This window comes from Sphingomonas sp. EU05-FHT14C10 (genome assembly GCF_058790595.1).
Genome location: NZ_JBYTEN010000001.1, coordinates 112,937 through 169,160, shown reverse-complemented (window position 1 = coordinate 169,160; position 56,224 = coordinate 112,937). Strand labels below are relative to the sequence as shown.

Here is a 56,224-nt window from a genome sequence, read left to right as displayed (position 1 = left end):
GCGCGTATCGGCCTGGCGGCATTGGGCGGCCATGGCGATATCGCCGTTCGCCGGCGGGTGCGCGTGGCCATCGTCTCGACGGGCGACGAACTGGTCGAACCAGGCGCGCCGGGCGATGCAGGACTGCCCAATTCTAACGGCCCGATGCTGGCTGCCCTGCTGGACGGATGGCCGGTCGAGATTGTCGACATGCGCATCGTGCGCGACGATCTGGATGCGCTGGCGACGGCGTTTGCCGAACTGGCGACGCGCGCGGATATCCTCGTCACGATCGGCGGCGCTTCGGTGGGCGATCATGACCTCGTGAAGCCGGCGCTGGCGGCGGCGGGCGCCGAGATCGATTTCTGGCGGATCGCGATGCGGCCGGGCAAGCCGCTGCTTGCCGGCCAGATCGGCACGACGGTCTGCCTCGGCCTGCCCGGCAATCCGGTGTCGGCGTTCGTCACGGCGATGCTGTTCCTGCTGCCGCTCGTCGCGCGGCTGGGCGGTGCGGCCGATCCGCAGCCCGGGCTGCGCACTGCGATCCTTGGCAGCGCGCTTCCGGCCGGCGGCCCGCGCGCCGAATATCTGCGCGCGCGCTTTGTCGACGGACGGATCGAACCGATCCTCAGCCGCGACAGCGCCCTGCTTGGAATCCTCGCCTCGGCCGACGCGCTGATCGTGCGTGCCGCCGCTGCGCCGCCGCTCGGCGCGGGGGAACGGGTGGACTATATCGCTATCGCTTGACGGAACGCGCGGCGTTGCCTACACGTTCTCCGTTCGTTCCGGCGGAGACTGAGCGATGCTGACGCGCAAGCAACATGAACTGGTCTGCTTCATCCACGATCGTCTGGCCGACGACGGGGTGTCGCCTTCGTTCGAGGAAATGAAGGAAGCGCTCGACCTCAAATCCAAGTCCGGGGTTCACCGGTTGATCAACGCGCTGGTCGAGCGCGGCTATATCCGCCGCCTGCCCAATCGCGCGCGCGCGCTCGAAGTGATCCGCATGCCCGAGCGCGGCGGCGCAGCCACGCCGATCAGGCCGCCTGCCAATCTGCCCAAGGCTGCGGTGCCGATGGCGGCGAACGATATTCTCGAGATTCCGCTCCACGGCCGCATCGCGGCGGGTATGCCGATCGAGGCGCTCGAAGGGCGCGAGATGTTGTCGGTGCCGGCGGCTCTGCTGGGCTCGGGCGAGCATTATGCGCTCGAGGTTTCGGGTGACTCGATGGTCGAGGCGGGCATTCTCGACGGCGATTATGCGCTCATCCGCCGCGCCGACAGCGCCCGCGACGGGCAGATCGTCGTCGCGCTCGTCGACGAGAGCGAAGCGACGCTCAAATATTTCCGTCGCGAAGGCGCGATGGTGCGGCTCGATCCGGCCAACCGCGCCTATGATCCGCAGCGCTATCGCCCCGATCAGGTGCGCGTACAGGGGCATCTGGCGGGCTTGCTGCGTCGCTACTGACGCGCACGCACCCAGGGATGATCGCCGGCGAGGCTGGCGACACTGACGATCCGTCCGCTGGCGAGCGCGATGGACAGGCCGCCGCTTTGCGCAAGGAAGGGGCGATCGAGCTTCAGCCAGCGCGGCTTGCAGCCGGCAGGCAAGCGCCGGTCGCTGATCACGATGTCGGCATCGCCGCAGGCCGCGATGAACGCCCGATAAGGTAGCAGGTAGGAACTGCGCAGCGCGAGGATACGCCATTGGCGCCCGCCTCGATCAAGGCGGACGATGCAGGCATCCCTGCTGCACCGCGCATCGGGCAGCGCATCGAGCAGATCGGGCTCGCCGTCCAGTCCGGCGGATTCGGCCAGCAGGTCGCGCATATAGTCGCCGGTGCGCGGGCGGAGCAGCGAGACGGCGCCCGCCTGTGTTCGGATCGCGACATGGCGTCCGTCGCCGGTCACCAGCAGATCGGGTGGCGGGGTTGCGATCGCCCAGGCCGCACCCGCAGCGAGCGGTGCCAATCCCCAGCTTCTCACCCGGCTTTTCCACAGCATGATCCACAGCCCGCCCGCGACCATGAGGCCGAAAGCGCCGCGCGGGACCGAAGGCAGCATGGCGATGGCGCCGGGCGCGTCCGCGACATGATGGGCGACGGCGAGCAGAAGCGCGAGCGCCTTCCCCGCCAACCACCAGAAGGGCGCGCCGAACCCCACGGCGTCGAAGAGCAGCGCAAGCGCCTCGACCGGCATGATGACGAAGGTGGTCAAAGGAATCGCGACGATGTTGGCGAGCGCGCCGTAGAGCCCCTGCTTGTGGAAGTGGAACAAGGCGATCGGCGCGAGCGCAATTTCGACCACGAAGCCGGTGAGCAGCAGCGACGCGACCATACGCGCGCCGCGTGCCAGCGTACCTTCCTCGCGCCGGGCGAACCACGCCTGGGCTAGGCGTGATTCGTGGAAGGCAACGATCGCCGTCACTGCCGCGAAACTCAGCTGGAAGCTCGCGCCGACCAGGCTTTCGGGCCAGAAGAGCAGCACGATGATCGCCCCCGCCGCGACGAGGCGCAGCGTCATCGCCTCACGCCCCAGCGCCAGACCGCCGAGCACCAGCAAGGCCGCGACGCATGACCGGATCGTCGGCACTTCGGCACCGGTGAGCAGCGTATAGCCGATGCCGGCCAGCGCGCCCGCCCCTGCCGCGATCAACAGCAACGGGGCGCGCAGCGCCAGCGTCTCGCTCAGCGCCAGCAGCTTGAGCGTCGCGATCATCGCGAAGCCGACGACGGCGGTGATGTGGAGCCCGCTGACCGACAGGAGATGCGCCAGCCCCGATCGGCGCATCGCCTCCGCATCGGCCTCGGGCATAGCGCCCTGATCGCCCGTCGCCAGCGCGGCGGCGATCGCCCCCTCTCCGCCTTTCAACTGCGCGCGTATATGCGCCGAAAGCCGTTCGCGCAGTCCGGGGCCGTGGGCGGGCGACGCGCCGATGCGTTCGACTGGGCCGAACGATCGCCCTGTCGCTCCGATGCGCTGGAACCAGGCGGCAAGCGCGAAATCATAGGCGCCGGGAAGTGCTGAGGGCGGCGGCGGCATCAGTCGTGCGTTCAGACGGATCATGTCCCCGGTCGCCAGATCGGTCGGCGCATCGGACGCGGGAAGGTTCACGCGGATGCGGAATGGCAGCGTCGGCGCATTTACGGGGCGGAGCAGCACGCGCACCGCATCGCGCGCGGCCAGTTCCTGCACCTGCTCTATGCGCCCGCTGATGCTCACGACTCCGGGCCGGTCGAGCACCGGGGCTGCGACCCAGTCCGCGCGCGCCCAGATCAGCAGGCATCCGGCCGCGAGCGTCGCGCCGCCGACCAGAAGCATCTGCCGCGCGCGCGAACCGCGCAGGACGAAGCCCAGCGCCGCCAGCACGAGCGCCGCGAGAATGAAGGCTCCCCATGCCGACTTCCCGGGCAATATGAACCACGCCCCGATTCCCGCGGCCAAAGCCACGGGAATCCACAAGGGCAACTGGTCGCGCTCCGCCTCCGCCCAGTGTTCGAATCGTTGTTTCAGCATCGAGACGCTACGGAAAAGGCTGATTTTCTCCCCCGTTTGTCGGGCCGGGTAAGCCATGCTAGGGGCGTCGCCGTCCATCCTCCAAGCCTGGGAGCAAGCGCGCGTGAGCGCAAGCCGTGACGTCAACAAGGTCGTAACCCGTTTCGCCCCGTCTCCGACGGGATTCCTGCATATCGGGGGTGCGCGCACGGCGTTGTTCAACTGGCTCTTTGCCCGCCACAATGGCGGCGAATTCCAGCTGCGTATCGAGGATACCGACAAGGCGCGTTCCACCAAGGAAGCGATCGACGCGATCCTCGACGGGATGAAGTGGCTCGATCTCGACTGGGATGGCGAGGTGCTGTTCCAGTCGTCGCGCGCCGCGCGCCATGCCGAGGTGGCCCAGGCGATGCTGGCGTCGGGCAATGCCTATCGCTGCTATGCGACCGCCGAGGAACTGGCCGAGTTGCGTGAGCAGCAGCGCGCCGCGAAACTGCCGCTGCGCTACGACGGCCGCTGGCGCGATCGCGATGCTTCGGAAGCGCCCGAAGGCGCGCCGTTCAGCGTCCGGCTTCGCGCCGAGACCGAAGGTGAGACGACGATCGACGATCTCGTGCAGGGCCCGGTCACTGTCCGCAATTCCGAGCTGGACGACATGGTGCTCCTGCGTTCGGACGGCACGCCGACCTATATGCTTGCGGTCGTCGTCGACGATCACGACATGGGCGTCACGCACGTCATTCGCGGCGACGATCATTTGAACAATGCCTTCCGCCAGCTTGGGATTATCCGCGCCATGGGCTGGCCCGAACCGGTCTATGCGCATGTGCCGCTGATCCACGGTTCCGACGGTGCGAAACTGTCGAAGCGGCATGGCGCGCTCGGCGTCGACGCCTATCGCGACGAGATGGGGCTGCTTCCCGAAGCGGTGGATAACTATCTGCTCCGCCTTGGCTGGGGGCATGGCGACGACGAGATCATCAGCCGTGCGCAGGCGATCGACTGGTTCGACATCGCCGATGTCGGCAGGGCCCCTTCGCGCTTCGACATGAAGAAGCTCGAGAATCTCAATGGCCATTATATTCGCGAAGCCGAGGATGCGCGCCTGACCGATCTGGTTGCGCCGCGTATCGCGAGGCTGATCGGCCGCGACGTTACGGCATCGGAGCATGCGACTCTGCTTGCCGCGATGGCGTCGCTCAAGCCGCGCGCGAAGACGCTCGACGAGATCGCCGAAGGTGCGCTTTTCCTATTTGCAGCGCGGCCTTTGTCACTCGACGAAAAGGCATCCGCGCTGCTAGACGCGGCTGCCCGAGCGTTGTTGGGCGAAGTCCGTGAAGCGCTTGCCGCCGCACCGTCCTGGACCGTGGCGGATCTAGAAGAACAAGTGCGGCGGGTTGCAGAGGAAGCCGGATTGGGCCTTGGCAAGGTCGCGCAACCGCTGCGCGCAGCGCTGACGGGGCGCGCGACTTCGCCGGGCATTTTCGATGTTCTGGCCCTGCTGGGCCGGGACGAGTCGCTTGGGCGCATCGACGATGCGATTCAGACGGCTCGGGTCTGAATATCAAGGAGTGCATGATGGTTGACACAAGCGCGAAGCTGACGATCGCAGGCAAGGAGCATGATTTCCCGGTGCGGTCGGGCAGCGTCGGCCCCGATGTGATCGACATCCGCAAGCTCTACAGCCAGACGGACGCCTTCACTTACGACCCCGGCTTCACCTCGACCGCAAGCTGCGCGTCGAAGCTGACCTATATCGACGGCGATGCGGGCATCCTGCTCCACCGCGGCTATCCGATCGGCCAGCTGGCCGAGCAGTCGACCTTCATGGAGGTCGCTCACCTGCTGCTCAACGGCGAGCTGCCGAACCAGGATGAGCTGAACAAGTTCACCCACACCATTACGCGCCACACGATGCTGCACGAGCAGCTCGCGACCTTCTATCGCGGCTTCCGTCGCGATGCGCATCCGATGGCGATCATGTGCGGCGTGGTCGGCGCGCTTTCGGCCTTCTACCACGACTCGACCGACATCACCGATCCGCAGCAGCGGATGATCGCCAGCCACCGCCTGATCGCGAAGATGCCGACGATCGCCGCGATGGCCTATAAATATTCGGTGGGTCAGCCCTTCCTCTACCCGGATAATTCGCTGAGCTACGCCGGTAATTTCCTGCGCATGACCTTCGGCGTGCCGGCCGAGCATTATGAGATCAATCCGGCCGTCGAGCGTGCGATGGACCGCATCTTCATCCTCCACGCCGATCACGAGCAGAACGCGTCGACCTCGACCGTGCGTCTCGCCGGCTCGTCGGGCGCGAACCCGTTTGCGTGCATCGCGGCGGGCATCGCCTGCCTGTGGGGTCCGGCGCATGGCGGCGCGAACGAAGCGGCGCTCAACATGCTCCGCGAGATCGGCCGTCCGGAGAAGATTCCGGAATATATCGCCCGCGCCAAGGACAAGGACGATCCCTTCCGCCTGATGGGCTTCGGTCACCGCGTCTACAAGAATTACGATCCGCGCGCGACCGTGATGCAGAAGACGGTGCGCGAGGTGTTCGACGCGCTCAAGGTCTCCGATCCGGTGTTCGACGTCGCCCTGCAGCTCGAGGAAATCGCGCTCAAGGACGATTATTTCGTCGAGAAGAAGCTGTTCCCGAACGTCGACTTCTATTCGGGCGTCATCCTGTCGGCGATCGGTTTCCCGACCTCGATGTTCACCGCGCTCTTCGCGCTCGCCCGCACCGTGGGCTGGGTCGCGCAGTGGAACGAGATGATCTCGGATCCCGAGCAGAAGATCGGCCGCCCGCGTCAGCTCTATGTCGGGCCGACGCAGCGCGACTATGTGCCGCTCGCCGATCGCTGACCGGCTTTCGCGCTCATAGCGAAATCGAGACCCCCGTGGCCCATGGCCGCGGGGGTTTTGCTTATCGGCGCCCGAGTGCGACGAACACCCAGCCGAGGATCATAGCGGCACCGCCGATCGGGGTGATCGCCCCAAGCCAATGCGGCGCGCCGAAGGCCGTCGCATAGAGCGTACCGGCAAAGATCGTCGCGCCGCCGAGCAGCAGCCAGGCGGAACCGCGCCAGCGCCCGGCGAAGGCGATGACTGCCACGGCATGGACCAGCTGGTAAAAAGCGCCGGTGCGCAGCCAGTCCGCCGCCTGCCCCGTCGCACCATGCGCTGCATAGGCGCCCGCCGCCACTGCGATCGCCGCGGAAAGCGCCGCGAGCCGCGCCGGCGCGTCAACGCGCTTCATATCGTCGGCTCATCGGCGACGCTGCGATCGGCGCGCGGCCGCAACATCACTTCGCGCGCCGCGAAAAGGTCGCCGCTTTCGGCTTGCGCCTGCATCCGCCGATGATCGACGTCGCGATAGCGCTCCTCGGCATCGTCGATCTCGTCGACTTCGACGTCGAGCGCCTCAAGCGCCTGCCGCGCCATAGTGACTGCGGATTCGAAGACCTCGCGCACCGTACCCGCGATCGGCGCTTCGTAAAGCGCCAGCACTTGTCGCCGGTCGAAGGCGCGGACGAATATCTTCGCCTCGGGGAAGGCCTCGGCCACCGTCGCCAGATGATCGGCCTCCATCGGGTCGCCATCCTGGCAGAAGAGGATGAGTTGCGCCTCGCTCGCGCCGGCCAGCCGCAGCAGGTCGACGCGGCGGCCGTCGCCATAATAGACCTTCACCGCGAAGGACGCCGAGACGTCGATCTGTTCCGCTTCCCAGTCGATCAGCGTCACCGCCAGCTTGTGGGCGGTCAGCAACTGCGCGACCGTCTGTCCGAAACGGCCATAGCCGACGATGATCGCGGTCGCGCCGTCGCTGCTCGGTCCCTCCAGGTCGGTGCGCAGCTTGGCGGGGGCGCCGCGGAAGCGCCGGCTGATCATCATCAGGAAAGGCGTGGTGGCCATCGACAGCGTGACGATGGCGCCGAACAGGCTCGCCGCCTGCGGCTCGATGAGCATCGCCTTCTGCGCCTGCGCGAACAGCACGAAGCCGAATTCGCCGCCCTGGCTGAGCAGAAGGCCGAGCGCGAGCGCGGTTCGCCATTCCATCCGCGCGATCCGTGCGATGAGGAAGATGATCGCCGCCTTGGTCGCGATCAGTGCCAGCGCCATGCCGACGACGAAGAACGGCCGCGCGACGACGGCGTCGAGATCGAGCATCATCCCGACCGCGACGAAGAACAGGCCCAATAGGACCGCGCGGAAGGGCTCGATGTCGGCTTCCAGTTCGTGCCGATAAGGCGAGTCGGCAAGCATCACGCCGGCGATGAAGGCCCCGAGCGCGGTCGACAGATGGAGCCACTGCATGACGGCGGCGCTCGCCAGCACGCAGAACAGCCCCGCTGCGACGAACAGCTCGCGCTCGCCCATGCCGCCGATCAGGCGGAAGAGCGGCGTCAGCACATAGCGGCCGACGAGCACCAGCCCGACGATCGCGCCGATCGTGTAGAGCGCGAGCACCCAGCCCGGCGGCGTCCCCGGCGCCAGCGGCGCGCGCGACAAGGCCGAGATGATCGTGATCAGCGGGATCAGCGAGAGATCCTGGAGCAACAGGATCGAGAAGGCCCGCTCGCCGAAGGGCGTGTGCAGCCGTCCCGCCGACTGGAGCATCGGCAGCACCTGCGCGGTCGAGCTGAGCGCCAGCGGAAGCCCGAGCGCGATCGACGCGGGCAGCGAGAAATTGGTCCCCTGCCAGACGATCACCGATACGGCCGCGCCGCACAGTATGACCTGCGCCACGCCGAAGCCGAAGATGTCGCGCCGCAGTTCCCACAGCCGGCGCGGGCTCAATTCGAGCCCGACGAGGAACAGCAGCAGCGTGATGCCGAGTTCGGCGACGCCCAGCTTGCTCTCGGGATCGCCGACCAGCCCCAACACATGCGGGCCGATGACCGCGCCGGCGACGAGATAGCCGAGCGTGGCGCCAAGCCCGAAGCGCCGGAAAATGATGACCGAGACGAGCGCCGCGCCGAGCATGATGACCCCGGCGACAAGACCTTCACCGTGCATCAGTCCCTCCCTGCCTGCCGCGCGGCTTCGGCCGCCGCCTCGAATGCCAGCCGGATCGAGGCGTGTCGCGCGCTGTGGCTGAGCGCGGGGGCCAGCACCTCCAGCCCGGGCCAGTCGCCCGGATCGGCGCGCTCGCCGGCCAGCCAGGCGGTCAGCGCGTCGCGCGCGGCTTCCAGTTCGTCGGCGCTGCGGCCGACCGCATGGCTCGCCATGAGGTTGGCCGAGGCCTGCCCGAGTGCGCAGGCGTTGACGCGCAGCCCGATCGCCGAGACGCGATCGTCGTCGCCCAGCGTGACGTCGACGGTCACGCGGCTGCCGCAGATGGGGGATCGCTTCTCGCTGGTCGCGTCAGGCTCCTCGAGGCGATCGGCAAAGGGGATCGTCGCCGCGAGGCGCAGGATGGTCGCGTTGTAGAGCGGGGCGTTCACCGCACGTCGCCCGGCGTCGGGCTGTCGTCGGGCGCGGGGGCCGCCGCGCGGCGCTGGTTCATATAGTCGACCATCGCCTTGCTCGTCGCGTTGAGCAGCGAATAGCTGCGCGAATCCTTCACCCATTGCGGCCGCCGCGCCGCGCCGCCGTTGATCGTATCGAGCACCAGCGTGCCGACGAGGAACAGCAAGGTCGCGAGGATCAGCCCCTTGAGCACGCCGAAGCCGACGCCCAGCACGCGATCGACCGGGCCGAGCACCGATTGTCGCGTCCGCGCGCCGATCGACCTGGCGAGGAACTTGCCGATCAGGAAGCTGATGCCGAACAGGATCGCAAAGGCGAGCGTCGCGGCTCCCGCCGTCGTCCCGACCGGTCCGGCGAGCATGTCGCTGAGCGGCGAATGGAAGAATTTGACCGCAAGAATCGCCAGCACCCAGGCGAAGAGCGAAAGCACTTCGGTCACGAAGCCGCGCAACCCGCCCATGATGGCGCCGCCGCCAACCAGAATGATCACGATGATGTCGAGGGCGGTCATGCGCTTACATACTCATTTGAAGGGGCATGACGGTCGCTACCCACGCCCGAGCATATGGTCAACGAGCGAACCCAGCGTGGTGAAGCCCATTGCATGCACCGGCCCTTTCTCGCGCGCGGCGGCGGCGGGCAGCAACGCGCGGCCAAAGCCCAGCTTGGCGGCCTCCTTCAATCGCAGCCCGGCATGGGCCACGGGACGGACTTCGCCCGAGAGCGCGACCTCGCCGAACGCGATCGTATCCGACGGCACGGGGCGCTCGGCCAGCGCCGAGACGAGCGCGGCTGCGACAGCAAGATCCGCCGCGGGATCAGACAATCGATAGCCGCCGGCGACGTTCAGATAGACTTCGGCCGTCGAAAAGCTCAGCCCGCACCGCGCCTCAAGCACTGCGAGGATCATCGCCAGCCGCCCCGAATCCCAGCCGACGACGCCGCGCCGGGGCGTCGCGCCGCTTGCCAGCCGCACGGTCAGCGCCTGGATCTCGACGAGGACGGGGCGCGTGCCTTCGAGCGCGGGGAAGACCACCGCGCCGGTCACGCTTTCGCCGCGATCGGTGAGGAACAGCGTCGAGGGATTGGTGACTTCCTCCAGCCCGCCTTCGGCCATCGAGAAGACGCCGATCTCGTCGGTGCCGCCGAAGCGGTTCTTGATCGCGCGAAGGATGCGATACTGGTGGCTGCGCTCGCCTTCGAACGACAGCACCGTATCGACCATATGCTCAAGCACGCGCGGCCCGGCGATCGTCCCGTCCTTGGTGACATGGCCGACGAGGACGAGCGCGGTGCCGCGTTCCTTGGCGAAGCGGATCAGTTCCTGCGCCGATGCGCGGACCTGACTGACCGTGCCCGGCGCGCCTTCGATCAGATCCGAATGCATGGTCTGGATCGAATCGATGATGAGCAGCGCGGGCGGCGTCCCCTGCCCCAGCGTCGTCAGGATATCGCGCACCGAAGTGGCCGAGGCGAGCGCCACGGGCGCCTTGCCCAGCCCCAGCCGCCGCGCGCGCAGGCGGACCTGATCGGCGGCTTCCTCGCCGGAGACATAGGCGACCGAACGCCCCGCCATGGCCAGACGCGCCGCCGCCTGCAGCAGCAGGGTCGACTTGCCGATGCCGGGATCGCCGCCGATCAGCGTCGCCGATCCGGTGACGAAGCCGCCGCCCAGCGCCCGATCGAGTTCCGCGATTCCCGTCGCCATGCGATCGGGCAACGCAATTTCGGTATCGAGCCCGACCAGCTCGAACGCGCGGCCGCCCGACTGGAGATTGTGCCGCGCCTGAAAGGGCGTCACCACCGCGCCGGCATCCTCGACCAGCGTATTCCACTCGCCGCAATCCGCGCATTGTCCCGCCCATTTGGACGAGACCGAGCCGCACGCCCGGCACACATATCTTTTCTGGGGTTTCGCCATGCGCCAGACTTATGCGGTCGCGCCTTTTTTCCCAACCCCCGGCGCGACATGCCACTACGGAAATATCCGGGGGCGATTGCGTTCCTCTCATCCCATGGCAATCATCTGGACCCAATGATCCGCGTCGCCAGCTACAATATGCGCAAGGCCATCGGCACCGACCGTCGCCGCAATCCCGAACGCACGGTCGAGGTGCTGCGCGAGATCGACGCCGATATCGTCGCGCTGCAGGAGGCGGATCGCCGCTTCGGCGCACGGCTGAGCGCGATACCGCACGTCCTGCTCGACGAGCTCAGCGAGCTGAAGCCCGTCGACTATGGCATCCGCCCCGGCGGGATGGGCTGGCACGGCAATGCCATCCTCGTGCGCAAGGATATCGATGTCATCGATGCGTCGGCGATCCACCTGCCCGCGCTCGAGCCGCGCGGCGCGGTGCGCGCCGACCTGAAGATGGGCAAGCGCCGCCTGCGCGTCGTCGGCATGCATCTCGATCTGTCGGGGCTCTGGCGACGGCGGCAGGCGCGCGCCATCATCGACCATCTCGATTCGCTGGACGACGATGTGCCGACGATCCTGATGGGGGACCTCAACGAATGGAGCGCGGCGCGCGGTTGCCTGCGCGATTTCGGCCATCGCTTCGACATGGTGGCGTGCGGCCGCAGCTTCCACGCCCGCCGCCCCGTCGCCGCGCTCGACCGGATCATGATCAGCGGCGGGCTGGGCGTCACCGACAGCGGGGTCCATTCCAGCCTCAATGCGCGCATCGCATCGGATCACCTGCCCATCTGGGCGGACCTGAAGCCAAGATGATCCGCGAGAAGGAACTTCGCCTCGCGCTCGTCTGCTATGGCGGGATCAGCCTTGCCGTCTACATGCACGGCGTCACCAAGGAGATCTGGCATCTCGCCCGGGCCAGCCGCGCGCATCAGGACGGCGAAGGCGATGCCGCGGGCAGCCAGTCGATCTACAAGGAACTGATCGGGCTGATCGAGACGCACGGCGCGCAGAGGCTGCGCGTCTTCGCGGACATCATCACTGGGGCGAGCGCGGGGGGCATCAACGGCGTCTTCCTTGCGCAGGCGATCGCGACCGGCCAGTCGCTCGATCCGCTGACTGACCTGTGGCTGGAGGTCGCCGATGTCGAAAAGCTGCTCGATCCCGAGGCGCGCGCGGGATCGCGCTTCAGCAAGGTCTGGGCGACGCCCTTCGCACTGATGGTCGCGCGGCGGCGCGGCGGCGCGGTCGAGGATGTCGATCCGGAGGCGCGCGACGAGGTCCGGTCCAAGCTGATCGAGTTCGTGCGCTCGCGCTGGTTCGCGCCGCCTTTCGGGGGCGAGGGCTTCACCATCCTCCTGCTCGACGCGCTCGAAGCGATGGCGGCGGCGCCCGCCGGGCCGCGCCTGCTGCCCCCCGGCCAGCCGCTCGACCTGAGCGTCACCGTCACCGATTTCCGCGGGCATCCGCAGCGCGTGCGCCTCAACAGCCCCGCCGAGATCGTCGAGCGCGAGCATCGCCTGACGATCGGCTTCGCGCAGCGCGGCGCGGGCGCGCCTTTCGCCGACATCGCCGATCTCGTCTTCGCTTGCCGGGCGACGGCGAGCTTCCCCGGCGCCTTCCCGCCCTTCAAGGTCGGGGAGCTGGACAAGGTGCTGGTCGATCGCAAGCGGGCATGGCCGGGGCGCGACGCGTTCCTGTCGCGCGCCATTCCCGCCTATGCCTCCGCCGGGCAGGCCGAGCGTGCGGTGCTGATCGACGGATCGGTATTGGCCAACGCGCCTTTCCGCCCGGCCTTCGACGCGATCAAGAACCGCCCCGCCCGCCGCGAGGTTGATCGCCGTTTCGTCTATATCGATCCGAAACCGGGCCGCCGGAGTATCTCGCTGGGCGGCGGCAATGAGGATGAATTGCCGGGCTTCTTCGTGACGATCCTCGGCGCCTTGTCTGATATTCCGCGCGAACAGCCGATCCGCGACACGCTCGATGCCATCGACGGCCGCTCGGCGCGCGTGATGCGAACGCGCCGGATCGTCGAATCGCTGCGCGAGGAAGTCGAGGAGGCGATCGAGGCGCTCTACGGCCGCACCTTCTTCCTCGATCGCCCGACGCCCGCGCGCCTCGCCGCCTGGCGCACCAAGGCGCAGAATGCCGCCTCGCGTCAGGCAGGTCCTGCCTATCCCGCTTATGGTCACCTCAAGATCGCCGGCATGGTCGAGGAAATCGCGATCCTGCTGGAGCGCATACGCGGCCCCGGATCGCCCGAGGACAGCGCGGCGCTTCGCGATGCGCTGTGGGATCATGTCCAGTCGCTCGGCCTCGACCGCATCACGATGCGCGGCGGCGGTGCGAGCGAGGCGGCGATCCTCTTCTTCCGCCAGCATGATCTGGCCTTCCGCATCCGCCGCTTGCGCTTCGTCGCGCGCCGCCTGACCGCGCTCACCGAGAATGGCGAGACGCCGCGCGAAGGGATCGAGGCGATGCGCGCCGCCGTATATGCGACGCTTGCGCCCTATCTCGACCGGGAGATGGCGCATTTCTACCCGGCCGACCTTGCCGATACGCTGAAGGACGAAGGCGTCGTGGCGGCGGTCACCCGGCTCGGCGAGCTGCGCGACCTGAAATCGCTGGATGACGAAGCCGATATCCACATGACCGACGCGCTCGCCGCGCTTCCGAAGGGCGACCGGCGCGACATGCTCTTCGCCTATCTGGGCTTTCCCTTCTACGACATCGCGACATTGTCGTTGATGCAGGGCGAGGCCGGGGGCGAGTTCGATCCGATCAAGGTCGATCGCATCGCGCCCGACGACTGCACCTCGATCCGCGAAGGCGGCGCGGAAGCGACATTGAAAGGCATACGCTTCAACAGTTTCGGCGCTTTCTTCAGCCGCGCCTATCGCGAGAATGACTATCTCTGGGGCCGTCTGCATGGGGCCGAGCGGGTGATCGACCTGCTGGTCTCGACGCTGCCCGATGGCGTCACGCTGCCGCCCGGCACCGTCGCCACGCTCAAGACGCGCGCCTTCCGCGCGATCGTCGCCGAGGAAAAGCCGCGCCTGCGCAACATTGATTTGCTGTTCGACTCGCTCGATCGCGAGATCGGCTGACCGCGCGGACTGGTCATTCCGGCGTCGCTTGCCTAAACTGGTCGCCGCAACGGAGAAGGAGGCGCAGCCGGCATGCAGTTTTTGAGAACCCTCTTCTGGGTCGTGCTCGCCGTCCTCGTGGCGTTGTTCTGCTACAATAACTGGTCGGTCGTTCCGGTGAATCTGTGGAGCGGACTGATCCTCGAAACCAAGCTGCCGGTGCTGCTGGTCGTCGCCTTCCTTGCCGGGCTGGTGCCGATGCTGATCCTCCACCGCGCGACGCGCTGGCGCCTGCGCCGCAAGCTTGATGTCAGCGAGCGATCGGTGCTCGAACTGCGCGCGGCTGCCGCCGCGCCGAACCCGCCCGAGCCGACCGATCCAGCCATGTCCAGCCCCCTGCCCCCGGTGAGCCCGCTATGAGCAAGAGCCCGATCTACGTCGCGCTCGACACACCCGATCTGGATCGCGCCAAGGCCATCGCGCAACGCGTTGCCAGGCATGTCGGCGGCATCAAGCTGGGTCTGGAGTTCTTCTCGGCCAATGGTCGCGCCGGCGTGCGCGAGATGGCGGCGCTCGACCTGCCGATCTTCCTTGACCTGAAGCTCCACGACATTCCCAATACCGTCGCCAAGGCCATTCAGGCGCTGCGTCCGCTCGCTCCGGCGATCCTGACGGTCCATGCCGCCGGCGGCCGCGCGATGATGGAGGATGCCAAGGCCGCCGCGCCCGAAGGCACGAAGGTTGTCGCAGTGACCGTGCTCACCAGCCTCGACGGCGACGATCTCGACTCGATCGGCATCGGCGACGGTCCGCAGGCGCAGGTTGCGCGGCTGACCGAGCTGGCGCGCGAAGCGGGGCTGGACGGCGTCGTCTGCTCGGGCGCCGAGGTGGCTGCCGCGAAGAAACTCTGGCACGACGGTTTCTTCGTCGTGCCCGGCGTCCGCCCGGCGGACGGCAGGATCGGCGACCAGAAGCGCGTGGTCACGCCGCGCGCCGCGCTCGACGCCGGGGCCTCGATCCTCGTCGTCGGCCGCCCGATCACGCAGGCCGACGATCCCGACACCGCCGCGCGCGCGATCGAGGCAACGCTCTGAAGCGACCGTTCGTGTCGAGCATAGTCGAGACACCGCCGCGCTGACGCTTCTCGACTGCGCTCGAAGCGAACGGTCTGGAGGAGCAGGGATGAGCCTGGGGACTTGCCCCGCCGCCTCTTAAGGGCGAATGGCGTCGCATATGTCCGTCACTGCCAAGATTTGCGGCCTCAGCACGCCCGAAACCCTCGACGCCGCCATTGCGGGGGGCGCGAGCCATGTCGGCTTTGTCTTTTTCGCGCCCAGCCCGCGCAATCTGGGCTTCGAGAAGGCGGCCGGGCTCGCGGCGCGCGTGCCCGGTCATGTGATCCGCGTCGGCGTGTTCGTCGATCCCGAGGACGCGCTGCTCGATGCGGCGGTCTTGGCGGGCCGGCTCGGCGCGATCCAGCTTCACAAGACCGCGCCGGCCAGGATCGCGGCGATCCGTGAGCGCTATCGGGCCGAGATATGGACCGCCGTCGCCGTGCGCACCGCCGCCGATCTCGATGCCGCACGTCCGCTCGCGCCGCTTGCCGATCGCATCCTCTACGACGCGAAGACGCCCGACGACGCTGCGCTTCCCGGCGGCATGGGCCTGCGCTTCGACTGGACCCTGCTCTCGGGCTTTGCGCATCCGCGCCCCTGGGCGCTGTCGGGCGGGCTCGATGCGGGCAATGTCGCCGAGGCGGCAGGGATCACCCGCGCGCGCCTCGTCGATGTCTCGTCGGGTGTCGAGAGCGCGCCGGGCGTCAAGGAAGTGGACAAGATCGCCGCATTCCTTAAAGCCGTCGCCCAGCTATGACCCTCAGCAACTCGCTTCGCACCCAGCCCGACGAGCACGGGCATTTCGGCGACTATGGCGGCCGCTACGTCGCCGAGACGCTGATGCCGCTCATCCTCGATCTCGAGCGCGAATATCGCGCGGCGAAGGTCGATCCTGCCTTCGACGCAGAGTTTCGCGATCTGTTGAAACATTATGTCGGCCGTCCCAACCCGCTTTATCATGCCAGGCGGCTGAGCGACGAGCTGGGCGGCGCCAAAATCTATCTGAAGCGCGAAGAGCTGAACCACACCGGCGCGCACAAGATCAACAATTGCATCGGCCAGATCCTGCTCGCGAAGCGCATGGGCAAGACGCGCGTGATCGCCGAGACGGGTGCGGGCCAGCACGGTGTCGCGACCGCGACGGTGGCGGCGTTGTTCGGGCTGCCCTGCACCATCTTCATGGGCGCGGTCGACGTCGCGCGCCAGCAGCCCAACGTCTTCCGCATGAAGCTGCTCGGCGCCGAAGTCGTGCCGGTTGAAAGCGGCGCGAAGACGCTCAAGGATGCGATGAACGAGGCGCTTCGCCACTGGGTCGCGAACGTCCACGACACTTTCTACATCATCGGCACGGTTGCGGGTCCGCATCCCTATCCCGAGCTTGTTCGTGACTTTCAGTCCGTCATCGGCCGCGAAGCGCGCGAGCAGATACTGGAGGCCGAAGGCCGGCTGCCCGACATGCTCATAGCGCCTGTGGGCGGCGGATCGAACGCCATGGGGCTGTTCCACCCCTTCCTCGACGACGAGGGCGTCGAGATCGTCGGCGTCGAGGCGGCGGGCGAAGGGCTGGAGACCGGGCGTCACGCCGCGAGCCTCGCGGGCGGCCGCCCCGGCGTGCTCCACGGCAACCGCACCTATCTGCTTCAGGACGAGGACGGCCAGATCATCGAGGCGCACAGCATCTCGGCGGGGCTCGACTATCCGGGGATCGGCCCCGAACATGCGTGGCTGAGCGATATCGGCCGCGTCCGCTATGTGCCCGTCACCGATGACGAGGCGATGGCCTCGTTCCAGCGCCTGTGCCGCCTCGAAGGCATCATCCCTGCGCTCGAATCCGCGCATGCGCTGGCGGCGGCCGAAAAGCTCGCGCCGGCAATGGGCCGCGACAAGCTGATGATCGTCAATCTCTCGGGGCGCGGCGACAAGGACATCTTCACGGTCGCCGAGACGCTGGGGGTGAAGCTGTGAGCCGCCTTGCCGCGGCCTTCGCCAAGGGGCGCCCTGCCCTCGTCGCTTTCGTCACCGGCGGCGACCCGACGCCCGCCGCGACCGGCGCGATCCTCGATGCGCTCGTCGCGGGCGGAGCTGACGTGATCGAGCTGGGCATGCCCTTCACCGATCCGATGGCTGACGGACCGGCGATCCAGGCCGCGAACCTGCGCGCGCTCGCCATCGGCACGAAGACCGCCGATATCCTCGCGATCGCCACGGCCTTCCGCGCCCGGCATCCGCAGGTGCCGCTCGTCCTGATGGGCTATGCCAATCCGATGCTGTCGCGCGGTGCTGACTGGTTCGCGACCGAAGCGGGCAAGGCCGGCGTCGACGGCGTGATCTGCGTCGATCTGCCGCCCGAGGAGGATGCGATGCTTGGGCCGCAACTGCGGGCTGCCGGCATCGCGCTCATTCGCCTCGCGACGCCGACGACCGATGCGAAGCGCCTGCCCGCCGTGCTCGAGGGCGCGGGCGGATTCCTCTATTATGTCTCCGTCGCGGGCATCACCGGGCTCCAGCAGGCCGCGCAGGCCAGCATCGAGGACGCCGTTTCGCGCCTCAAGGCCGCGACTGATCTTCCCGTCGCGGTCGGCTTCGGCGTCCGCACCCCCGAACAGGCAGCGGCGATCGCGCGCGTGGCCGACGGCGTCGTCGTCGGCTCGGCGATCGTCGAGATCGTCGCGCGCGACGGGGCCGATGCGCCCGCCGCCGTCACTGCCTATATCGAAAGCCTCGCCCGCGCGATCGCGGGTGCCAAGGAGATCGCCGCATGAGCTGGCTCAACCGCGTCCGCAACGCCCTGCCTTTCATCGCCAAGCGCGAGACGCCCGACAATCTCTGGCATAAGTGCCCGGCCTGCGGGCAGATGATCTTCGTCAGGGAATGGGAAGAGAATCTGAACGTGTGCCCCAAATGCGATCATCATGATCGCATCGCGGCGCGCGCGCGTTTCCGCCAGATTTTCGACGAGGGCAGCTTCGCGCTGCTCGCCGCGCCCAGGGTTGCGGAAGATCCGCTCAAGTTCCGCGATTCCAAGCGCTATACCGATCGCATCAAGCAGGCCCGCGCCGATACGCAGGAAAGCGATGCGCTGCTCAACGCACGCGGCACGATCAACGGCGAACGTGCCGTCGTCGGCGTTCAGTCGTTCAACTTCATGGGCGGATCAATGGGGCTGGCGGTGGGCGCGGCCTTCGTTGCCGGCGCGCACGCCGCGATCGCCGACAAATGCCCCTATATCATTTTCACCGCTGCCGGCGGCGCGCGGATGCAGGAAGGCATCCTCTCGTTGATGCAGATGCCCAAGACGACGGTCGCGATCGCCCAGCTTCGTGAGGCAGGCCTGCCCTATATCGTCGTGCTGACCGATCCGACGACGGGCGGCGTCACCGCCAGCTACGCGATGCTGGGCGACGTTCAGATTGCCGAGCCCAATGCGCTGATCGGCTTTGCCGGCCAGCGCGTGATCGAGAATACGATCCGCGAGAAACTGCCCGAGGGCTTCCAGCGCGCCGAATATCTGCTCGATCACGGCATGCTCGACATGGTGACGCATCGTCGCGATCTGAAGGCGACGCTGGCGCGCCTGATCGCTTATCTCGCCCCCGCCAGGGCGGCCTGACGCCAGCCACATGGATTTCGCCAGATCGTCGGACCCGGCGGTCCAGCAGCAGCTCGACCGTCTTGCCGCACTGTCGCCCGGCCGCGACATATTGGGGCTGGAGCGCATCACCGTGCTGCTGGATCGGCTCGGCAATCCGCAGCTGCGCCTGCCGCCGGTGTTCCATGTCGCGGGGACCAACGGCAAGGGATCGACCTGCGCCTTCCTGCGTGCCGCGCTCGAGGCGGCGGGATACAGCGTCCATGCCTATACAAGCCCGCACCTCGTTCGCTTCAACGAGCGCATCCGCCCCACTGGCCGGCTGATCGACGACGCGCTGCTCGCGAGCCTGCTCGCCGAGGTGCTCGATGTCGCCGAGGGGCTTTCGGCGAGCTTCTTCGAAGTGACGACCGCCGCCGCCTTCCTCGCCTTCGCGCGCACCCCGGCGGATGCCTGCGTGATCGAGGTCGGGCTCGGCGGGCGTCTCGACGCCACCAACGTGATTCCTCGTCCTGCGGTCTGCGGCATTGCCCAGCTCGGTATCGATCATCAGGCCTTTCTCGGCGATACGCTTCCCCAGATCGCGGGCGAGAAAGCCGGGATCGCGCGCGCGGGCGTGCCGCTCGTCACCTTCGCTTATCCGCCGGAGATCGCCGCGGTCGTCGCCGCTGCGGCCGAAACAGCCGGCGCGACACTGATGCCGCAAGGCAAGTCCTGGACGATCGCCAGTGCTCCGGCGAAAGCCGGAGCCCAGGAGTCGTCCCCATCGCAGCTGGATCACCTGATCTACACCGACCGGGCCGGCACCCTCGATCTCCCGCTCCCTCATCTTCCCGGCGCGCACCAATATCTCAACGCCGGCCTCGCCACGGCCATGCTGCGCAGCCAGCAAGCGCTGATCCTGCCCGACGATGCGATCCGCGCGGGCATCGCGAATGCGCGCTGGCCCGCCCGGCTGCAGGCGCTCGACAGCGGCAAGCTGCTCGTTCTTCTGCCGCGCAGCACCACGCTGCTGCTCGACGGCGGCCATAATCCGGCCGCCGCCGAAGCCATTGCCCTCGCGCTCGCCGGCAAGCGCATCGGCGTGGCGATGGGGATGCTGGCCAACAAGGATCTCGCCGGCTTCCTCGAACCGCTCGCGCCGCTCATCGCGCATCTCGTCGCGCTGCCGATCCCCGGGCACGAGCATCATGCGCCGGAGGCGATCGCCGAAGTCGCCCGATCGCTGGGCATCAATGCCGGCACCGCGCCCGATCTTCCCGCCGCGCTGTCGCGCCTTGCCGACCCCACCGTGATGATCGCCGGATCGCTTTATCTGGCCGGCGTGGCGCTCGAAGCCAACGGCACGCCGCCCGACTGACTTTATTGATATTGACTTGCAATAGCTGACTATGCTCGATCACCGTCATGACACGCGACGGAGAGCGACTCATGCAAGCCAATGCCGATTTCACCACGATGCTGCCTCATGCCGGCCCCGCCGACGACGCATCGCGCCTCCTGCTGTTCGGGATCAGGCGGATGGCCGCCGGCGGCTTGAACGACGCGCATGTCTCCGCCGCCTTCCTGATGGAATTCGGCAAAAGCTATCGGCGGCCGCTCATCCTGCTCCGCGCGCTGATGGCAGAACTGGCGCGCGCGGCGAAGCAGGCGATCGTCATTGCGCCCTGCTGCTGCCCGCGCATGACGGCGGGCGAGCATGAGCTGGTTGCCGCCGTCACCGCCTCGACCGCTGACGCGCGCGTCGCGCACGAAGGCATAGCGATGCTGATCGCCACCCCGACCGCGCTCGGCGCGCTTACCAGCGCCCAGGCGCTTGCCCAGTCATTCCTCGATCTTGGTCGGCCCCTCGGCGGGTTCGACGGTGCCGGCCGTCCCGATCGAGGCGTCGATCAGGCCGCTGCGGATCATCAGCCAGAATAGCAGGATGCCGGGCAGCGCGGCGACGGTCGTCAGCAGGTAGAAATTCACATAGCCGAAGGCCTCGACGAGCGCGCCCGCGCTCGTCCCGGTCAGGAAGCGCCCGACCACGCTCGCCGCTGCCGAGATCAGCGCATATTGCGCGGCAGTGAAGCGCAGGTCGGTGAGCGCCGAGAAATAGGCGACCACGGTCACGCCGCCGACGCCGCTCGCGAAATTCTCGAAGCCGATCGCGCCCGCCATGCCGGCATTGCTGTGCCCCGCTGCCGCGAGCAGCGCGAAGCTGAGGTTCGAGACGCCCATCAGCCACAGGCTGAGCAGCACCGATCGCTTCATCCCCATCCGGGCATAGATGACGCCCCCTACGAAGATACCGATCAGATAGGCCCAGAAACCGACACCCACGTCGTAAAGCGCGATCTCGTCATTGCTGAAACCGAGCGAGTCGAACAGCAGCCGCAGCGTAAGGTTGGCAAGCGTATCGCCGATCTTGTGGACGAGGATGAAGAGCAGGATGACGAGCGCACCCCGGCGCTTGAAGAATTCGACCAGCGGGCCGGCGATCGCCGCGCCGACTTCGCCCAGGCCGCGTCGCGTCGTCGCCTCGCGGTGCCGCTCGGGCTCTCCCGCGATCAGCCCGGCGAACATCGCCGGCAAGGCAAGCGCGGCACAGGTGATATAGGCCGGTCCCCAGCCATAGCGCGCGGCGATGACGAGCGCGACCGCGCCGGCCCCCGCCGATCCGATCCGCCAGCCATATTGCGACATGCCCGATCCGACGCCCAGCTGTTCGGGTTTGAGCAGCTCGATACGATAGGCGTCGATCACGATATCGAAGGTCGCGCCCGCAATGCCGACGAGCACGGCCGCATAGGCGGTCTGAATCAGGCTGGCATTGGGATCGACGAGCCCGAGATTGACGACAGCCGCGATCACGAGCAGCCCGGCGACGATCAGCCAGGATACGCGCTGCCCGAGCCTGCCGATGATCGGAAGCTCGACGCCGTCGACCACCCATGCCCAAAGCCATTTGAGATTATAGACGAGGAAGGCGAGGCTGAACGCCGTGACCGCCTTCTTGTCGATGCCGTCCTGCGCGAGCCGCGTCGTCAGCGTCGCGCCGATCATCGCATAGGGAAAGCCCGACGATATGCCGAGGAACAGCGCAGCGAGCGGCGCTGTCTCCAGATAGGGCTTCACCGATTGGATGAGCGAGGGCCGTGCGGACCCGTTTTGAGCAGTCGCCATGGCGGGACGTGAGCGAGATGCGGGGCCCGCGTCAAGCGCTCAGTCGGGTGGGCACGCAGCAAGCCCATTGCCGTTTACGTCAACTGGAGGCATGCTGCGCAGCATGAACGCGCTCACCCCCACTGCGGGCCAGCTTGCGCTTGCCGGACGCATCGCCCGCGGCGAGGTGCCGCGCAACCTCGGCATCACCCATATCGATGCCGCCGCCTATACCGATCCGGCGCGCTTCGTCGCTGAAAAAGAACGTATTTTCGATCGCGCACCGCAGGTGATCGCGCCGTCGGCGCTGCTTCCCGAGCGCAACATGGCGGTGCCGCACGACGCATTCGGCAAGCCGCTGCTCGTCACGCGCGACGGCGAAGGCAAGGCGCATGTCTTCCTCAACGTCTGTCGCCATCGCGGCACGCGACTCGTCGAGGGCGGCGGATGTGTCCGCGCGCCACGCCTCGTCTGCCCCTATCATGCCTGGGCCTACACGCTCGACGGGCGGCTTGCCGGCCTGCCCCGCGCCGACAGCTTCCCAGGTCTCGACAAGGCCGATCATCCGCTGGTCGAACTGCCCAGCCGCGAGGCCGGCGGGTTGATCTGGTTCGCCTTCGACGCCGATGCCGATTTCTCCGCCGCGCTCGACATCGCACCCGATTTCGACGCCTTCGGGCTCGGCACGCTCCACCTGTTCGATCGCCGGCTGCACGAGGTGCAGGCCAACTGGAAGCTGATCATGGACGCCTTCCTCGAAAGCTATCATGTCCAGCGGCTCCACGCCTCGACCATCGGCCCCTTCTTCAAGGACGGCGTGACCACCGGCGACTCAGTCGGCCCGCACCAGCGATCGGCGGTCGGTCGCGAAGCCGAGGTCGCGGCCCTCGATCCGGCCGACTGGGCGCAGCTCCGCCGCACCGTTACCTTCGCCTATCAGCTCTTTCCCGCCACGGTGCTGATCGTCAGCCCCGACTATGTGAACCTGATGACGCTGATGCCGCGCGGGCATAATCGCGTGTTCGTCGAGGATTTCATGCTGATTCCCGAGCCGCCGCAGACCGAAAAGGCGATGTCCCACTGGCAACGTAGCTGGAATCTTCTCGACGGCGGCGTGTTCAGCGCCGAGGATTTCCGCGCGGCGGCGCTCGGTCAGGAAGGGCTCGAATCAGGCGCGCTCGATCGGCTGACGCTCGGCACGCTTGAAACCGGTCTCCGCCATTTCCACGACGAGATCGAAGCGCATCTTCAATAGAGAGTCAGCCCCTCGGGCAGCTTGCCGGTCTTGCGTCCGCCGAGCTTGGCGTCGATCGCCTCGATCGCGGCCTTCAGGTCGCGCTGCGAATAGGGTTTGGAGAGGCAGCCGATCGAAAGCTCGCGCGCATTCATTGGGCAGGTCGCCGTCACGAACAGCGTCGGCATTTCGCGTTCCTGCGCCGCGCGCGCGACATCGATGCCGTCGCCCCGGTCGGACAGGTTGACGTCGGCCAGCACCAGATCGATTTCCTCGGCCGCGATCACCGCCAGTGCATGCGCGGCGCTGTTGACGGTCGCCACCACGCGATAGCCGTGCTCGACAAGGAAATGCTCATTGTCGAAAGCGACGAGGGGTTCATCCTCGACGATCAGGATTCGCTCGACCAGACGCTTCCCGCGTGTGAACAGCATTGCCGCCCCGCCCCGTTTCCGCCATGCCTGTGGCCGCCGATCCATCGGGCCGATCCCGATGGCGCGCGTCGCGCCGCCTCCGGCGCGCTATGCGCCAGGCGTCGCCGATTTTGAAGGATAATCTGTGCCCGTTCCACCCGATTCCCGCCCGCAACATCGCATCGCCAAGCTGCTGGCCCGCGCCGGGGTTGCGTCGCGGCGCGAGATCGAACGGATGATCGCCGAAGGGCGCGTCGCGCTCGACGGCAAGGTGCTGGAAACGCCGGCAACTTTGCTGTCTTCGCTCCACGGCGTCACGGTCGACGGCAATCCAGTCGCCCAGCCCGAGGCCGCGCGGCTTTTCCGCTTCCACAAGCCCAAGGGCGTGCTGACCACCGAACGCGATCCCCGTGGCCGCCCGACCATCTACGATCGCATGCCGCGCGGGTTGCCGCGCCTCGTCCCCGTCGGACGCCTCGACCTCAACACCGAGGGGCTGTTGCTGCTCACGACCGACGGTGGTCTGAAACGCCAGCTCGAGCTTCCGGCGACCGGGGTCGAGCGCACCTACCGCGCGCGCGCCTACGGGCAGGTCAGCCAGGCGCAGCTCGAGGATCTGATCGAGGGCATCGAGATTGACGGCGTGCGCTATGGGTCGATCGACGCCAATCTCGAACGGCGCACCGGCGCCAATGTGTGGGTCGAGATGAAGCTGCGCGAAGGCAAGAATCGCGAGGTGCGTCGCGTGCTCGAGCATCTCGGCCTCGAAGTCTCGCGCCTGATCCGCACGTCATACGGTCCCTTCCCGCTCGCCGACCTGCCCGTTGGCGCGGTCGAGGAAGTGCGCCAGCACGATCTCGGCGCCTTCATGAAGGCGATGAAGCTGGGCGGCCCGTTGCCCACCGCGCCCCGGCAGCCCGCGCCGCCGCGCGAGGAGCGTCGCTCCGGCCCCACGCCGCGACGTCCCGAGCGCCATGTCGAGGCGACGCGCCCGGCGCGAAGCGGAAAACCGACACGCCCTGCTTCAGGAGCGAAGCCGACGCATGCCGAACGGCCTCCGCGCGAGGAGAAGCCCGGCAAACCGCAACGGCCCGGCCCGTCGTCGCGCAACGAGCTTTCCACCCGGTCCGAACTGTCGCCGAAATCGCCCCGCCCGCCGCGACCAGGCAGCCGACCGGGCCGTCGTCCGCCTTCGCGCCCCGGCCCCGCGCCGAAGCGCCGGGGCTGACCGATGCGGATCATTGCCGGCGAATGGCGCGGTCGTTCGATCAACGCACCTGTGGGCGACGCAACGCGCCCGACCGCCGATCGCATGCGTGAGGCGCTGTTTTCGATGCTCGCGAGCCGCCTCGGCGATTTCGAAGGACTGGCGGTCGCCGATCTGTTTGCGGGCACCGGCGCTTTGGGGCTGGAGGCCCTGTCGCGCGGAGCCGCACGCTGCACCTTTGTCGAGCAGGATCGCGCAGCGCTGGCGGCGCTCAAGGCCAATGCAGAGCGGCTCGGCGCCGGCGATCGCGCAGTGATCCGCGCGCAGTCGGCGACCAGCTTCGTGGGCGGTCCCTTCGATCTCGTCCTGCTCGATCCGCCGTACAACAAGGGGCTCGGCACGCAGACGCTGGAGCATCTGCGCAAGATCGCGGCGGTGACGCCGGCAACGCTGCTCAGCCTCGAGACCGCCAAGGGCGAGCCCGCCGATTTCCCCGGTTATGTCGTCGAGACCGATCGCACCTATGGCAAGGCGCGGCTGCTTCTCCTCAGGCCCGTATAGGCGCCGCGAGGGCGCTTATTTCATCCCGAAGGCGTGAACCGCGCCGAGGAATAGGGCGTAGAGCGAACCCGAAAGCACGATCGCCGCAGGCAGTGTCGTCACCCAGGTGAGCGCGATGCGGCGGATCGTTCCCGCCTGGAGGCCCGCCGGATTGCCGACCGCCGCGCCGGCAACGCCGCTCGACAGGATGTGCGTGGTCGAAACCGGCAGCCCCTTCACCTGCGCGAGCAGGATCGTGCTGGCCGCCATCAGTTCGGCCGCCGCGCCCATGGCATAGCTCATATGGCGCTTGCCGATGCGCTGGCCCACCGTCACCACGATACGCTTCCAGCCGACCATCGTGCCGAGGCCGAGCGCGAGCGCCACGGCGACCTTCACCCAGGTGGGGATGAAGCGCGTGCTGCTTTCAAGCTGCTTGCGATAATCGACAAGAATCTTGTCCTGCCCGCTGGGGAAGCGCTTGGCGGCCTTCTCGCCATCCTTGGTCAGCAGGTTGAGCGTGTCCTGCGTCAGATACATGTCGTTGCGCAGGTTGGCGGTCGCCGCCGCCGGCACGCGCGCCAGCGAACCATAGCCGGTCAGGCGCGTGTCGATGTCGCCCGAAAGCGTGGCGAGCGCGCCATAAACTGCGGGCTTGTCGACCGCGCGGTGGCGCAGCCCGTCGCGCAGCGTTTCGCGCGCGAGTTCGGGGTTGGCCGCCACGACGCCGCCCGAATGAATCTGGAAGACGTTGCGTGCCGCTTCGGCGCTCTGGACGAAGGCCGGCGTCGCGCTGTCGGGCATGGTGCGATTGAGCGCGTAGGCGGTGGGCGCGACGCCGATCAGGATCAGCATGATCAGGCCCATGCCTTTCTGCCCGTCATTGCCGCCATGCGCGAACGACACGGCGGTGCAGGTGAAGATCAGCAGTGCGCGGATCGGCCCCGGCGGCGGAGCGCCTTCCTTGGGCTCCTCGAACATCGCCTTGTTCTTGATGAACAGGCGCATCGCATAAATCAGCAGCATCGCGCCGATGAAGCCGATCAACGGGCTGAACAGCAATGCGGCCAGCACGCTCTGCGCCTGCCCCCAGTCGACGCCCGAAGTGCCGCTGGCGCCCGATGACATGAGCTGGTTGGCGATGCCGACGCCCATGATCGAACCGATCAGCGCGTGGCTCGAAGAATTGGGGATGCCGAAATACCAGGTGCCGAGGTTCCACGCGACGGCCGCGATCAGCAGCGCGAAGATCATCGCGAAGCCCGATGCGCTGCCGACCTGCAGGATGAGATCGACGGGCAGCAGCGTGATGATGCTGTAGGCGACCGCGCCGGTCGAGGTCAGCACGCCGAGGAAATTGAACGTGCCGGACCACACCACGGCCGCCAGCGGGGGCATCGAATTGGTGTAGATGACGGTGGCGACAGCGTTCGCCGTATCGTGGAAGCCGTTCACGAACTCGAAGCCCAGCGCGATCAGCAGCGCGAGGCCGAGGAACAGGAAAGCGCCAAGGGCAAGCTGCTCGCCCACCTCCTGCGTGTCGTTGAACACGCTGATCCCCGCGTAGATCAGGCCCCCGGCGATCGCGAACAGAAACGCGATGATCGTTGCGGGGTGAACGCCTTTGTCGAGCCCGTTCGCGAATGAATCGGCGTCGGCAGTGGTAGCTGTCATGTTGTTGGTGTTGCCCTAATAGCTGATTGCGCCCTTACCGCTCGCGGAACGATCGGACAAGTCGCGAATTGCCACCGATAGTCTCGCGGCGGTTGCCCGGAGGCTTCACGTTCCCTAACTGTTCGCGCGTGACCGTTCCTGCCCCCACCCCCGCCGACCCGCCTTATCTGAAGGGTCTCAACGAACCGCAACGCGCTGCCGTGCTGACGACCGAAGGCCCCGTTCTCGTCCTTGCCGGCGCGGGCACGGGCAAGACCGCGGCGCTCACCGCGCGCCTCGCGCACCTGCTGTTCACCCGCAAGGCGTGGCCGTCGGAGATTCTCGCGGTCACCTTCACCAACAAGGCGGCGCGCGAGATGCGCGAGCGAGTCGGCCGCCTTGTCGGCGAGGCGGTCGAAGGCATGCCCTGGCTCGGCACCTTCCACGCCATCTGCGCGCGGATGCTTCGACGTCATGCCGAGCTTGTCGGGCTCCAGTCCAACTTCACGATTCTCGATACCGATGATCAGCTTCGCCTGATGAAGCAGCTGATCCAGGCCGAAGGCATCGACGAGAAGCGCTGGCCCGCGCGTCAGCTGTGCGGCCTCATCGATCGCTGGAAGAACCGGGGTTGGACCCCGGCCGAGATCGATGCCGGCGAAAGTGAGCATTATGCGAACGGCAAGGGGCAGGCGCTCTATGCCGCCTATCAGGATCGGCTGCGCGCGCTCAATGCCTGCGATTTCGGCGATCTGCTGCTCCACATGCTGACCATATTGAAGCGCGACCGCGACGTGCTGGAGCAATATCAGCAGCGCTTCCGCTACATCATGGTCGACGAATATCAGGACACCAACAGCGCGCAGTATCTCTGGCTCCGCCTGCTCGCCCAGACGCGCAAGAATATCTGCTGCGTCGGCGACGACGATCAGTCCATCTATTCGTGGCGCGGGGCCGAGGTCGCCAACATATTACGATTCGAGCAGGATTTTCCCGGCGCCGCGATCATTCGGCTCGAACAGAATTATCGTTCGACCCCGCACATCCTCGCTGCCGCATCGGGGCTGATCGCCAATAATGGCGGCCGCCTCGGCAAGACGCTGTGGACGGAATCAGGCGAAGGCGAGAAGGTGAAAGTGCTCGGCGTCTGGGACGGACCGGAGGAAGCGCGCCGCGTCGGCGAGCTTGTCGAGGAAGCCGAGCGGCGCGGCGAGCGGATCGAAGACATCGCGATCCTCGTCCGTGCCCAGCATCAGACGCGCGAGTTCGAGGATCGCTTCATCGCGATCGGCCTGCCCTACCGCATCGTCGGCGGTTTCCGTTTCTACGAACGCGCGGAGATCAGGGATGCGCTTGCCTATCTCCGCCTCGTCAACCAGCCCGCCGACGATCTCGCCTTCGAACGCATCGTCAACACGCCCAAGCGTGGCCTCGGCGATAAGGCAGTCGAAAAGCTCCACCGCCTCGCGCGTGCCGAGAGCATCCCCCTCGCCTTCGCCGCCGCGCGCATCCTCGACACTGATGAGCTGACCGGCGCGGCGCGGCGCAATCTGGGCACTTTTATCGGCGATCTCGCGCGCTGGCGCGATTTGTCCGCCACCGAACCCCATGCCGAGCTCGCTCGTCGCATCCTCGAGGAAAGCGGCTATACCGCGATGCTCCAGGCCGATCGCAGCCCCGAAACCGCCGGCCGCCTCGAAAACCTCGCCGAGCTTGCCCGCGCGATGGAGGAATATGAGACGCTCGGCGCTTTCCTCGAGCATGTCAGCCTCGTCATGGACAATGATGCGCAGGCCGAAGGCGCCAAGGTGACGATCATGACGATCCATGCCGCCAAGGGGCTTGAGTTTGGCACCGTGTTCCTCGTGGGGTGGGAGGAAGGCATCTTCCCGTCGCAGCGCGCGCTCGACGAAGGCGGGCTCGCCAGCCTCGAGGAGGAACGCCGCCTCGCCTATGTCGCGATCACGCGCGCTCGGCACAAGGCATTCATCCTCCATGCCGCCAATCGCCGCATCTACGGCCAGTGGACGTCGAGCATTCCCAGCCGTTTCGTCGCCGAACTCCCCGCCGCGCATATCGAGAGCGAAACGAGCATGACCGGCGGCGAGAGCCTGTGGCGCGCCAACTGGTCGGAGCGTGCCGATCCGTTCGCCAATGTCGCGCGCGGATCGGGCCGCGGTCCGGGCTGGCAGCGTGCCTCCACACCCGGCCAATTCGTCCGCGAACCCACCCGCATCGTCGAGGCGCGCGCGAGCAGCGTCAGCCTGGGCGCGAAACCGCGCACCGATCTGTCGATCGGCCAACGCGTCTTCCACCAGAAATTCGGCTATGGCGCGATAGCCGCGATCGAAGGCAACAAGCTGGAAATCGACTTCGAGACCGCAGGCCGCAAGCGCGTGATGGACAGCTTCGTCACGACGGGGTGAGGAACTCCGCAATCATCCGCCCTTCCCAAATTTTCGCCAGCGCCTATTGAGGCTTGCGATGCAACCGCAAGCCGAAGTCGATCGTCTGCTCCGTGAAGGCGTTGCTGCCATGCAGCGCGGCGACGCGCGCGCGGCGCGGACGCATTTCGAGCATGTCGGATCGTTGCAGGGCGTGGTTCCGCCCTATCTGCTGATCGCCCAGTCGTGCCGCGCGCTTGGTGACGAGGCGGCGGAGGAGCAGGCGCTCGACGCCCTGCTGGCCGAGCAGCCCCGCCACCTGCGCGGCCTGTTAATGAAGGGCGATGCCGCCGTCCGGCGCGGCGACGATCGTGCCGCCACCAGCTTCTATCAGTCTGCGCTCGCCAGCGCGGCGCTCTCTGCCAGCATCCCGCAAAATCTGGCCGCCGAGCTCGGTCGCGCGCAGGCCTTTCTCGCGGGGGCGAGCGGGCGTTATGAAACGCACCTGATCGACCATCTCGACGCTGCCGGATTTGGCGGCGAGCGCCTCGCGCCAGCCGTCCGCCGCGCGCTCGATGTGTTGACCGGCAAGCGGCAGGTCTATCTGCAGCAGCCCAACAGCTTCTATTATCCTGGCCTGCCCAACATCGAATTTTACGAGCGCGAGCGCTTTGCCGATTGGCTGCCGGCGGTTGAGGCCGCCACGCCCGCAATCCGCGCCGAGCTGGAAGCCGTCATGCGCGATGACGGCGATTTTCCCGCCTATGTCGAGGCGCGCGCGGACCGGCCGCGCTCGTCGAGCCCGCTGCTCGAGGATCCGAGCTGGGGCGCATTCCATCTCTGGCGCGCGGGCGAGCGCGTCGCGGGCAATGTCGAGCGCTGCCCCGCGACGATGGCGGCGCTGGAGCATGCTCCCATCCCGCATATTGCCGGTCGTTCGCCGATGGCGCTCTTCTCGCTGCTCAAGCCCGGCACGCACATCCAGCCGCACAACGGGCTGATCAACACGCGCCTCATCTGCCATATTCCGCTGATCGCCCCGCCCGATTGCGCATTGCGCGTCGGCGCCGAAACGCGGGCATGGCGCGAGGGCGAAGCGCTGATCTTCGACGATTCGATCGAGCATGAGGCATGGAACCGGTCGAACCGGACCCGCGTCATCCTGCTGTTCGAGATATGGCGGCCCGAGCTTTCGGATGAGGAGCGCGCCGGCCTGACCGCGCTTTACGAAGCGATCGGCGCCTATGGCGGCGTGCCCGTCGAGGAAACGCTCTAACCCACATGAGCAAGCCCCCGCACCCTTTCAGCTTCCCGGATTTCCGCGCCTATTTCGTGGCGCGGCTGAGCAGCACGCTGGCGCAGATGGCGATGGTCATCGTTATCGGCTGGCAGGTCTACGACCTCGCGCGCAGCCAGCTTGGCATGAGCCCCAAGGAAGCGGCTTTCCAGCTTGGGCTGATCGGCGTCGCACAGTTCGCCCCGCTCGCGGTGCTGACTTTGGTCGTCGGCTGGGTTGCCGACCGCATCGACCGGCGCTGGATCGCGCGCGCCGCCGTGGCGCTCGAGGCGCTGTGCGCAGGCACGCTCGCGATCCTCACCGCGACCGGAACGATCAACCTGCCGGCGCTGTTCGTCGTGGCCGCGCTGCTCGGCGTCGCGCGCGCCTTCGCAAGTCCCGCGCTGCAGGCGCTGTCGCCCAATCTCGTGCCGCCCGCCGTGCTTCCCACCGCGATCGCCGTCAGTTCGATCGCATGGCAGAGCGGATCGGTGCTCGGGCCGGCGATGGGCGGCCTGCTCTATGCCGGCCACCACAGCCTGCCCTACACGGTCTCGTTCGGGCTGTTCCTGCTGTCGTTCCTCGCGCTGATGATGATCGGGCCGGTGAAGCGCCCTACCCTCGCCGCCGCCGCGCCCTGGCGGCAGATGATCGAGGGGCTGCACTATGTGCGCCGCAACCGCCTCGTCCTCGGCGCGATCTCTCTCGATCTCTTCGCCGTTCTGCTCGGCGGCGCGACCGCGATGCTGCCCATCTATGCACGCGACATCCTGCATGTGGGGCCGGAGGGACTGGGGCAACTCCGCGCCGCGCCTGCGGCGGGCGCGGTGATGATGGGGATTTTCTTCTCGATGCGGCCGATGAGGAACCATGTCGGCTTCAAGCTGCTGTTCGCGGTCGCGGTGTTCGGCGGCGCGACGATGGTCTTCGGCTGGTCGCGCTCGATGCCGCTGTCGCTGGCCATGCTCGCCTTGCTCGGCGCGGCCGACATGACCTCGGTGTATGTCCGCCAGTCGCTGATCCAGCTTTATACGCCGGACGACATGCGCGGGCGCGTCGGCGCGGTATCGACGCTGTTCGTTTCGGGATCGAACGAGCTTGGCGAGGCTGAGTCCGGTTTCCTCGCCGCGCTGGTGGGGCCGATCGCCGCTGTCGTGGCGGGTGGGATAGGTTCCATTCTCGTTGCCGTGCTATGGGCGAAATGGTTTCCCGAATTGCGCAATGCGCGTAGCTTTGTCGCACCAACTTCTCTCGAAGACGTTCCCATCAAGGAGACCAAGGATGAAGGCTGAGACCGTTCTCGAGACCATCGGCAACACGCCGCATATCCGCATTCAGCGCCTGTTCGGCGATGCCGAGGTCTGGGTGAAGTCCGAACGATCGAACCCCGGCGGATCGATCAAGGATCGCATCGCGCTTTCGATGATCGAGGATGCCGAGCGCTCGGGCGGGCTGAAGCCCGGCGGCACGATCGTCGAGCCGACCAGCGGCAATACCGGTATCGGCCTCGCCATGGTCGCGGCGGTGAAGGGCTACCGCCTGATCCTCGTCATGCCCGAAAGCATGTCGATCGAGCGCCGCCGCCTGATGCTCGCCTATGGCGCGACCTTCGATCTCACCCCGCGCGAAAAGGGCATGAAGGGCGCGATCGAGCGCGCGATCGAACTGGTCGAGCAGACCCCCGGCGCGTGGATGCCACAGCAGTTCGAGAACCCGGCCAATATCGACGTCCATGTCCGCACGACGGCCGAGGAAATTCTCGCCGATTTCCGTGATGCGCCGATCGACGTTCTGATCACCGGCGTCGGCACCGGCGGCCATATCACCGGCACGGCCGAGCGGCTGAAGAAGGACTGGCCCGCGCTCAAGGTCTATGCGGTCGAGCCGACGCTCTCGCCGGTCATCTCGGGCGGCCAGCCCGGTCCGCACCCGATCCAGGGCATCGGCGCCGGCTTCATCCCGGCGAACCTCCACACCCAGTCGATCGACGGCGTGATCCAGGTCGATCCCGCCGACGCCAAGGACTATGCTCGCCGTTCGGCGCGCGAGGAAGGCCTGCTCGTCGGCATCTCGTCGGGTGCCACGCTGGCCGCTATCGCGCAGAAGCTGGCGCAGCTGCCCGCCGGCAAGCGGGTGCTCGGCTTCAACTACGACACGGGCGAGCGCTACCTCTCGGTCCCGGATTTCCTGCCGGAGGCCTGACGGAGCCGGGCCGTGCGCCTGCGCACTGCAACCGAAACCGATATCGACGCGCTGGATCGCCTGATCCGGCGCGCGATGGCGCAACTGCTCGATCCGGTGCTCACCCCCGATCAGGTCAAGGCGAGCTATGCCGTGATGGGGCTCGATCGCCAGCTCGTCGCCGACGGGACCTATGTGGTTGTCGAGGATGGCAGGCGCCTCGTAGGCTGCGGGGGCTGGAGCGACCGGGCGACGCTCTATGGCGGCGATCACTCGGCAGGGCGCGATACGCGGCGTCTGAATCCGGCGCGCGAGCCGGCGCGCATTCGCGCCATGTACACCGATCCCGATCACAGCCGGCGCGGCATCGGTCGCCTGGTGCTTGAGGAATGCGAGCGCCGCGCGCGCGCTGCGGGATTCGCTCGCACCCAGTTGATGGCCACGCTGGCGGGCGAGCCGCTCTATCTCGCCTGCGGCTATCGCGAGATGGAGCGCGTGGTCGATATGGTCGACGGCGTCGGCGTGCCGCTCATCCGGATGGAGCGCGCGCTGTCATGAAGCCGGAAAGCCGGATTCTGGCGATATGGGCCATTCCGCTGATGGCGACGCTCGCGGCCCTGCTTGGCCTCGCGAGCTGGTGGAGCAGCCATGCACCCCAAGGGCAGACGGCGGCGGCGAAGATATTCAAGCGCGCCGCGCTTCCACCGCCCCCGCCGATCGAGCCGCTCGAGCTGCGCGATCTGTCACGCGAGGATGCGGTGAAGATCAACGATGGCGTGCCGTTCGTGAAAGGGCCGATCCCGCCCGCGCGCCCGTTCAAGCTTTCGGACAAGGACGAAGGCTATGATCGCGCGGTCGACTGCCTCGCGTCGGCGATGCTCTACGAGGCGGGTTCCGCCGATGATCCCGGGCAGCGCGCAGTGGCGCAGGTCGTGCTCAACCGCCTCCGCCATCCGGCTTTCCCCAAGACGGTCTGTGGCGTGGTGTTCCAGGGATCGGAGCGGACGACCGGATGCCAGTTCACCTTCACCTGCGACGGCGCGCTCGCCCGCTCGCCGCCGCCGTCGGTCTGGGAAGACACGCGCAGGCGCGCTAAGGAGATGCTGGCGGGCAAGGTGTTCAAGAGCGTCGGCTATGCCACGCATTACCACACCAACTGGGTCGTGCCTTACTGGAGCGAGACGCTCGACAAGATCGCTGCGGTAAACACCCACCTCTTCTTTCGCTGGACCGGGTGGTGGGGCACGCCGGGCGCGTTCCGCTTCGGCGAGCAGGGGCCGGAACCGACGATCGGCAAGCTCGCCTTCCTCTCGCCGGCGCACAAGGTAACGACGGATGCGCTCAAGGTCGATCCCGCGGCGCTCGGGATCGACGCGCTCGCAATCCTGCCAGCCAGCAAGCCCCGGAAGATGACGGCGGTATCGGTCGCCGGCGACACTTTCTTCGTCGTCCTCGACGGCAAGGCGTCGCCTGACAGCTACCCGGCGCTCGCGCTCCAGACCTGCGGCGACAAGCCCTTCTGCAAGCTTATGGGCTGGACCGATCCGGCCAGGGCCCCGACCGCGATGCCGCTCAACGAGCAGCAGATCGCGGCCCAGTCCTTCAGCTATCTGCGAAACCGCAGCAACGGTTTCGAGAAGATGCTGTGGAACTGCCGCCAGTTCAAACGCGCCGATCCGGCGCAGTGCATGAAGCCGGCGACACCCTCCGTTACGCCGCGAACAGCTCCGGCTCCAGCGCCATCAGGCTCTCCGACCCCGCCTCGATCTCGCGACGCAGCGAACCCGCCCGCGGCATGATCCGCTCGGCGAAGTAGCGCGCGGTCACGCGCTTCGCCTTGGCGAAATCGATATCCTCGCCATCGAGCGCGCGCAGCGTCTTCAGCCACATGAACCCGAGCGCGACGATCCCCATGATGTGCAGGTAGGGCGTCGCCGCCGCGCCGGCATTATTGGGGTTGGCGAGGCCGTTCTGGACCAGCCACATCGTCGCGGCCTGGAGTTCGCCCAGCGCCTTTTCGAGCCGCGTCGCCAGATCGGCGGTCGCCTCGTCGGCCTTGCCCGCCGCGATCTCCTCGCCGACCAGCTTGAAGAAGGCCTGCACCGCGCGGCCGCCATTCTGCGCCAGCTTGCGCCCGACGAGATCCATCGCCTGCACGCCGTTGGTGCCTTCGTAGATCATCGCGATGCGAGCATCGCGGACATATTGCTCCATGCCCCATTCGGCGATGTAACCATGGCCGCCATAGACCTGCTGGGCGTTGGTCGCGATGTGATAGCCCATGTCGGTGCCATAGCCCTTGATCACCGGGGTGAGCAGCGAGATCAGGTCGTCGGCGGCGATGCGCTCTTCCTCGGTCTGCGCCTTGTGGCTGAGATCGACCTGGAGCGCGCCCCACAGGCACAGGGCGCGAAGCCCTTCGGTCAGCGCCTTCGACTCCATCAGCATCCGGCGCACGTCGGGATGGACGAACAGCGTGTCGGCTTTCTGGTCCGGCTCGGCCGGGCCGGTGAGCGCGCGGCCCTGGCGGCGGTCCTTGGCGTACTGGACCCCGTTCTGATAGGCGACCTCGCCCTGCGACAGGCCCTGCAGGCCGACGCCGAGGCGCGCGACGTTCATCATGATGAACATGGCGGCGAGGCCCTTATTCTCCTCGCCCACCAGATAGCCGGTCGCGCCGTCATAGTTCATCACGCAAGTGGCGTTGCCGTGGATGCCCATCTTGTGCTCGATCGAGCCGCACGACACGGCGTTGCGATCGCCCAGCGATCCGTCCTCGTTGACCATGAACTTGGGCACGATGAACAGCGAGATGCCCTTCACATTGTCCGGCGCGCCCGCGACCTTGGCGAGAACGAGGTGGATGATGTTCGAGGTCAGGTCATGCTCGCCGGCTGAGATGAAGATCTTGGTGCCGGTGATCGAATAGCTGCCGTCGGCATTGGGATCGGCCTTGGTGCGGATGAGGCCCAGATCGGTGCCGCACTGCGGCTCCGTCAGGTTCATCGTGCCGCTCCACTCGCCCGAGATCATCTTGGGAACATAGGTGGCCTTCTGTTCGTCCGATCCCTTGACGAGGATCGAGGCGACGGCGCCCTGCGTCAGCCCGTTATACATGGCGAAGGCCATGTTGGCCGAGCAGAGATATTCCTCGAACGCGGTGGCTACGACGTGCGGCATCGCCTGCCCGCCAAATTCCTCCGGCCCGGTGAGCGTCGACCAGCCGCCGGCGACGAACTGGTCATAGGCGGCCTTGAAGCCGGTGGGCGTGGTGACCGATGCGTCGTCATGGCGCGTGCAGCCTTCGCTGTCGCCGACCTGGTTGGTCGGGAACACGACTTCCTCGACGAACTTGGCGCCTTCGCCCAGCACTGCCTCGATCATATCGGCCGAGGCATTCTCGAAGCCGGGAAGATTGGTGTAGCGATCGAGCCCGAGCAGCTTGTCCAGCACGAAACGCGTGTCGCGGAGCGGGGCTTTGTAGATGGGCATGTCGTGTCTTTCCTGAACAAAAATATATGTGTCGGAAGCGCGGACTCATCCGTCCGCGATGCGGCAGGCGTCGCGCCTCAGGCGCCCTCGGCCTCGGCCTGCTCGACGGTATGGATGAAGCGTTTCAGTTCATCGACGGCCGCGTCGATATCGCGCTTCTGCGCTTCGAGCATTTTCACCCGCGCGGCGCATTTCTCGATCGTCACGCGGCGTTGCTCGTGGCGGCCGTCACCGATGTCGAACAGATCGATCATCTCGCGAATCTCGCCGAGCGAGAAGCCGACGCGCTTGCCGCGCAGGATCCAGGCGAGCCGCGCGCGATCGCGCTTGGTATAGATGCGGGAGGTTCCACGCCGCATGGGCGAAATCAGCCCTTCATCCTCGTAGAAGCGCAGCGCGCGGGCGGTGACGCCGAATTCCTCCGACAGGTCGGAGATGGAATATTGATGCCGGTTGCGCTTGTCCGGCGTGTCGACAGTCGCGTGATGCTGGGTTGCCATGGCGCTTTATATCTTGACGTTTACGGAATGGTCAAACCCGCTCTAGCCCATCCGGGCCGATGCGCCGGTAGAAGCAGCTTCGCTCGCCGGTATGGCAGGCTGGCCCGGCGGCCTCGGCGCGAATCCAGATCGCATCCTGATCGCAGTCGACGCGCATCTCGACGACGCGGAGGACGTTGCCGGAGCTTTCTCCCTTCTTCCAGAGCCGCCCGCGGCTGCGCGACCAGAAATGCGCCTCCCCGGTCGATCGGGTGAGCGCGAGCGCAGCCGCATTCATGTGGGCGACCATCAGCAGCGTGCCGTCGCCGGCATCGGTGACCACGGCGGTCACCAGTCCCGATGCGTCATATTTGGGATCGAGCGCCGATCCCTGTTCGCGATCCTGATCCATTCGCATTCCCTGCCTTCGCCGCAGGGCTAGCCATGGTTGCGGATCGCGTCCACCAGCTCTTTCTTGTTCATCGACGATCGGCCAGCGATCCCGATGCGCTTCGCCTCGTCATAGAGATCGTCCTTCGATCGATCCTCGAGATGCGTCGAGCGGTGGCGCAGCGTCCCGGCCGCCTGGGCATTGGCGATTCGTGCGGCCTTCTCCTTGGAGTTGCCGTCCTTTCGCAGCCTTTCGTACAGCGCCTCATTCTTGATCGAAGGCCCCGGATCGCGCGTGGGCATGGCGTTTCTCCTCGTCTGACGGCGGTTGAACGCGCGGGCGGGCGCGACGCTCCGCATTTCATCTGTTACAAGAGGGCGACAAATCGAGGAGGTGCTCCTATATGGCGCGAAACGCTCACCCGATGGGTCCGCAATTGATGATCACCACCAATCCCTTCGACGACGACAAGCTCCGCGAGGAGTGTGGCATTTTCGGCATCTGGAATGCCGAGACTGCATCCGCGATGGTCGCGCTCGGCCTCCACGCCCTCCAACATCGCGGGCAGGAAGCCGCCGGCATCACCAGCTGGGATGGCGCGCATTTCCACACGCATCGCGCGATGGGCCATGTCGCCGGCAATTTCGATCGTGACGAGGTTATTCGCGGTCTCCCCGGCCGGGTCGCCTGCGGTCACGTCCGCTATTCGACCACGGGCGAGACCGCGCTGCGCAATGTCCAGCCGCTCTTCGCCGATCTTGCCAGCGGCGGTTTCGCCATCGCGCACAACGGCAATATCTCGAACGCGATGAAGCTGCGCCGCGAGCTCGTCCGCCGCGGCAGCATCTTCCAGTCGACCTCGGATACCGAGACGATCATCCACCTCGTCGCGACCAGCGCCTATCGCACCTTGCTCGACAAGTTCATCGATGCGCTGCGCCAGGTCGAGGGCGCCTATTCGCTCATCTGCCTGACGCCCGAAGGCATGATCGCCTGCCGCGATCCGCTCGGTATCCGTCCGCTGGTGATGGGCAAGGTCGGCGACGCGACGATCTTCGCATCGGAAACCGTCGCGCTCGACGTCGTCGGCGCGGAGTATATCCGCTCGATCGATCCAGGCGAGATCGTGATCGTCACCGAATCGGGCATCCGCTCGATTAACCCCTTCCCGCCGATGAACCCCCGGCCCTGCATTTTCGAGCATGTCTATTTCTCGCGTCCCGATTCGATCGTCGAAGGCTCGTCGGTCTATTCGGTGCGCAAGGCGATCGGTGCGCAGCTGGCGATCGAATCGCCGATCGACGCCGATTTCGTCATTCCCGTGCCCGATTCGGGCGTGCCCGCCGCGATCGGCTACGCCCAGCAGTCGGGCATTCCCTTCGAGCTCGGCATCATCCGCTCGCACTATGTCGGGCGCACCTTCATCCAGCCGGGCGATCAGGTCCGCCATCTCGGCGTGAAGCTGAAGCACAACGCCAACCGCGCGCTCATCGCCGGCAAGCGCATCGTGCTGATCGACGATTCGATCGTGCGTGGCACGACGTCGCTCAAGATCGTGCAGATGATGCGCGATGCCGGCGCGACCGAAGTCCATATGCGCATCGCCAGCCCGCCGACGCGGCACAGCTGCTTCTACGGCGTCGACACGCCTGAGCGCGCCAAGCTGCTCGCCGCCAAGCTCGATGTGCCGGGCATGAGCGATTATATCCATGCCGACAGCCTTTCCTTCATCTCGATCGACGGGTTGTACAAGGCGCTGGGTCAGGAACGGCGCACGCAGGTCCGCCCGCAATATTGCGATGCCTGCTTCACTGGCGACTACCCGACGACGCTGACCGATCAGGACGATCTGGCGCCGCCCGAGGACCAGCTGGCCCTGCTCGCCGAACGCGTGATCTGATCCCCCTTTTCTGCAGGATATTGCCGCAATGACCGCGACTCCCCTCGCCGGCCGTCTGGCCCTCGTCACCGGCGCGAGCAGGGGCATCGGCGCGGCGACAGCCGAAGCGCTCGGCAGGGCCGGCGCGCACGTGATCCTGACCGCGCGTACCTCGGGCGGGCTCGAGGAAGTCGAGGAGCGTATCCACGAGGCGGGCGGATCGGCGACGATCGCACCCGTCGATCTGACCGATGCGGAGGGCGTGGGCCGACTCGCTGCGGCGATCGCCGAGCGCTGGAAGGCGCTCGACATGCTCGTCCTCAACGCCGCGATGCTCGGCAATCTCGGGCCGGTCCAGTCGATCGACGCCAAGGAATTCGCACGCCTGCTGACGCTCAACGTCTCGGCGCAGCAAGCGCTGATCGCGGCCTTCGATCCGATGCTCAGGATCGCGAACGGCGGCGGCAGCGTGATCGGCATCACCTCCAGCGTCGGGCGCAAGCCGCGCGCCTTCTGGGGCGCTTACGGGGCCTCCAAGGCCGCTTTCGAAACTCTGCTCGATGCCTATGCGGAGGAGCAGCGCCATCTCGGCAAGGTCCGCGTCGCGATCATCGATCCCGGCGCGACGCGCACCAAGATGCGCGCTGCGGCCTATCCGGGCGAGGATCCGGACAAGGTCAAGCCGCCCGAGGCAGTTGCGGATCGTGTCGCCGCGCTGCTGACGACCGGCTTCGAGACCGGCCACCGCGAGCGCGTCGACTGATCATTTCGCGTCGATTGCGGCCTTGATCTCGGCGATGAAGGCACGGCGCCTGGCCGACAGATCGGGATCCGTCGCCTTGGGCCAAGCACTCGACATGGCGACGACCAGCTTGCGCGCCGGGTCGACGAAGATCGTCTGGCCGAAGATGCCGACGGCCTGAAAGCTTCCGTCGTCATTGGTCCACCACTGATAGCCGTAACCGGCGCCGGGTGCCCCGATATCGGCCTGCTTGTGCGTGGCGGCGGCGAACCAGCCCGCAGGCACCACGCGCTTGCCCTGCACCACCCCGTCGGCCAGCACGAACAATCCGATCCGCGCATAGTCGCGCAGCGCCACCGAAATGCAGCAGCCACCGATATTCTGGCCTGAGGCATCGACCATCCAGAACAGATCGCGCTCCATGCCGAAGGGCTTCCAGATCTTCTCCTCGGCATAGGCGGACAGCGACTTGCCCGTCGCCTTGCTGACGATCACGCCGATCAGGTTGGTCTCGCCGGTCTTGTAGACCCATTTGGTCCCGGGCACGGCCTCGCGCGGCAGCTTGGCAAGATAGAAGGCGGTCTGGTCGACGCCCGGCGACGGCATCTCCTTGTACATGCTCGCCACATCGGAATTGGGATCGGTGTAATCCTCGTTCCATTTGACGCCGGATGTCATGGTCAGCACCTGGCGCACGGTCACGCCTTCATAGGCGCTGCCTTTCAGCTCGGGCACATAGTTGGTGACCGGATCGTCGACCGATTTGATATAGCCGTCCTGCACCGCCGCGCCGACGAGCGTCGAGGTCAGCGATTTGGCGACCGAGAAGCTGGTGTAGCGTCCCTCGCGTGAATAGCCGCGCGCGTAGCGCTCCAGCCGCACCTTGCCGTCCTGCACCACGATCAGCCCGGCGACATTGTTGGCGGCGATATAGGCGGAAGGATCGAGTTTCAGTGGCTTGCCCGCCGGCAGCGCGCCCGGCTTCTCCCCGGCATGTGCCGTGGTGCCCGGGAACAGTTTCTCCATATGCGGGAAATTGGCGTCGCGCTGCGCCTGCGACCAGAAGAGGATTTCGGCCCCGGCCTGCCGGATCTGGGCTTCATTCTCCTTGGTGAACGCCACCTGCTCCTTCGCATGGACGGCCGTCACCGGCGCGAGCGCCATCAGCGCCGCACAGACCAGCATCCTCATCCCCTCACTCCCCTTTTTTTATCAGCGTCACCTGCGCGACGTCGATGCCGCCGCCCCGGAAACCACCCTCGCAATACATCAGATAATAGCGCCACAGTCGCACGAAGCGCTCGTCGAACCCCTGCGGCAACTGCCCGGCCTCGACCGCCATGTCGAAGCGTTCGCGCCAGCGCTTGAGTGTTTCGGCATAATGGAGTCCGAATCCCCTGCGGTCGCGCCATTCGAGGCCCGCTTCGGCGCAGAAGGCCGCGAACCGGCTTTCGGAGAGCAGCATGCCGCCGGGGAAAATATAGGTCTGGATGAAATCGGCGCCGGCCGCGTAGCGATCGAAGATGCGGTCGTCGATCGCGATATACTGGATCGCGGCGCGCCCGCCGGGCTTCAGCGCGCGGGCGATCGCCTCGACATAGGTGCGCCAGTAATCCTGCCCCACCGCCTCGACCATCTCGACGCTGGCGATCGCGTCATATTGGCCGGCAACGTCGCGATAATCCGTCAGGTCGATGCGGATGCGCCCGGCGTTCACATTGGCGCGATTGAGCGCCAGCGCATGATCGCGCTGCTCGGTCGAAAGCGTGATGCCGGTAACCGCAGCGCCATATTCGTCGGCCGCAATCTCGGCGAGCGTTCCCCAGCCGCAGCCTATTTCAAGCAGTTGCTGGTCGGGCTTCAGATCGAGCCTGTCGAGAAGCGCGCGCACCTTGTTGAGCTGCGCATAGGCCAGCTCCTCGTCGGGCCGGATCGGCTCCTGGAACAGCGCGGACGAATAGGTCATCGTCTCGTCGAGCCAGGGCCGGTAGAAATCATTCCCCAGATCATAGTGGAAGGCGATGTTGCGCCGCGACCCGGCCTTCGAGTTCCGGTTGCGTCCATGCCGCAGCTTGTTCACCGCAGAAAACAGCCCGCGCGCCCGCGCAATCTGGCCCAGCGTCACCGCATTGCGCATGAACAGATCGAACAGCGGAACCGGATCGGGGCTGATCCATTCGCCCTTTTCCCACGCCTGATACCAGCCGACCGACCCGTTCCGCGCCAGCCGGAGCAGCGCCCGCCAGCTCGTCAGCGTCACTTCGGCCACCGGCCCCGGCGATCTCCCCCCGATAATCCGGTAGGAACCGTCGGGCAGCCACGCCTCGATGGCCCCGGCCGTCAGCCCCTTGTCGATCCGGTCGAGCAGGCGATGGAACGGCGCCGACGTCAGCACGGTCCACAGCCCCGCGCCGCCGCCGAAACCACGACGTCCGCTCAGGAACTGGCGCCCACGGTCTGGCTTCTGCGCGTTCATGGCCTTCATTCTACTGGCGTTGCCGGCCAGGTCCAGAAAGCGACTCAGGCCTTGATGCGTTTGAACGCCTCTAGCGCGCGTTCGCGGGCCTCGCGATGACCGATCAGCTTTTCGGGATAGGTTTCCGGCCTGGCGCCCGCCGCTTCGGGATCGTGGATCGCCTTGTCGTCCAGACCGGCGAGTTCGGGCACCCATTTGCGGATATAGGCCGCCGCGTCGAACTTCTCGGACTGCGAAAGCGGCGCCATGATCCTGACGAACATGTTGGAATCGATCCCCGTCCCGGCGCTCCACTGCCAGTTGACCGCATTGTTCGCATAATCCGCGTCAACCAGCGTGTCCCAGAACCAGCGTTCGCCATGCCGCCAGTCGATCAACAGATGCTTGATGAGGAAGGAGGCGGCGATCATCCGGACGCGGTTGTGCATCCAGCCCGTTGCCCAGAGCTGCCGCATCCCGGCATCGACGATCGGATAGCCTGTCTCGCCGCGTGTCCACGCCTTGAACTCGGCATGGGCCGTCCGATCCGTCCGCCACGGAAAGTCGTCGAATGCGGCGCGGCCGTTATACTGGCCATAATCGGCCTGCCGGGCGATGATGCCCGTCGCATAATCGCGCCAGCCAAGTTCGCGGCGGAAGCTTTCGCGCCCCTCGCCGCGTCCCGCTACGGCGTGCCAGACGGTCGCCGGCGAGATTTCGCCGAAATGAAGATGCGGGCTCAGCCGCGACGTCCCCTCGACCGCAGGCAGGTCGCGCCGCTTCCCATAGTCGGCTGCGTTATCAGCAAAAAGATCGAGAGCATCCCTCGCGCCTTCTTCGCCCGGCCGCCAGTCGGCAAAACCCCTCGCCCAATCTGGTTTGCTCGGCAGCAGGCGCCAGTCGTTCAGCCGTTCGCTTTCGGGCCAGCGTGAGGGCACCGCCATTGCCGACGGCGCCGGTCGCGGCGGGTGCGGCGGCAACATCGCCGACAGCGCGCGCCAGAACGGCGTGAAGATGCGAAAATGGCCGCCCGATCCCGTGCGAACCAGATCGGGCGGCATCAGTTGATTGCCGTCGTGCAGTTGCAAGTCGAGCTGCGCCGAGACCGCATCCTCTGCCGCCACCCACCAAGGCTCATAATGGCGGATCGCATGCACGCGCCGCGCGCCGGTCTCCCGTGCGAGCGATGCCAGCGCCTCTGCTGCCGGGCCACGGCGCAGGATCAGGCGCGATCCCTTTTCCTCCAGCGACGCGGCCAGCGCCTCCAGGCTATGGTGCAGCCACCAGCGCTGCGCGCCGCCGATCCGGCGTTCGCCCGGACCTTCGTCGTCGAGCACGTAAACCGGCACGACCGGGCCGTCGGCGGTCGCCGCCAGCAGCGCCGCCTGATCCGCCAGACGCAAGTCCTGGCGGAACCACAGGATTACCGGGTCGGCCACGTGGGCTTAGCGCATCATTCGGCGCGCGGTTCCTTCTCGACCATCCAGGTCTGGCCCTTGGCGACCAGCTTCTGCAGGTCGGCGATCTTGCCTTCGGCCGCCGCGCTGTTCTGCGCCTCTACCGCGCGCTCGAAAGTCGGGCGCGGATGGTTGAAGATGACGCCGAGCGCGACGGGGAAGTCCGCGTCGGCATCCATGTCGATCAGCATCTGCGCGACGCCCTTGTTGGTCTGATCGTGGACGATCACGCCCGCCGCCTGCCAGTCTCCATCCGCGACATCGACGACTTCGAGGCGCAGCGCCTCGCGATCGAGCGCCAGACCTTTGATCCCGCCGGCGAACAGCATGGGCTGGCCATCCTCGAGCCAGATCTGCTTGGTCGCCGCATTCGCCTTCTCGGTGAACGGTGCGAACACTTCGTCGTTATAGACGATGCAATTCTGGTAGATCTCGACGAAGCTCGCGCCCTTGTGGGCATGCGCGGCCTTCAGCACGGCGGGAAGGTTCTTATGTACGTCGATCCCGCGCGCGACGAAGCGGGCGCCTGATCCCAACGCAAAGCTGCACGGGCTTGCCGGGCGATCGACCGATCCGAAGGGCGTCGAGGGTGATCGCGTGCCGATCCGCGAGGTCGGCGAATATTGCCCCTTGGTCAGGCCGTAAATCTCGTTGTTGAATAGCAATATCTGGCAATCGAGATTGCGGCGCAGCAGGTGCATCGTGTGATTGCCGCCGATCGACAGCGCGTCGCCGTCGCCGGTGATGATCCAGACGTCGAGCTCCGGATTGGCCAGCTTCACCCCCGTCGCCACCGCCGGCGCGCGGCCGTGGATCGTGTGGAAGCCGTATGTCTCCATATAATAGGGAAAGCGTGACGAGCAGCCGATGCCCGAGATGAACACCGTATTCTCTGGCTTCACGCCTAGATCGGGCATCGTCCGCTGGACGGCCTTCAGGATCGCATAGTCGCCGCAGCCCGGGCACCAGCGGACTTCCTGATCGGTCTCCCAATCCTTGATCGTCGTCTTGAAGGGCGTCAGGTCGTTCATGCCAGTGCACTCCCGATGGCAGCCTCGATCTCCGCGATACGGAAGGGCTGGCCGGAAATCTTGTTGAGAGGCCGCGCGTCGACGAGGAACTGGTCGCGCAGCACCGTCTTCAATTGGCCCGTGTTCATTTCGGGCACCAATATCCGCTCATAACTCCTCAGGAGATTGCCGAGATTGGATGGCAGCGGCCAGATGTGCCGGATATGGATATGGTCGACCGATGCGCCGCCCGCTCGCGCTCGCCGCACCGCCTGATGGATCGGCCCGAAGGTCGACCCCCAGCCGACGACGGCGAGCCGGGCGCCGCCATCGCCCAGCGTGACCTCCTGCAGCGGCATGTCGCTGGCGATGCCGTCGATCTTGGCCTTGCGCAGCTCGGTCATCGCCTGATGGTTGGCGGGCGAATAATCGATATGTCCGCTGTCGACGGCTTTCTCGATGCCGCCAATGCGGTGGAGCAGCCCGGGCGTCCCCGGCTTCACCCAGGGGCGGGAGAGCCGGTTGTTGCGGCCATAGGGCTTGAAGCCGCCTTCGGGCGCGATCTCCAGGAAGCTGACCGGGAAGCGCTCATAGCTGCCCATATCGGGCACTTTCCATGGCTCCGCAGCATTGGCGATATATCCGTCGGTCAGTAGCATCACCGGGGTCATGTAGCGCGTCGCGATCCGGCATGCCTCGATCGCGCAGTCGAACGCGTCGGCGGGCGATCGTGCGGCGATGACGGGCATCGGCGCGTCGCCGTTGCGGCCATAGACCGCCTGGTAAAGGTCCGACTGCTCGGTCTTGGTCGGAAGCCCCGTCGAAGGGCCGCCGCGCTGCGAGTTGACGATGATCAGCGGCAGCTCGGTCATGATCGCGAGCCCGATCGCCTCGGTCTTGAGCGCGATACCCGGGCCCGACGACGAAGTGACACCCAGCGACCCGGCGTAGGACGCGCCGATCGCGCTGGCGATCGCCGCGATCTCGTCCTCCGCCTGGAAAGTCGTGACGTCATATTCCTTCAGCCGCGACAGATGATGGAGGATCGCCGAGGCAGGCGTGATCGGATAGCCGCCGAAGAACATCGGCAGCTCGGCCAGCTGCGCGCCGGCGACAAGGCCCAACGAAATCGCCTCCGCTCCCGTGACGGTGCGGTAAAGCCCCGGCTCCGCAGGGGCGGCCGGAATATGATGCTGGCGCATCGGCCCGCCGATCTCGGCAGTCTCGCCATAAGCGTGGCCGGCGTTGAGCGCCGCGATATTGGCTTCGGCAAGGTCGGGCGCCTTGGCGAACTTGGCCTTGAGCCAGTCGACGATCGGCTGCCGGTCACGGTCGAACATCCAGAGCGCGAGCCCCAGCGTCCACATATTCTTGCAGCGCAGCGCTTCCTTGTTGCCTAGCCCGAACGGCTTTACCGATTCGAGCGTCAGCGCCGATATGTCGAACGCCACCACCTGCCAGCGCGCGAGCGATCCATCGTCGAGCGGGCTCGCGTCATAGCCGGCCTTGGCGAGGTTCCGCGCGCCGAACTCGCCGCTGTCGGCGATGATCAGCCCGCCGTCCTTCAGCACGCCGACATTGCTCTTGAGTGCCGCTGGGTTCATCGCGACCAGCACGTCGGGCTGGTCGCCTGCCGTTTCGATCGCCGCCGATCCGAAATTGATCTGAAAGGCCGAGACGCCGAACAATGTGCCCTGCGGCGCGCGTATCTCGGCGGGAAAATCGGGGAACGTCGCCAGATCATTACCGGCAAGCGCCGTCGAAAGCGTGAACTGGCCGCCGGTCAGTTGCATCCCGTCGCCGGAATCCCCGGCAAAGCGGACGACGATCGCCTCTGGCGGCGGCGTTGCCGTCGATTCCGCGCGTGTCACCTCATGAGCGGCAGAAGCCATAGGTCGACATCCTGTTCTGGCGTTCGGGTCTCTGACGGACCCTCCTCTCCTTGCACCTTTTTAGAAAAACTGCGGAAAAGCGCAATCAGCCTCGCATGATCGCGCGGTGAAGCGCTTCGATGCTCGCCGCGTGCCGTCGCGCCACCGCAAGCGGGTCCGCGCCATAACCGCCGCCGGCCACGCTCGCGAGCGGGATGCCGTAGCGGCGCGCGAGTCGCCCGACCAGATCGTCACGCGCCGCCAACCCCGCATCGCTGAGCGCCAGCCGCCCAAGCCGGTCGGCTTCGTGTGGATCGACCCCGGCCTGATAAAGGATGAGATCGGGCGCGAAACGCCGAACAAGCGGCACAAGGCTCGACTCGAGCTGCTCGAGATAGGCGTCGTCGCTAGTGCCGTCGGGCAGCTCGACGTCCAGCGTCGAGCGTGCCTTGCGCACAGGGAAGTTGCGCGCAGCATGGATCGAATAGGTCGCGATCTCGCCACGCCCGCCAAGCAGCGCTGCCGTCCCGTCACCCTGATGGACGTCGACGTCGACGATCAGGATGCGCCGAACCTCGCCGTCAGCGATAAGCCGGTTCGCGGCGATCGCCAGATCGTTGAACACGCAGTATCCCGCGCCCGTATCGTACAAGGCATGATGGCTCCCGCCCGCCATGTTCGCGGTATAACCCTCACGCAAGGCGATCTTCGCTGCGAGCCATGTCCCGCCGGGCGTCAGTTGGACACGGCGCGCGATCCGGTCAGTCACCGGAAAGCCGATCCGCCTTTCCTTTTCGCGCGGCACGCGAAGCTCGATCACCTCGGCGACCCATTCAGGATCGTGCACCGCCTCGATCCACACGCGCGGCATCGGATCGGGGCGATGATAGCTGGCCGTCTCGCCCCGTTTGTCGAGCACGAGCTTCAGCAGCCCATATTTGTCCCACGGGAAGCGGCTTCCGGCTGTCGCGGGCGTCATATAATCGGGATGATGGACGAGATGGAGCATCGCACTTAGTTAAGGCATGAAAACCGAAAGAGGAGAGCCCTGATGACGCAGCCCCATGTCCCTCCGCCCTTTGCTCGGCCAGACGTGCAAGCCTTCCTAGCCTTTCTCGAATCGATCCCCGGCCCGAAGATGCACGAGCTCGACGCGCCTTCCGCGCGCCTGCCCTTCGTCGCGATGAAGGAATTGCTCGATCTTCCCGCAGGTGAGCTCGCGATCAAGCGCGACCTTTCGACGCCGGGCGGAATAAAGCTGCGCTATTATGACGCGCGTGCCTCTCGGGAGGCCGGTCCGGCGTTGGTCTTCTTCCACGGCGGCGGCTTCGTGATCGGCGACCTCGAAACGCATGACGGCTTCTGCGCGGAAGCGGCGCGCAAGCTCGACATGCCCGTCATCGCCGTCGACTATCGGCTTGCGCCCGAGCACCCCTTTCCCGCCGCGCCCGAGGATTGCGAGGCGGCGGCGCGCTGGATCGCCGGCAGCCCGGCCGATCTCGGGCTGACGGTCACATCGCTCGTCCTTGCGGGCGACAGCGCCGGCGGCAATTTGACGATCGCGACGACGCACGCGCTGCGCGATCGTCCTGCTGCTGCGCCGGTCATCGCGCAATGGCCGATCTACCCGGTGGTCGATGAGAGCACCGCCTATGGGTCCTACCAGCAATTCGGCCAGGGCTATCTGCTTACCGAGGATTCGATGGTCTGGTTCATGAACCACTATGCCGCCGCGCCCGAGGATCCGCGCAACTATGTGCTGCGCCAGAGCCATGAAGGCACACCGCCGACGCTGGTGATCACGGCCGGGCTCGATCCGCTGCGCGATCAGGGCCGTGCCTATGCCGGCGCCCTGATCAAGGCGGGCGTCGATACCGTCTACCGCGAGGCCTCGGGCAACATCCACGGCTTCATCACGCTCCGGAAGGCGATCCCTTCGGGTATCGCTGATCTCGACGCCTGCTTCCGCATCCTCAAGGATATGGTTGCGGAGGCCGAGGCAATGCGCGAGGAGGCGCGCGCCGCAGCCTGACCTTTTCGAGAGAGTCCATGTCGTCCGATATCGCCGCGCTTCCCTATCGCCCCGCCGTCGGAGTGATGCTCCTCAATCATGAGGGGCGCGTGTTCGTCGGCCAGCGCATCGACAGCACGCAGGAGGCCTGGCAGATGCCGCAGGGCGGTATCGATGACGGTGAGGAAGCCGAGGCCGCGGCATTGCGCGAGCTTGGCGAGGAGACGGGGATCGAGGCGCGCCATATCCGGATCGTCGCGCGTCACCCGGAGGAACTGCTCTACGATCTGCCGCCGGAACTTGTCGGTCGCGTCTGGAAGGGACGCTATCGCGGCCAGCGGCAGACTTGGTTCCTTGCCCGCTTCACCGGCGAGGACAGCGACGTGAACATCGCGACCGAGCATCCCGAGTTCAGCGCCTGGCGCTGGATCGTGCCCGAGGACTTGCCCCGATTGATCGTGCCGTTCAAAAAGGCGCTCTACGAACAAGTCGTAAAAGCCTTCCGCGACCAGATCTGATCGAGGAGCCGATGCGCGGTCCGACAATTGCTGCCCTTCTGATGGCCCCCTGCCTGGCTGCGCCCGCGCATGCCAGCCTGCCCTATAATCTCAGCAGCATGCTCGATTCGGCGCTCCAGTCGAACAACGAGACCGAGATCGTCACGATCGCCAAATATATCCGCATGGTCGCGCCCAACGACGTGGCCGAGGTGGATGATCGTATCACCGCCTGGCGCGATCAGCGCACCAAGGCGCAGAAGCAGGCGGTGGTCGAAGCCGGTCCGCTCGAGCTTTGGAAGGGGCGCGCAGACGTTGGCGGCTTCGTCACGACGGGCAACACCGATTCGCTGGGGCTCACGGCAGGGATCGACCTGAAGCGCGAGGGGCTCGACTGGCGCCACCGCGTCCGCGCGCGGGTCGACTATCAGAAGGATAATGGCATTGCGACGCGCGAGGCCTATCTCGCGGCGTGGGAGCCGGGATACAAGATCAACGAACGGCTCTCTGTCGTGGGGCTGGGCCAGTTCGAGCGCGATCCGTTCCTGGGCTATGACGAGCGCTTCTCCGCCGGCGTGGGTGTCGGTTACCGCGCTGTGACGACTCGCCGGCTGACGATAGACGTCAACGCCGGCCCGGCGTTCCGTTTCACCAATTTTACAGACGGTACGCAGCAGGACAGCCCGGCAGGCCGCGCGTCGGCGGCGGTGGCCTTCGCACTGACTCCCACGCTCAAGCTCACCAACGACAGCGCTGCCTATTTCGACTCGCTCAACAACACCGTCACGTCGATCAGCGCGGTCGATGCCAAGCTGATCGGGCCGCTGTCTGCACGCATATCCTACAATATCCAGTATGAAGGTAATCCACCCGCCGGCCGCAAAACGGTGGACACGCAGACCCGCGCTTCGCTCGTCTATAATTTCTGACGTAGTTCAGGTCGCGAAAAGCTGGCCGATATCGCGGAAGGCCTTGAACTCCAGCGCATTGCCCGCCGGATCGAAGAAGAACATCGTCGCCTGCTCGCCGGCGCGGCCGACGAAGCGGATATGCGGCTCGATCACGAAATCGATGCCGGCATCCTTCAGCCGGGCCGCCAGCTTTTCCCAGTCGTCCCAGCCGAGGACGAGGCCGAAATGAGGCACGGGGACGGCATCTCCATCAACCTCGTTGCGCACGGGCGCGGCCGATCGCGGCGCATGATGGACGACCAGCTGATGCCCCCGGAAATCGAAATCGATCCAGTGGCCGGGGTCTTCGCGCCCCCGAGGGCATCCCAGCAGGCCGCCGTAGAAGGCGCGCGCGGCCTCCATATCATCGACCGGAATGGCAAGATGGAACAGCGGCTGCACGTTGACCTCGATCTGGGTTGCTTCCCTTTCCTGCCCCGCCGCGCCTCGGCGCGCCATATGCAAATCATATGCGCCGCCGTATCCCTCCATCTCGTATCGAAATGCCGGCGCGGCCTAATCGCTCCCGCAGTGACCAGGCACGGAACCAACCCCGCTCCCCTGCAGTCATCCCGTGGATGGACCGCATGTCCCACCCGATCTGCCACGGCTGCGCCCCGGGTGTCGGTCCCTCGCCGCCGCCCGGGGCGGCCTTTTCGCGCGCATGGTCGAAAACGCGGCGCATCCCTATATAAATGCTCAATCACCCTTTCCGCCGGATTGCCATATTGACCAAGCCCGCCACGATCCTGATCGTCGATGACGAGCCTCATATCCGTCGCCTGCTCAGCGGCGCGCTTGACCGCGCAGGTTATGCCGTCGCCGAGGCCGCGACCGCACGCCAGGCGACCGAGCAGCTCGATGCCCCCGTCGATCTGGTGCTCCTCGATCTGGGACTGCACGATCGCGACGGCATGGAATTGCTGCCGGTGATCGCGCGCAAATCGGGCGCGCCGGTGATCGTCGTCTCCGCGCGCGAATCGACCAGCGAGAAGGTGACGGCGCTCGATCTCGGCGCGGCCGATTATGTCACCAAACCCTTCGATACCGAGGAACTGATCGCGCGCATCCGCGTCGCCCTGCGTCAGCGCGTGGTAGCCGGCGGTGGCCGCTCGCGCATCGAGGCAGGCAGCGTCGTCATCGACCTGATCGACCGGCGGATCAGCCGGGACGGCGCGGAGGTGCACCTCACGCCCAAGGAATATGGCGTCCTTGCAGAGCTTGCGCGCTTCCCCGGACGCGCGATCACGCACCAGCAGCTTCTGAAGTCGGTCTGGGCCAATGACTACGACCAGCACATCGAATATCTGCGCGTAGTGATCCGCAACATCCGCCAGAAGCTGGAGCAGGATCCGGCGCGCCCCGCCCTCATCGTCAACGAGCTTGGCGTCGGCTATCGCCTGATGGGCGCGGCATAGAAAGGCGGGCATGCGGCAGGATCAGTTCGACGGACTCGCGGCCTTCATCTGCGTTGCCGAGGAAACGAGCTTCACTGCTGCCGCGATGCGCCTTGGCGTGTCGGCTTCGGCGGTGAGCCAGGCGATCCGTGCGCTGGAGGCGCGATTGGGTACGCCGCTGTTCAACCGGACGACGCGCAGTGTTCACCTGACCGAGGCCGGCACGCATTATCTCGCGCGCATCCGCCCGGCCGTGGGCGAGATATCGCTGGCGGCCGAGGAACTGGGCCGCGGTGCCGACGAGCCAAGCGGCCTGCTGCGGATCACCGTAGCCCGCTCCGCCTACATGATCCTGCTTCAGCCGATGCTGCGCCGCTTCATGGCCGCCTATCCGGCGATCGAGCTGGAGGTTTCGATCAACAACCAGCTGGTCGACATCGTCGCCGGTGGTTTCGACGCTGGCATACGCTTCGGCGACACGGTCGAGCGCGACATGGTTGCGGTGAAGGTCGGCCCGCCGATCGCGGCGCATATCGTCGCGGCGCCCGACTATCTCGGGCGTCGCGGCATCCCGCGCTGTCCCGACGAGCTGGCCGGGCACGACTGCATCCGCCTGCGCAACGGACGCGGCGAAGTCGAACGCTGGGAGTTCGCGCGCGATGGCGAGTTGTTCGAGATCGCGGTGCCCGGTCGCCTCATCCTCAACGATTTCGCCGCCATGGTGCAGGCGGCGATCGACGGGCTTGGCATCACTTACATGATCAACGGCTATATCGAGCGTTTCATCGACGACGGCCGGCTCGTCAGGCTGCTCACCGACTGGAGCCCGACCATGTCGCCGCTCACCCTCTACTATCCCGATCGCCGCCGCGTGCCGCCGAAGCTGCGCGCGCTGATCGACTTCATGCGCGCCGACCATGGCCCGCGCGGGCCGGCGGAGGCGATGCTCAGTTAAGCGCAGCCTGCGCCGTACCCTCGTTCGTCGCCGACCAGCCCCCGCCCAGCGCGCGGATCAGGTTGACGCTGGCCTGCAGACGCCGCGATCGCAGATCGATCGCGAGCTGCCGGGCGTCGAGCTCGGCGGTCTGCGCCGTCACGACTTCCAGATAGCTCGCAGCGCCTTCGCGGTAGCGGATCGTCGCGAGCCGGTTGGTCTGGGCGGCCGCAGTTACGGCATCCTGCTGGTTCTGCTCGGCGCTGGCGAGGCGATTGGCGAGCGCCATCTGGTCCTCGACCTCGCGGAACGCCGTCAGCACGGTCTGGCGGTAATTGGCCGCCGTCTCGTCGAACTCGCCGCGCGCGACCTGCAACTGCCCCTTGCGCTTGCCGCCGTCGAAGACCGAAAGCAGCGCCATCGCGGGACCGAGCGCCCAGAAGCCGGTGGCAGCGCTGAATAGCGCGCCGCCCGTGGTGTCGAAGCCGCCGCTCGCCCCCAATGTCAGGCTGGGGAACATCGCCGCCTTTGCCACGCCGACGCGCGCATTGGCCGCCGCCATGCGCCGTTCGGCTGCAGCGATGTCGGGCCGGCGCTGGAGCAGCAGCGAGGGCGCCGAAACCGGCACGACAGGCGGATCGGCAAGCATCGGCGCCGCTGCGATCGTGAAGGTCGATGCGGGCTCGCCGACAAGCGCCGCGATCGCATGTTCCATCAATGCACGATCGGCGCGGGCCTGATCGAGTTGCGCCTGCGCTGCCGAAAGCTGCGTGCGCGCGCGGCCGACATCGACCCCGCTCGAAGCGCCGCCATCATGCCGGGCCTCGTTGAGCTTCAGCGCCTTGCCGAACGCCACCACCGTCGCCTCCAGCACCGCGACCTGCGCGTCGAGCCCGCGTAGCTGGATATAGTCGTCGGCCAGCTCGGCCTGCAGGCTCAACCGCACCGATGCGAGATCGGCGGCACTGGCTTCGACATCGGCCTTGCCCGCACGCACCTGGTTGCGCACACGCCCCCACAGATCGACCTCGTAGGACAGCGCGCCGCCCACCGTGAATTCGTGCTGCTGTCCGTTGGTCTGATCGCGGCCGCGCTCCGCGCTCCCGCTCGCATCGATCTGCGGGAACAACCCCGATCGCGCCTGTCGGGCATAGCCGCGCGCCTGATCGTAGCGTGCCAGCGCAGCGGCAAGCTGCGGGTTGGCCGCCTCGATCTTCTGCTCGAGCGCGTCGAGCTGCGGATCGGCGAAGACCTGCCACCAGCTTCCGCGCGGCGCGCCATCGGCGGGCGCCGCCGGGGTCCAGTTCCCGCCGTCGCGGAAAGCGGCCGGGGCCGCGACCGAAGCCGCCGTCGGCGGCGTATAGGCAGGCGCGAGATTGCACGCCGTCAGCGAAAACGAGGCAAGCAGCGCTGCGGGCTTACGAGTGCGCACCGGCCGCCTCCTTCGGCTTGTCTGTGGCGGCCTGGACCTTGTCGCCCTGCTCCAGCGCGTCGGACGGATTGTCTATCACGCGGTCGCTGGCACTCAGGCCCTGCGCGATCTCGATCTCGGACCCGAAATCGCGGCCCAGCTTCACCGGACGCATAATCACCTTGCCGTCCGGGCCGAGCAACGCCAGCGCCGTGCCTTCCGAACGGAAGATCAGCGCCGTTGCCGGCACGCGCAGCGAGGGCGAATCGTCGGGCAGGTTGATGCTGACCTGCGTATAGGCGCCCGGCTTCAGCACGCCGTCGGCATTGTCGACGACGAGCTGGATCAGGATCGATCCCGAATCGCTGGCGACGGCATCGGCCGAGCTGGCGAGCTTCGCCTCGAACTTGCGGTTGGGATATTCGGGGATCGAGAAGGTCGCGGTCAGCCCCGGCTTGATGATGCTCGCATAGGCCTGCGGCACGCTGACATAAAGGCGCATGCGCTTCATGTCTGATACCGTGAATAGCGGCGTCGATGCGGCATTGCCCGCGACGATGAGCGCGCCGACGTCGGTCGAGCGGCTCGTCACGATGCCGTCAAACGGCGCGATAATCCGCTTGAACCCGGTCAGGGTGCGCAGCCTGTCGACATTGGCGAGTGCTTCGTTGCGCATGGCGGTGCGCGCGGCGAGGTCGCCCCGGCGTTCATCGGCCTCCTGCTTGGACACCGCATCCTCGCTGACGAGGCGGTCCCAGCGCGCGGCGGTCGTCGCCGAAAGGTCGCGCTGGGCGTTCGCCGTCGCGAGCGCGGCCTTGGCCGCCGAAAGCTGCAGGTCGACATCGGGCGCGTCGATCTCGGCGAGCAGCTGGCCTGCGTGAACCGGCGTTCCGATATCGGCATACCAGCGGCGCAGATAGCCGCTCGTCCGCGCATAGACCGGCGCTTCCTGCCAGGCGCGCAGGCGCCCGGGAAGGACGAGGAGCCCTTCGTCGCCGCCTTTGGGCTTGACGATCTTAACGCTGGGCACCGCCTGATCGGCAGTCCAGTTGCTGAGCTCGTTGCGCGCTTTGAGGCGCGTCACCGTACCGATACCGAGCACAAGGAGAAGGATCACGACGCCGATCAGGCCGGCGCGCTTCAACCGCCGGTTATCGAGCGTGGCGGTCTGGGGGTCAGGCATGCGAAACTTCTCCATGCGACGGATCGGCGGCCGGCTGACGACGGCGGCCGTGAACGATCGAGAAAATGGTGGGAACGAACATCAGCGACGCGCAGGTCGCGAAGATCAGGCCGCCGATCACGGCGCGGCCAAGCGGCGCATTCTGCTCGCCGCCCTCGCCCAGTCCGAGCGCCATCGGCGCCATGCCGATGATCATCGCAAGCGCGGTCATCAACACCGGGCGGAAGCGTGTGACGCCGGCTTCATAGGCGGCCTTCACGGCATCCCCCGTCGCCAGCAACCGTTCGCGCGCGAAGCTGACGACAAGGATCGAGTTGGCCGTCGCGACGCCCATGCACATGATCGCGCCGGTCAGCGCCGGCACCGACAGCGGCGTCTCCGTCACGAACAGCATCCACGCGATGCCGGCAAGCGCTGCGGGCAGCGCGGAGATGATCACGAACGGGTCGGTCCATGACTGGAAGTTGATGACGATCAGCAGATAGATCATCACCACCGCGCCCAGCAGACCCCAGCCAAGGCCGGAGAAAGCCGTGTTCATCGTCTGATACTGGCCGCGCAGCGTGACCTTGACCGTGTCTGGCTTCTCCTTGTCGAGCTTCTTGATCACGCTCAGCACGTCGCCGGCGACAGCGCCCAGATCGCGGTCCTGCGTCGATGCGAAGACCTGCACCATCGGCTGGATATTGTATTGCGAGACGACGGCCAGCGTACTGCCGCGCGTTAGTGTGCCGAGGCCGCCCAATATCTGCGGTTCACGCCCGTTGGTCTGTCCGGTCACCGGCAGGCTCTGCAGCTTGGCGAGCGAGTCGAGCTGATACTCGGGCGCCTGCACCACGACGGGGTATGACACACCGTTCTTCGGGTTGAGCCAGAAGACCGGAGCCGTCTGCACGCTGCCCGCGATCGCGCCCGCGACGGCGCCCGTCACGTCGCGCTCCTGCAGCCCAAGCTGGTTGGCGCGCGTGCGGTCTACGGCAAAGCGCAGTTCGGGATAGGAGGCCGACTGCTGGATGCGCGCATCGGCAACGCCGTCGATCGAGCGGATGGCGCGCAGAATCTTCGTGGCGTGCGCCGCATCCTCGACCAGATTGGGGCCTGTCACCTGGATGTCGATCGGCGACGGCGCGCCGAAGTTCAGGATCTGGCTGGTGATATCTGCGGGCAGGAAGGCGAAGCTGACGCCGGGGAACAGCCTCGGCAGCTCGGCGCGCAGATCGCGGACGAGATCGGCGGTCGGAATGTGATGCTTCGTCAGCGTCACATAGATGTCGCCATCCTGCGACCCGATCGTACCCGACGCATTGTAGATCGTGTTGAGACTACTGCTCGACAGGCCGATATTGTCGACCATCGTCGCGACCTGCCCCGGCGGG

53 protein-coding genes (2 of these 53 cut by a window edge) are annotated in these 56,224 nt (G+C 66.7%); 30 read left to right on the top strand and 23 right to left on the bottom strand.

The features are described from left to right. Together AC3WT0_RS00775 and lexA are read left to right on the top strand one after the other, a co-directional pair. Positions 1-726: the 3' portion of a molybdopterin molybdotransferase MoeA gene (locus tag AC3WT0_RS00775; RefSeq protein ID WP_492750642.1), read on the top strand. 453 nt of this gene lie to the left of the window's left edge; 726 of the gene's 1,179 nt are visible here — the last part of the coding sequence; its start codon lies off the left edge, out of view; its stop codon occupies positions 724-726. A 55-nt stretch (positions 727-781) separates the two neighbouring features. Then, positions 782-1,447, top strand: coding sequence for a transcriptional repressor LexA (gene lexA / locus AC3WT0_RS00770; RefSeq protein WP_492750641.1), 666 nt, complete (start codon positions 782-784; stop codon positions 1,445-1,447). On the opposite strand, the gene AC3WT0_RS00765 is transcribed toward lexA, so the two are convergent. Continuing rightward, positions 1,441-3,495, bottom strand: coding sequence for a ComEC/Rec2 family competence protein (locus AC3WT0_RS00765; RefSeq protein WP_492750640.1), 2,055 nt, complete (start codon positions 3,493-3,495; stop codon positions 1,441-1,443). The two genes, lexA and AC3WT0_RS00765, sit on opposite strands and share 7 nt — an antisense overlap. Positions 3,496-3,550: 55 nt before the next feature. Here AC3WT0_RS00765 and gltX point away from each other — a divergent pair, with 55 nt between their 5' ends. Next, positions 3,551-5,035 carry a glutamate--tRNA ligase gene (gene gltX, locus AC3WT0_RS00760; protein ID WP_492750639.1) on the top strand — a complete coding sequence of 495 codons (1,485 nt, stop codon included), beginning with the start codon at positions 3,551-3,553 and terminating at the stop codon, positions 5,033-5,035. 17 nt (positions 5,036-5,052) lie between these two features. Beyond that, the gene (locus tag AC3WT0_RS00755) at positions 5,053-6,339 is read left to right on the top strand and encodes a citrate synthase (protein ID WP_492750638.1); all 1,287 of its coding nucleotides are present in this window, start codon (positions 5,053-5,055) and stop codon (positions 6,337-6,339) included. A 61-nt stretch (positions 6,340-6,400) separates the two neighbouring features. Here AC3WT0_RS00755 and AC3WT0_RS00750 read toward each other — a convergent pair whose 3' ends face one another. From AC3WT0_RS00750 to radA, 5 genes are read right to left on the bottom strand one after another with little or no spacing between them, the layout of a single operon-like run. Then, entirely contained in the window at positions 6,401-6,733 is a 333-nt protein-coding gene (locus AC3WT0_RS00750; protein ID WP_492750637.1) for a DUF423 domain-containing protein, read from the bottom strand. Then, positions 6,730-8,493, bottom strand: coding sequence for a cation:proton antiporter domain-containing protein (locus AC3WT0_RS00745; protein WP_492750636.1), 1,764 nt, complete (start codon positions 8,491-8,493; stop codon positions 6,730-6,732). The genes AC3WT0_RS00750 and AC3WT0_RS00745 overlap by 4 nt, the downstream gene beginning before the upstream one ends. Further along, entirely contained in the window at positions 8,493-8,921 is a 429-nt protein-coding gene (locus AC3WT0_RS00740; protein ID WP_492750635.1) for an iron-sulfur cluster assembly scaffold protein, read from the bottom strand. Before AC3WT0_RS00740 ends, AC3WT0_RS00745 begins: the two co-directional genes overlap by 1 nt. Then, positions 8,918-9,457 carry a CvpA family protein gene (locus tag AC3WT0_RS00735; protein ID WP_492750634.1) on the bottom strand — a complete coding sequence of 180 codons (540 nt, stop codon included), beginning with the start codon at positions 9,455-9,457 and terminating at the stop codon, positions 8,918-8,920. The genes AC3WT0_RS00740 and AC3WT0_RS00735 overlap by 4 nt, the downstream gene beginning before the upstream one ends. A 36-nt stretch (positions 9,458-9,493) precedes the next feature. Further along, positions 9,494-10,867 carry a DNA repair protein RadA gene (gene radA / locus AC3WT0_RS00730; RefSeq protein ID WP_492750633.1) on the bottom strand — a complete coding sequence of 458 codons (1,374 nt, stop codon included), beginning with the start codon at positions 10,865-10,867 and terminating at the stop codon, positions 9,494-9,496. Positions 10,868-10,981: 114 nt separating this feature from the next. On the opposite strand from radA, the gene AC3WT0_RS00725 reads away from it, so the two are divergent. The 10 genes from AC3WT0_RS00725 (at position 10,982) to AC3WT0_RS00680 (ending at position 20,577) form a co-directional block, all read left to right on the top strand. Continuing rightward, positions 10,982-11,677, top strand: coding sequence for an endonuclease/exonuclease/phosphatase family protein (locus AC3WT0_RS00725; RefSeq protein ID WP_492750632.1), 696 nt, complete (start codon positions 10,982-10,984; stop codon positions 11,675-11,677). Then, the gene (locus AC3WT0_RS00720) at positions 11,677-13,971 is read left to right on the top strand and encodes a patatin-like protein (protein ID WP_492751179.1); all 2,295 of its coding nucleotides are present in this window, start codon (positions 11,677-11,679) and stop codon (positions 13,969-13,971) included. The genes AC3WT0_RS00725 and AC3WT0_RS00720 overlap by 1 nt, the downstream gene beginning before the upstream one ends. Positions 13,972-14,043: 72 nt before the next feature. Further along, positions 14,044-14,370: a hypothetical protein gene (locus tag AC3WT0_RS00715; RefSeq protein ID WP_492750630.1), complete on the top strand. Its 327-nt coding sequence runs from the start codon at positions 14,044-14,046 to the stop codon at positions 14,368-14,370. Further along, positions 14,367-15,044, top strand: a complete 678-nt coding sequence (pyrF, locus tag AC3WT0_RS00710; RefSeq protein ID WP_492750629.1) for an orotidine-5'-phosphate decarboxylase — start codon at positions 14,367-14,369, stop codon at positions 15,042-15,044. The genes AC3WT0_RS00715 and pyrF overlap by 4 nt, the downstream gene beginning before the upstream one ends. 139 nt (positions 15,045-15,183) lie before the next feature. After that, positions 15,184-15,822, top strand: coding sequence for a phosphoribosylanthranilate isomerase (locus tag AC3WT0_RS00705; protein ID WP_492750628.1), 639 nt, complete (start codon positions 15,184-15,186; stop codon positions 15,820-15,822). Then, positions 15,819-17,030: a tryptophan synthase subunit beta gene (gene trpB, locus AC3WT0_RS00700; RefSeq protein ID WP_492750627.1), complete on the top strand. Its 1,212-nt coding sequence runs from the start codon at positions 15,819-15,821 to the stop codon at positions 17,028-17,030. The genes AC3WT0_RS00705 and trpB overlap by 4 nt, the downstream gene beginning before the upstream one ends. Further along, positions 17,027-17,827 (top strand): tryptophan synthase subunit alpha, encoded by an 801-nt coding sequence (trpA, locus tag AC3WT0_RS00695; RefSeq protein WP_492750626.1) that lies wholly within the window; start codon positions 17,027-17,029, stop codon positions 17,825-17,827. The genes trpB and trpA overlap by 4 nt, the downstream gene beginning before the upstream one ends. Further along, positions 17,824-18,675: an acetyl-CoA carboxylase, carboxyltransferase subunit beta gene (gene accD / locus AC3WT0_RS00690; RefSeq protein WP_492750624.1), complete on the top strand. Its 852-nt coding sequence runs from the start codon at positions 17,824-17,826 to the stop codon at positions 18,673-18,675. The genes trpA and accD overlap by 4 nt, the downstream gene beginning before the upstream one ends. Positions 18,676-18,685: 10 nt before the next feature. Further along, positions 18,686-20,014 carry a bifunctional folylpolyglutamate synthase/dihydrofolate synthase gene (locus AC3WT0_RS00685; protein ID WP_492750622.1) on the top strand — a complete coding sequence of 443 codons (1,329 nt, stop codon included), beginning with the start codon at positions 18,686-18,688 and terminating at the stop codon, positions 20,012-20,014. Between the two features lie 98 nt (positions 20,015-20,112). Then, complete coding sequence (locus AC3WT0_RS00680; RefSeq protein WP_492751177.1) at positions 20,113-20,577, top strand: DUF6628 family protein; 465 nt, start codon at positions 20,113-20,115, stop codon at positions 20,575-20,577. On the opposite strand, the gene AC3WT0_RS00675 is transcribed toward AC3WT0_RS00680, so the two are convergent. Further along, positions 20,479-21,822 carry an AmpG family muropeptide MFS transporter gene (locus tag AC3WT0_RS00675; protein WP_492750621.1) on the bottom strand — a complete coding sequence of 448 codons (1,344 nt, stop codon included), beginning with the start codon at positions 21,820-21,822 and terminating at the stop codon, positions 20,479-20,481. The two genes, AC3WT0_RS00680 and AC3WT0_RS00675, sit on opposite strands and share 99 nt — an antisense overlap. A gap of 103 nt (positions 21,823-21,925) precedes the next feature. Here AC3WT0_RS00675 and AC3WT0_RS00670 point away from each other — a divergent pair, with 103 nt between their 5' ends. Next, the gene (locus AC3WT0_RS00670; protein WP_492750620.1) at positions 21,926-23,056 is read left to right on the top strand and encodes an aromatic ring-hydroxylating oxygenase subunit alpha; all 1,131 of its coding nucleotides are present in this window, start codon (positions 21,926-21,928) and stop codon (positions 23,054-23,056) included. Here AC3WT0_RS00670 and AC3WT0_RS00665 read toward each other — a convergent pair. Then, positions 23,050-23,469 carry a response regulator gene (locus AC3WT0_RS00665; protein ID WP_492750619.1) on the bottom strand — a complete coding sequence of 140 codons (420 nt, stop codon included), beginning with the start codon at positions 23,467-23,469 and terminating at the stop codon, positions 23,050-23,052. The two genes, AC3WT0_RS00670 and AC3WT0_RS00665, sit on opposite strands and share 7 nt — an antisense overlap. Before the next feature lie 124 nt (positions 23,470-23,593). On the opposite strand from AC3WT0_RS00665, the gene AC3WT0_RS00660 reads away from it, so the two are divergent. Beyond that, on the top strand, positions 23,594-24,676 hold the full coding sequence (locus AC3WT0_RS00660; RefSeq protein ID WP_492750618.1) for a pseudouridine synthase: 1,083 nt from the start codon (positions 23,594-23,596) through the stop codon (positions 24,674-24,676). Positions 24,677-24,679: 3 nt separating this feature from the next. Further along, the gene (gene rsmD, locus AC3WT0_RS00655) at positions 24,680-25,216 is read left to right on the top strand and encodes a 16S rRNA (guanine(966)-N(2))-methyltransferase RsmD (protein WP_492750617.1); all 537 of its coding nucleotides are present in this window, start codon (positions 24,680-24,682) and stop codon (positions 25,214-25,216) included. Positions 25,217-25,231: 15 nt separating this feature from the next. Here rsmD and AC3WT0_RS00650 read toward each other — a convergent pair whose 3' ends face one another. After that, positions 25,232-26,869, bottom strand: coding sequence for an inorganic phosphate transporter (locus tag AC3WT0_RS00650; protein WP_492750616.1), 1,638 nt, complete (start codon positions 26,867-26,869; stop codon positions 25,232-25,234). 128 nt (positions 26,870-26,997) lie between these two features. Here AC3WT0_RS00650 and AC3WT0_RS00645 point away from each other — a divergent pair, with 128 nt between their 5' ends. The 6 genes from AC3WT0_RS00645 to AC3WT0_RS00620 are packed head-to-tail and all read left to right on the top strand — an operon-like array spanning position 26,998 to position 34,488. Next, positions 26,998-29,274: an ATP-dependent helicase gene (locus AC3WT0_RS00645; protein ID WP_492750615.1), complete on the top strand. Its 2,277-nt coding sequence runs from the start codon at positions 26,998-27,000 to the stop codon at positions 29,272-29,274. 58 nt (positions 29,275-29,332) lie between these two features. Continuing rightward, the gene (locus tag AC3WT0_RS00640; protein WP_492750614.1) at positions 29,333-30,508 is read left to right on the top strand and encodes an aspartyl/asparaginyl beta-hydroxylase domain-containing protein; all 1,176 of its coding nucleotides are present in this window, start codon (positions 29,333-29,335) and stop codon (positions 30,506-30,508) included. Positions 30,509-30,513: 5 nt separating this feature from the next. Continuing rightward, positions 30,514-31,800: an MFS transporter gene (locus AC3WT0_RS00635; protein ID WP_492750612.1), complete on the top strand. Its 1,287-nt coding sequence runs from the start codon at positions 30,514-30,516 to the stop codon at positions 31,798-31,800. Beyond that, entirely contained in the window at positions 31,790-32,710 is a 921-nt protein-coding gene (gene cysK, locus AC3WT0_RS00630; RefSeq protein WP_492750611.1) for a cysteine synthase A, read from the top strand. Before AC3WT0_RS00635 ends, cysK begins: the two co-directional genes overlap by 11 nt. Positions 32,711-32,722: 12 nt before the next feature. Further along, positions 32,723-33,247, top strand: coding sequence for a GNAT family N-acetyltransferase (locus AC3WT0_RS00625; RefSeq protein WP_492750610.1), 525 nt, complete (start codon positions 32,723-32,725; stop codon positions 33,245-33,247). Then, positions 33,244-34,488, top strand: a complete 1,245-nt coding sequence (locus tag AC3WT0_RS00620) for a cell wall hydrolase (RefSeq protein WP_492750608.1) — start codon at positions 33,244-33,246, stop codon at positions 34,486-34,488. Before AC3WT0_RS00625 ends, AC3WT0_RS00620 begins: the two co-directional genes overlap by 4 nt. Here the strand turns inward: AC3WT0_RS00620 and AC3WT0_RS00615 are convergent. The 4 genes from AC3WT0_RS00615 to AC3WT0_RS00600 all read right to left on the bottom strand — a co-directional run bounded on the left by AC3WT0_RS00615 (position 34,400) and on the right by AC3WT0_RS00600 (position 37,353). After that, on the bottom strand, positions 34,400-36,181 hold the full coding sequence (locus AC3WT0_RS00615) for an acyl-CoA dehydrogenase C-terminal domain-containing protein (protein WP_492750606.1): 1,782 nt from the start codon (positions 36,179-36,181) through the stop codon (positions 34,400-34,402). The two genes, AC3WT0_RS00620 and AC3WT0_RS00615, sit on opposite strands and share 89 nt — an antisense overlap. A 77-nt stretch (positions 36,182-36,258) precedes the next feature. Next, positions 36,259-36,681: a MerR family transcriptional regulator gene (locus tag AC3WT0_RS00610; protein ID WP_492750605.1), complete on the bottom strand. Its 423-nt coding sequence runs from the start codon at positions 36,679-36,681 to the stop codon at positions 36,259-36,261. Between the two features lie 31 nt (positions 36,682-36,712). Then, positions 36,713-37,072, bottom strand: a complete 360-nt coding sequence (gene hisI / locus AC3WT0_RS00605; RefSeq protein ID WP_492750604.1) for a phosphoribosyl-AMP cyclohydrolase — start codon at positions 37,070-37,072, stop codon at positions 36,713-36,715. 26 nt (positions 37,073-37,098) lie between these two features. After that, entirely contained in the window at positions 37,099-37,353 is a 255-nt protein-coding gene (locus AC3WT0_RS00600) for a Rho termination factor N-terminal domain-containing protein (RefSeq protein WP_492750602.1), read from the bottom strand. A gap of 137 nt (positions 37,354-37,490) precedes the next feature. Here AC3WT0_RS00600 and purF point away from each other — a divergent pair, with 137 nt between their 5' ends. Both purF and AC3WT0_RS00590 read left to right on the top strand, forming a co-directional pair. After that, complete coding sequence (gene purF / locus AC3WT0_RS00595) at positions 37,491-38,951, top strand: amidophosphoribosyltransferase (protein ID WP_492751175.1); 1,461 nt, start codon at positions 37,491-37,493, stop codon at positions 38,949-38,951. 28 nt (positions 38,952-38,979) lie between these two features. Further along, positions 38,980-39,693: an SDR family NAD(P)-dependent oxidoreductase gene (locus tag AC3WT0_RS00590; protein WP_492750600.1), complete on the top strand. Its 714-nt coding sequence runs from the start codon at positions 38,980-38,982 to the stop codon at positions 39,691-39,693. Here the strand turns inward: AC3WT0_RS00590 and AC3WT0_RS00585 are convergent, their stop codons facing one another. The 6 genes from AC3WT0_RS00585 to AC3WT0_RS00560 form a co-directional block, all read right to left on the bottom strand. Continuing rightward, positions 39,694-40,863 (bottom strand): serine hydrolase domain-containing protein, encoded by a 1,170-nt coding sequence (locus AC3WT0_RS00585; protein ID WP_492750598.1) that lies wholly within the window; start codon positions 40,861-40,863, stop codon positions 39,694-39,696. Positions 40,864-40,867: 4 nt separating this feature from the next. Then, the gene (locus AC3WT0_RS00580; RefSeq protein ID WP_492750597.1) at positions 40,868-42,148 is read right to left on the bottom strand and encodes a class I SAM-dependent methyltransferase; all 1,281 of its coding nucleotides are present in this window, start codon (positions 42,146-42,148) and stop codon (positions 40,868-40,870) included. 44 nt (positions 42,149-42,192) lie between these two features. After that, complete coding sequence (locus tag AC3WT0_RS00575) at positions 42,193-43,566, bottom strand: cryptochrome/photolyase family protein (RefSeq protein ID WP_492750596.1); 1,374 nt, start codon at positions 43,564-43,566, stop codon at positions 42,193-42,195. 14 nt (positions 43,567-43,580) lie between these two features. Next, entirely contained in the window at positions 43,581-44,615 is a 1,035-nt protein-coding gene (locus tag AC3WT0_RS00570; RefSeq protein ID WP_492750594.1) for a 2-oxoacid:ferredoxin oxidoreductase subunit beta, read from the bottom strand. Beyond that, positions 44,612-46,486 carry a 2-oxoacid:acceptor oxidoreductase subunit alpha gene (locus AC3WT0_RS00565; protein WP_492750592.1) on the bottom strand — a complete coding sequence of 625 codons (1,875 nt, stop codon included), beginning with the start codon at positions 46,484-46,486 and terminating at the stop codon, positions 44,612-44,614. Before AC3WT0_RS00565 ends, AC3WT0_RS00570 begins: the two co-directional genes overlap by 4 nt. An 85-nt stretch (positions 46,487-46,571) precedes the next feature. Beyond that, a complete protein-coding gene (locus tag AC3WT0_RS00560) occupies positions 46,572-47,474 on the bottom strand; it encodes a histone deacetylase family protein (protein ID WP_492750590.1) in 903 nt (300 codons plus the stop codon). 42 nt (positions 47,475-47,516) lie between these two features. On the opposite strand from AC3WT0_RS00560, the gene AC3WT0_RS00555 reads away from it, so the two are divergent. The 3 genes from AC3WT0_RS00555 to AC3WT0_RS00545 are packed head-to-tail and all read left to right on the top strand — an operon-like array spanning position 47,517 to position 49,902. Further along, on the top strand, positions 47,517-48,497 hold the full coding sequence (locus AC3WT0_RS00555; protein WP_492750588.1) for an alpha/beta hydrolase: 981 nt from the start codon (positions 47,517-47,519) through the stop codon (positions 48,495-48,497). A gap of 17 nt (positions 48,498-48,514) precedes the next feature. Next, a complete protein-coding gene (locus AC3WT0_RS00550) occupies positions 48,515-48,994 on the top strand; it encodes an RNA pyrophosphohydrolase (RefSeq protein ID WP_492750585.1) in 480 nt (159 codons plus the stop codon). Between the two features lie 41 nt (positions 48,995-49,035). Next, complete coding sequence (locus AC3WT0_RS00545) at positions 49,036-49,902, top strand: DUF481 domain-containing protein (protein ID WP_492750583.1); 867 nt, start codon at positions 49,036-49,038, stop codon at positions 49,900-49,902. A 6-nt stretch (positions 49,903-49,908) separates the two neighbouring features. Here the strand turns inward: AC3WT0_RS00545 and AC3WT0_RS00540 are convergent, their stop codons facing one another. Continuing rightward, on the bottom strand, positions 49,909-50,382 hold the full coding sequence (locus AC3WT0_RS00540; protein ID WP_492750581.1) for a VOC family protein: 474 nt from the start codon (positions 50,380-50,382) through the stop codon (positions 49,909-49,911). Between the two features lie 269 nt (positions 50,383-50,651). Between AC3WT0_RS00540 and AC3WT0_RS00535 the strand changes: the two genes are divergently transcribed. Together AC3WT0_RS00535 and AC3WT0_RS00530 are read left to right on the top strand one after the other, a co-directional pair. Further along, positions 50,652-51,341, top strand: coding sequence for a response regulator (locus tag AC3WT0_RS00535; protein WP_492750579.1), 690 nt, complete (start codon positions 50,652-50,654; stop codon positions 51,339-51,341). Between the two features lie 10 nt (positions 51,342-51,351). Further along, a complete protein-coding gene (locus AC3WT0_RS00530; RefSeq protein WP_492750578.1) occupies positions 51,352-52,275 on the top strand; it encodes a LysR family transcriptional regulator in 924 nt (307 codons plus the stop codon). On the opposite strand, the gene AC3WT0_RS00525 is transcribed toward AC3WT0_RS00530, so the two are convergent. The 3 genes in view from AC3WT0_RS00525 to AC3WT0_RS00515 are tightly spaced (each overlapping or abutting the next) and all read right to left on the bottom strand, a layout consistent with a single transcriptional unit that may run on beyond the window. Next, the gene (locus AC3WT0_RS00525; RefSeq protein WP_492750576.1) at positions 52,268-53,686 is read right to left on the bottom strand and encodes an efflux transporter outer membrane subunit; all 1,419 of its coding nucleotides are present in this window, start codon (positions 53,684-53,686) and stop codon (positions 52,268-52,270) included. The genes AC3WT0_RS00530 and AC3WT0_RS00525 overlap by 8 nt on opposite strands. After that, positions 53,673-54,848, bottom strand: coding sequence for an efflux RND transporter periplasmic adaptor subunit (locus tag AC3WT0_RS00520; RefSeq protein WP_492750574.1), 1,176 nt, complete (start codon positions 54,846-54,848; stop codon positions 53,673-53,675). Before AC3WT0_RS00520 ends, AC3WT0_RS00525 begins: the two co-directional genes overlap by 14 nt. Next, on the bottom strand, positions 54,841-56,224 hold the end of the coding sequence (locus tag AC3WT0_RS00515; protein ID WP_492750572.1) for an efflux RND transporter permease subunit. Its footprint extends 1,802 nt past the window's final position; 1,384 of the gene's 3,186 nt are visible here — the last part of the coding sequence; its start codon lies beyond the right edge, outside the window; it ends in the stop codon at positions 54,841-54,843. The genes AC3WT0_RS00520 and AC3WT0_RS00515 overlap by 8 nt, the downstream gene beginning before the upstream one ends.

Bases quoted from the DNA above. Each gene is read 5' to 3' on its own strand.
- lexA (WP_492750641.1), top strand. From the start codon at position 782: ATGCTGACGCGCAAGCAACATGAACTGGTCTGCTTCATCCACGATCGT.
- AC3WT0_RS00765 (WP_492750640.1), bottom strand. From the start codon at position 3,495: ATGCTGAAACAACGATTCGAACACTGGGCGGAGGCGGAGCGCGACCAG.
- gltX (WP_492750639.1), top strand. From the start codon at position 3,551: ATGCTAGGGGCGTCGCCGTCCATCCTCCAAGCCTGGGAGCAAGCGCGC.
- AC3WT0_RS00755 (WP_492750638.1), top strand. From the start codon at position 5,053: ATGGTTGACACAAGCGCGAAGCTGACGATCGCAGGCAAGGAGCATGAT.
- AC3WT0_RS00750 (WP_492750637.1), bottom strand. From the start codon at position 6,733: ATGAAGCGCGTTGACGCGCCGGCGCGGCTCGCGGCGCTTTCCGCGGCG.
- AC3WT0_RS00745 (WP_492750636.1), bottom strand. From the start codon at position 8,493: ATGCACGGTGAAGGTCTTGTCGCCGGGGTCATCATGCTCGGCGCGGCG.
- AC3WT0_RS00735 (WP_492750634.1), bottom strand. From the start codon at position 9,457: ATGACCGCCCTCGACATCATCGTGATCATTCTGGTTGGCGGCGGCGCC.
- radA (WP_492750633.1), bottom strand. From the start codon at position 10,867: ATGGCGAAACCCCAGAAAAGATATGTGTGCCGGGCGTGCGGCTCGGTC.
- AC3WT0_RS00725 (WP_492750632.1), top strand. From the start codon at position 10,982: ATGATCCGCGTCGCCAGCTACAATATGCGCAAGGCCATCGGCACCGAC.
- AC3WT0_RS00715 (WP_492750630.1), top strand. From the start codon at position 14,044: ATGCAGTTTTTGAGAACCCTCTTCTGGGTCGTGCTCGCCGTCCTCGTG.
- pyrF (WP_492750629.1), top strand. From the start codon at position 14,367: ATGAGCAAGAGCCCGATCTACGTCGCGCTCGACACACCCGATCTGGAT.
- AC3WT0_RS00705 (WP_492750628.1), top strand. From the start codon at position 15,184: ATGTCCGTCACTGCCAAGATTTGCGGCCTCAGCACGCCCGAAACCCTC.
- trpB (WP_492750627.1), top strand. From the start codon at position 15,819: ATGACCCTCAGCAACTCGCTTCGCACCCAGCCCGACGAGCACGGGCAT.
- accD (WP_492750624.1), top strand. From the start codon at position 17,824: ATGAGCTGGCTCAACCGCGTCCGCAACGCCCTGCCTTTCATCGCCAAG.
- AC3WT0_RS00685 (WP_492750622.1), top strand. From the start codon at position 18,686: ATGGATTTCGCCAGATCGTCGGACCCGGCGGTCCAGCAGCAGCTCGAC.
- AC3WT0_RS00680 (WP_492751177.1), top strand. From the start codon at position 20,113: ATGCTGCCTCATGCCGGCCCCGCCGACGACGCATCGCGCCTCCTGCTG.
- AC3WT0_RS00675 (WP_492750621.1), bottom strand. From the start codon at position 21,822: ATGGCGACTGCTCAAAACGGGTCCGCACGGCCCTCGCTCATCCAATCG.
- AC3WT0_RS00670 (WP_492750620.1), top strand. From the start codon at position 21,926: ATGAACGCGCTCACCCCCACTGCGGGCCAGCTTGCGCTTGCCGGACGC.
- AC3WT0_RS00665 (WP_492750619.1), bottom strand. From the start codon at position 23,469: ATGCTGTTCACACGCGGGAAGCGTCTGGTCGAGCGAATCCTGATCGTC.
- rsmD (WP_492750617.1), top strand. From the start codon at position 24,680: ATGCGGATCATTGCCGGCGAATGGCGCGGTCGTTCGATCAACGCACCT.
- AC3WT0_RS00650 (WP_492750616.1), bottom strand. From the start codon at position 26,869: ATGACAGCTACCACTGCCGACGCCGATTCATTCGCGAACGGGCTCGAC.
- AC3WT0_RS00640 (WP_492750614.1), top strand. From the start codon at position 29,333: ATGCAACCGCAAGCCGAAGTCGATCGTCTGCTCCGTGAAGGCGTTGCT.
- AC3WT0_RS00635 (WP_492750612.1), top strand. From the start codon at position 30,514: ATGAGCAAGCCCCCGCACCCTTTCAGCTTCCCGGATTTCCGCGCCTAT.
- cysK (WP_492750611.1), top strand. From the start codon at position 31,790: ATGAAGGCTGAGACCGTTCTCGAGACCATCGGCAACACGCCGCATATC.
- AC3WT0_RS00620 (WP_492750608.1), top strand. From the start codon at position 33,244: ATGAAGCCGGAAAGCCGGATTCTGGCGATATGGGCCATTCCGCTGATG.
- AC3WT0_RS00615 (WP_492750606.1), bottom strand. From the start codon at position 36,181: ATGCCCATCTACAAAGCCCCGCTCCGCGACACGCGTTTCGTGCTGGAC.
- AC3WT0_RS00610 (WP_492750605.1), bottom strand. From the start codon at position 36,681: ATGGCAACCCAGCATCACGCGACTGTCGACACGCCGGACAAGCGCAAC.
- hisI (WP_492750604.1), bottom strand. From the start codon at position 37,072: ATGGATCAGGATCGCGAACAGGGATCGGCGCTCGATCCCAAATATGAC.
- AC3WT0_RS00600 (WP_492750602.1), bottom strand. From the start codon at position 37,353: ATGCCCACGCGCGATCCGGGGCCTTCGATCAAGAATGAGGCGCTGTAC.
- purF (WP_492751175.1), top strand. From the start codon at position 37,491: ATGATCACCACCAATCCCTTCGACGACGACAAGCTCCGCGAGGAGTGT.
- AC3WT0_RS00590 (WP_492750600.1), top strand. From the start codon at position 38,980: ATGACCGCGACTCCCCTCGCCGGCCGTCTGGCCCTCGTCACCGGCGCG.
- AC3WT0_RS00585 (WP_492750598.1), bottom strand. From the start codon at position 40,863: ATGAGGATGCTGGTCTGTGCGGCGCTGATGGCGCTCGCGCCGGTGACG.
- AC3WT0_RS00580 (WP_492750597.1), bottom strand. From the start codon at position 42,148: ATGAACGCGCAGAAGCCAGACCGTGGGCGCCAGTTCCTGAGCGGACGT.
- AC3WT0_RS00570 (WP_492750594.1), bottom strand. From the start codon at position 44,615: ATGAACGACCTGACGCCCTTCAAGACGACGATCAAGGATTGGGAGACC.
- AC3WT0_RS00565 (WP_492750592.1), bottom strand. From the start codon at position 46,486: ATGGCTTCTGCCGCTCATGAGGTGACACGCGCGGAATCGACGGCAACG.
- AC3WT0_RS00560 (WP_492750590.1), bottom strand. From the start codon at position 47,474: ATGCTCCATCTCGTCCATCATCCCGATTATATGACGCCCGCGACAGCC.
- AC3WT0_RS00555 (WP_492750588.1), top strand. From the start codon at position 47,517: ATGACGCAGCCCCATGTCCCTCCGCCCTTTGCTCGGCCAGACGTGCAA.
- AC3WT0_RS00550 (WP_492750585.1), top strand. From the start codon at position 48,515: ATGTCGTCCGATATCGCCGCGCTTCCCTATCGCCCCGCCGTCGGAGTG.
- AC3WT0_RS00545 (WP_492750583.1), top strand. From the start codon at position 49,036: ATGGCCCCCTGCCTGGCTGCGCCCGCGCATGCCAGCCTGCCCTATAAT.
- AC3WT0_RS00540 (WP_492750581.1), bottom strand. From the start codon at position 50,382: ATGGCGCGCCGAGGCGCGGCGGGGCAGGAAAGGGAAGCAACCCAGATC.
- AC3WT0_RS00530 (WP_492750578.1), top strand. From the start codon at position 51,352: ATGCGGCAGGATCAGTTCGACGGACTCGCGGCCTTCATCTGCGTTGCC.
- AC3WT0_RS00520 (WP_492750574.1), bottom strand. From the start codon at position 54,848: ATGCCTGACCCCCAGACCGCCACGCTCGATAACCGGCGGTTGAAGCGC.